Source organism: Acinetobacter sp. ANC 5045, assembly GCF_004331005.1.
Lineage (GTDB): Bacteria > Pseudomonadota > Gammaproteobacteria > Pseudomonadales > Moraxellaceae > Acinetobacter > Acinetobacter towneri.
Map to the genome: position 1 here is coordinate 1 of NZ_SJNS01000021.1, position 44564 is coordinate 44564.

At 41.2% G+C, this 44564-nt stretch carries 40 protein-coding genes and 1 pseudogene; 23 read left to right on the plus strand and 18 right to left on the minus strand.

The genetic code is table 11. The features are described 5' to 3' along the window. Nucleotides 1–64: pseudogene (locus E0H79_RS15600) on the minus strand (helix-turn-helix domain-containing protein); the annotation flags it as partial. A gap of 17 nt (nucleotides 65–81) precedes the next feature. Further along, nucleotides 82–300: a peptidylprolyl isomerase gene (locus tag E0H79_RS13120; RefSeq protein WP_265937123.1), complete on the minus strand. Its 219-nt coding sequence runs from the start codon at nucleotides 298–300 to the stop codon at nucleotides 82–84. 98 nt (nucleotides 301–398) lie between these two features. On the opposite strand from E0H79_RS13120, the gene E0H79_RS13125 reads away from it, so the two are divergent. Then, nucleotides 399–1070, plus strand: a complete 672-nt coding sequence (locus E0H79_RS13125) for an acetoacetate decarboxylase family protein (protein WP_131261891.1) — start codon at nucleotides 399–401, stop codon at nucleotides 1068–1070. A 40-nt stretch (nucleotides 1071–1110) separates the two neighbouring features. On the opposite strand, the gene E0H79_RS13130 is transcribed toward E0H79_RS13125, so the two are convergent. Continuing rightward, entirely contained in the window at nucleotides 1111–2184 is a 1074-nt protein-coding gene (locus tag E0H79_RS13130) for an alpha/beta hydrolase (protein ID WP_131261892.1), read from the minus strand. A gap of 220 nt (nucleotides 2185–2404) precedes the next feature. On the opposite strand from E0H79_RS13130, the gene E0H79_RS13135 reads away from it, so the two are divergent. The 5 genes from E0H79_RS13135 to E0H79_RS13155 all read left to right on the plus strand — a co-directional run bounded on the left by E0H79_RS13135 (nucleotide 2405) and on the right by E0H79_RS13155 (nucleotide 7719). Continuing rightward, nucleotides 2405–2872, plus strand: a complete 468-nt coding sequence (locus E0H79_RS13135) for a hypothetical protein (RefSeq protein ID WP_131261893.1) — start codon at nucleotides 2405–2407, stop codon at nucleotides 2870–2872. A 566-nt stretch (nucleotides 2873–3438) separates the two neighbouring features. After that, on the plus strand, nucleotides 3439–4011 hold the full coding sequence (gene grpE, locus E0H79_RS13140) for a nucleotide exchange factor GrpE (RefSeq protein ID WP_265937124.1): 573 nt from the start codon (nucleotides 3439–3441) through the stop codon (nucleotides 4009–4011). A gap of 121 nt (nucleotides 4012–4132) precedes the next feature. Then, complete coding sequence (dnaK, locus tag E0H79_RS13145; RefSeq protein WP_104852793.1) at nucleotides 4133–6067, plus strand: molecular chaperone DnaK; 1935 nt, start codon at nucleotides 4133–4135, stop codon at nucleotides 6065–6067. Between the two features lie 219 nt (nucleotides 6068–6286). Next, complete coding sequence (locus tag E0H79_RS13150) at nucleotides 6287–7201, plus strand: matrixin family metalloprotease (protein ID WP_004969807.1); 915 nt, start codon at nucleotides 6287–6289, stop codon at nucleotides 7199–7201. A 140-nt stretch (nucleotides 7202–7341) separates the two neighbouring features. Further along, the gene (locus tag E0H79_RS13155; RefSeq protein WP_162164695.1) at nucleotides 7342–7719 is read left to right on the plus strand and encodes a hypothetical protein; all 378 of its coding nucleotides are present in this window, start codon (nucleotides 7342–7344) and stop codon (nucleotides 7717–7719) included. Nucleotides 7720–7789: 70 nt separating this feature from the next. Here E0H79_RS13155 and E0H79_RS13160 read toward each other — a convergent pair whose 3' ends face one another. The 4 genes from E0H79_RS13160 to E0H79_RS13175 form a co-directional block, all read right to left on the minus strand. Next, the gene (locus tag E0H79_RS13160; RefSeq protein WP_004969803.1) at nucleotides 7790–9076 is read right to left on the minus strand and encodes a lytic murein transglycosylase; all 1287 of its coding nucleotides are present in this window, start codon (nucleotides 9074–9076) and stop codon (nucleotides 7790–7792) included. A gap of 677 nt (nucleotides 9077–9753) precedes the next feature. Further along, nucleotides 9754–10875, minus strand: a complete 1122-nt coding sequence (locus tag E0H79_RS13165) for a 5-(carboxyamino)imidazole ribonucleotide synthase (RefSeq protein ID WP_131261895.1) — start codon at nucleotides 10873–10875, stop codon at nucleotides 9754–9756. A 14-nt stretch (nucleotides 10876–10889) separates the two neighbouring features. Beyond that, nucleotides 10890–11402: a 5-(carboxyamino)imidazole ribonucleotide mutase gene (gene purE / locus E0H79_RS13170; protein ID WP_019836195.1), complete on the minus strand. Its 513-nt coding sequence runs from the start codon at nucleotides 11400–11402 to the stop codon at nucleotides 10890–10892. Nucleotides 11403–11627: 225 nt separating this feature from the next. Then, nucleotides 11628–11969, minus strand: a complete 342-nt coding sequence (locus E0H79_RS13175; RefSeq protein ID WP_004969799.1) for a DMT family protein — start codon at nucleotides 11967–11969, stop codon at nucleotides 11628–11630. A gap of 241 nt (nucleotides 11970–12210) precedes the next feature. Between E0H79_RS13175 and mpl the strand changes: the two genes are divergently transcribed. After that, entirely contained in the window at nucleotides 12211–13581 is a 1371-nt protein-coding gene (mpl, locus tag E0H79_RS13180; protein WP_004969796.1) for a UDP-N-acetylmuramate:L-alanyl-gamma-D-glutamyl-meso-diaminopimelate ligase, read from the plus strand. Nucleotides 13582–13819: 238 nt separating this feature from the next. Then, nucleotides 13820–14905, plus strand: a complete 1086-nt coding sequence (locus E0H79_RS13185; protein ID WP_131261896.1) for a zinc-dependent alcohol dehydrogenase family protein — start codon at nucleotides 13820–13822, stop codon at nucleotides 14903–14905. 161 nt (nucleotides 14906–15066) lie between these two features. On the opposite strand, the gene E0H79_RS13190 is transcribed toward E0H79_RS13185, so the two are convergent. Beyond that, on the minus strand, nucleotides 15067–15348 hold the full coding sequence (locus E0H79_RS13190) for a GNAT family N-acetyltransferase (RefSeq protein ID WP_096902010.1): 282 nt from the start codon (nucleotides 15346–15348) through the stop codon (nucleotides 15067–15069). A gap of 398 nt (nucleotides 15349–15746) precedes the next feature. On the opposite strand from E0H79_RS13190, the gene E0H79_RS13195 reads away from it, so the two are divergent. The 4 genes from E0H79_RS13195 (at nucleotide 15747) to E0H79_RS13210 (ending at nucleotide 19414) form a co-directional block, all read left to right on the plus strand. Continuing rightward, nucleotides 15747–16712: a TerC family protein gene (locus tag E0H79_RS13195; RefSeq protein WP_104852786.1), complete on the plus strand. Its 966-nt coding sequence runs from the start codon at nucleotides 15747–15749 to the stop codon at nucleotides 16710–16712. Nucleotides 16713–16873: 161 nt separating this feature from the next. Further along, complete coding sequence (guaD, locus tag E0H79_RS13200; protein WP_131261897.1) at nucleotides 16874–18214, plus strand: guanine deaminase; 1341 nt, start codon at nucleotides 16874–16876, stop codon at nucleotides 18212–18214. 217 nt (nucleotides 18215–18431) lie between these two features. Beyond that, nucleotides 18432–18959, plus strand: a complete 528-nt coding sequence (gene hpt, locus E0H79_RS13205) for a hypoxanthine phosphoribosyltransferase (RefSeq protein ID WP_131261898.1) — start codon at nucleotides 18432–18434, stop codon at nucleotides 18957–18959. A 197-nt stretch (nucleotides 18960–19156) separates the two neighbouring features. Further along, nucleotides 19157–19414 (plus strand): GlsB/YeaQ/YmgE family stress response membrane protein, encoded by a 258-nt coding sequence (locus E0H79_RS13210; protein ID WP_004969785.1) that lies wholly within the window; start codon nucleotides 19157–19159, stop codon nucleotides 19412–19414. 174 nt (nucleotides 19415–19588) lie between these two features. On the opposite strand, the gene E0H79_RS13215 is transcribed toward E0H79_RS13210, so the two are convergent. Together E0H79_RS13215 and dmeF are read right to left on the minus strand one after the other, a co-directional pair. Continuing rightward, nucleotides 19589–20236 carry a DsbC family protein gene (locus tag E0H79_RS13215; protein WP_373685345.1) on the minus strand — a complete coding sequence of 216 codons (648 nt, stop codon included), beginning with the start codon at nucleotides 20234–20236 and terminating at the stop codon, nucleotides 19589–19591. Nucleotides 20237–20408: 172 nt separating this feature from the next. Next, on the minus strand, nucleotides 20409–21368 hold the full coding sequence (gene dmeF, locus E0H79_RS13220) for a CDF family Co(II)/Ni(II) efflux transporter DmeF (RefSeq protein ID WP_131261899.1): 960 nt from the start codon (nucleotides 21366–21368) through the stop codon (nucleotides 20409–20411). A gap of 58 nt (nucleotides 21369–21426) precedes the next feature. On the opposite strand from dmeF, the gene E0H79_RS13225 reads away from it, so the two are divergent. Together E0H79_RS13225 and E0H79_RS13230 are read left to right on the plus strand one after the other, a co-directional pair. Beyond that, entirely contained in the window at nucleotides 21427–21693 is a 267-nt protein-coding gene (locus tag E0H79_RS13225) for a metal/formaldehyde-sensitive transcriptional repressor (protein ID WP_004969779.1), read from the plus strand. 103 nt (nucleotides 21694–21796) lie between these two features. Next, the gene (locus E0H79_RS13230) at nucleotides 21797–22984 is read left to right on the plus strand and encodes an MFS transporter (protein WP_171287397.1); all 1188 of its coding nucleotides are present in this window, start codon (nucleotides 21797–21799) and stop codon (nucleotides 22982–22984) included. 124 nt (nucleotides 22985–23108) lie between these two features. Here E0H79_RS13230 and E0H79_RS13235 read toward each other — a convergent pair whose 3' ends face one another. The 6 genes from E0H79_RS13235 to rpmH form a co-directional block, all read right to left on the minus strand. Continuing rightward, nucleotides 23109–23444, minus strand: a complete 336-nt coding sequence (locus tag E0H79_RS13235) for a DUF1622 domain-containing protein (protein WP_004969773.1) — start codon at nucleotides 23442–23444, stop codon at nucleotides 23109–23111. A 318-nt stretch (nucleotides 23445–23762) separates the two neighbouring features. After that, on the minus strand, nucleotides 23763–25118 hold the full coding sequence (gene mnmE / locus E0H79_RS13240) for a tRNA uridine-5-carboxymethylaminomethyl(34) synthesis GTPase MnmE (protein ID WP_004969771.1): 1356 nt from the start codon (nucleotides 25116–25118) through the stop codon (nucleotides 23763–23765). Between the two features lie 91 nt (nucleotides 25119–25209). After that, a complete protein-coding gene (gene yidC / locus E0H79_RS13245; protein ID WP_004969769.1) occupies nucleotides 25210–26973 on the minus strand; it encodes a membrane protein insertase YidC in 1764 nt (587 codons plus the stop codon). Nucleotides 26974–26978: 5 nt separating this feature from the next. Continuing rightward, nucleotides 26979–27299, minus strand: coding sequence for a membrane protein insertion efficiency factor YidD (gene yidD, locus E0H79_RS13250; protein ID WP_004969767.1), 321 nt, complete (start codon nucleotides 27297–27299; stop codon nucleotides 26979–26981). 9 nt (nucleotides 27300–27308) lie between these two features. Then, nucleotides 27309–27701 (minus strand): ribonuclease P protein component, encoded by a 393-nt coding sequence (gene rnpA, locus E0H79_RS13255; RefSeq protein ID WP_004969764.1) that lies wholly within the window; start codon nucleotides 27699–27701, stop codon nucleotides 27309–27311. Between the two features lie 31 nt (nucleotides 27702–27732). Beyond that, complete coding sequence (rpmH, locus tag E0H79_RS13260) at nucleotides 27733–27867, minus strand: 50S ribosomal protein L34 (protein WP_000831329.1); 135 nt, start codon at nucleotides 27865–27867, stop codon at nucleotides 27733–27735. A gap of 666 nt (nucleotides 27868–28533) precedes the next feature. On the opposite strand from rpmH, the gene dnaA reads away from it, so the two are divergent. The 5 genes from dnaA to E0H79_RS13285 all read left to right on the plus strand — a co-directional run bounded on the left by dnaA (nucleotide 28534) and on the right by E0H79_RS13285 (nucleotide 35324). Continuing rightward, entirely contained in the window at nucleotides 28534–29910 is a 1377-nt protein-coding gene (dnaA, locus tag E0H79_RS13265; protein ID WP_004969761.1) for a chromosomal replication initiator protein DnaA, read from the plus strand. Nucleotides 29911–30018: 108 nt separating this feature from the next. Further along, entirely contained in the window at nucleotides 30019–31167 is a 1149-nt protein-coding gene (gene dnaN / locus E0H79_RS13270; RefSeq protein WP_004969759.1) for a DNA polymerase III subunit beta, read from the plus strand. A gap of 37 nt (nucleotides 31168–31204) precedes the next feature. After that, complete coding sequence (gene recF, locus E0H79_RS13275; protein ID WP_004969757.1) at nucleotides 31205–32287, plus strand: DNA replication/repair protein RecF; 1083 nt, start codon at nucleotides 31205–31207, stop codon at nucleotides 32285–32287. A 44-nt stretch (nucleotides 32288–32331) separates the two neighbouring features. Then, nucleotides 32332–34800, plus strand: coding sequence for a DNA topoisomerase (ATP-hydrolyzing) subunit B (gene gyrB / locus E0H79_RS13280; protein ID WP_004969755.1), 2469 nt, complete (start codon nucleotides 32332–32334; stop codon nucleotides 34798–34800). A gap of 161 nt (nucleotides 34801–34961) precedes the next feature. Continuing rightward, on the plus strand, nucleotides 34962–35324 hold the full coding sequence (locus tag E0H79_RS13285; RefSeq protein WP_004969754.1) for a hypothetical protein: 363 nt from the start codon (nucleotides 34962–34964) through the stop codon (nucleotides 35322–35324). Nucleotides 35325–35779: 455 nt separating this feature from the next. Here E0H79_RS13285 and E0H79_RS13290 read toward each other — a convergent pair whose 3' ends face one another. After that, a complete protein-coding gene (locus tag E0H79_RS13290) occupies nucleotides 35780–37720 on the minus strand; it encodes an ATP-binding cassette domain-containing protein (protein ID WP_104852778.1) in 1941 nt (646 codons plus the stop codon). 387 nt (nucleotides 37721–38107) lie between these two features. Here E0H79_RS13290 and E0H79_RS13295 point away from each other — a divergent pair, with 387 nt between their 5' ends. The 3 genes from E0H79_RS13295 (at nucleotide 38108) to erpA (ending at nucleotide 40782) form a co-directional block, all read left to right on the plus strand. Continuing rightward, nucleotides 38108–39124, plus strand: a complete 1017-nt coding sequence (locus E0H79_RS13295; RefSeq protein WP_131261900.1) for a putative solute-binding protein — start codon at nucleotides 38108–38110, stop codon at nucleotides 39122–39124. Between the two features lie 181 nt (nucleotides 39125–39305). Further along, nucleotides 39306–40313 carry a putative solute-binding protein gene (locus tag E0H79_RS13300; RefSeq protein WP_131261901.1) on the plus strand — a complete coding sequence of 336 codons (1008 nt, stop codon included), beginning with the start codon at nucleotides 39306–39308 and terminating at the stop codon, nucleotides 40311–40313. Between the two features lie 133 nt (nucleotides 40314–40446). After that, a complete protein-coding gene (erpA, locus tag E0H79_RS13305; protein WP_004969742.1) occupies nucleotides 40447–40782 on the plus strand; it encodes an iron-sulfur cluster insertion protein ErpA in 336 nt (111 codons plus the stop codon). Nucleotides 40783–40913: 131 nt separating this feature from the next. Here erpA and E0H79_RS13310 read toward each other — a convergent pair whose 3' ends face one another. Further along, a complete protein-coding gene (locus E0H79_RS13310) occupies nucleotides 40914–42041 on the minus strand; it encodes an anhydro-N-acetylmuramic acid kinase (RefSeq protein WP_004969740.1) in 1128 nt (375 codons plus the stop codon). A 63-nt stretch (nucleotides 42042–42104) separates the two neighbouring features. On the opposite strand from E0H79_RS13310, the gene tyrS reads away from it, so the two are divergent. Further along, nucleotides 42105–43337: a tyrosine--tRNA ligase gene (gene tyrS / locus E0H79_RS13315; RefSeq protein WP_165492544.1), complete on the plus strand. Its 1233-nt coding sequence runs from the start codon at nucleotides 42105–42107 to the stop codon at nucleotides 43335–43337. The last annotated feature ends 1227 nt before the right edge of the window (nucleotides 43338–44564 follow it).

Here is a 44564-nt window from a genome sequence, read left to right on the forward strand (position 1 = left end):
TGGCCAGAAAAATGAGTCGTTCTCGCTGTTCTAAACTAAGTGGTACAGAAACAATTCGAGGCATGTGTGAACATCTGTTAACTAAAAAAACTTTTTCGCATGATTAGTTATTTTTGTCAACTTATAGAAGTTTGACTTGGCATAGTTTTCAAAGTTCTTTGCAGAAACTGGGGCTTTGTCATTAAACAGTTCGATTTCAATATTGCCCATGCTGGTTGTCATTTCTACCACTGTGTTGGCTGCCATCGTATTGAAGCTGATAAGCATTGCTGCCATGGTAAACATACTTTGTTTTAACATTTGCTGACCAATCCATCTGTGTTGTATTTGCATTGCATCTATATTAATAAGATTATGCGAATAAATCAGTGGTTATTTTTTATCACGCTGGAAAACTTATGTATAAAAATAATTCAGATCAGAGCCGACTGTGTCCAGCACCTTGGCAACTTCAAGGTGAAGCCTATATTTTAAATTATTGGCTCAGCCCACAATTTTTAAAACAGGCACAACCTTTTGGCTTAACACCTTCTTTTTTAGGACGTCTTGTTCAAGTCATGTGGGTGCGTTATCACGCTAGCCCCATTGGTGCTTACGATGAGCTGCTGATTTTAGATCATCCTTTATTTAGGCAGCGTCGTTTATCTACTATTCCTAAAATTTTCGTTTCAACCGAGTCTTCTGTGCAACACGGACAACAACTTTGGGGCATTCCTAAACAACTGGCAAGCTTTGATTGGAATATTCAAGATCGACAGATAAGTTGCAAAATACAACACGCAGATTTGCAACTCGCCATTCAACTTGAAAAATGTAATAAGCAACACGGCTTTTATATTGATAGTCGCTACATCCCTGCTGCACTTTTAAAAATTCAGCAAACATGGCAAGGGAAATCCTATCAATTTAATCCTTCTTTTCGCGGCAGATTAATTCCACTCAAATATACATCTTGGCAATCGAATCCAAGTTTGTTTCCTGATTTTAATCAGGCACGCTTCATCAACGGTTTTTACGTGCCTGAGTTCGAACTGACTTTTCCAGAAGCCGAAATCTCTACTCTGGTTTAATTGTTCCACGTGAAACAGATTAACAAAGACAACCCAAGGTTTAGCTACGTGGTCGATCCCAAAATTTTCTAAAGTTTTTACACATTTCAATGCTGATTTTTTTGGCGCGACGCGACACAAAGGTCATGCTAATAAAACCATGTGTTTGATCTAAATATTCTACATATTTTACCGTGACAGCATGTTGACGTAATTTATGTGCATAAATTTCAGCTTCATCATGCAAAACGTCATGCCCTGCTGTGACCACAAAGGCAGGCGCTAGTTTTTTCAATTTGCCAAAAGTTGGCGAAATGATTGGATCATCCAAAGCGACCTGATGCTGTGTGACATAGTGCTGGGTGACAAAATCAATATCTTGTCCCGTCAACACCAAACCATCTTTATAAGCAAAGAATGAAGGATGGCGACTCTTAAAATCTAAGGCTGGATAAATTAAAAATTGTGCGTCAGGTGCATAGGCTGAATGAGCACTACGCTGTGCAACCACCGCTGCAATATTACCACCCGCACTATCGCCTGCCACCGCTATGCGATTTTTTAAAATTTTCATTTCTCGACGATGTTGATATGCCCATGCCAAAGCATCTTCACAGACTTGAATAATCTGCTGTGGACTAGCTTCAGGCGCGAGTGGATATTCCACACTCAACACTTGTGCATGGGCATGTACCGCCATTAAGCGGCAAAATTCGTCATGACTGTCTAAACCACCCACCACAAAACCACCACCATGATAAAACACGATTAAAGGCAATTTTTTATGTGGTGCAGGATGATAATAACGCGCTGCGATATTGCCACTGGCTAAGTTTAAACGGATTTCTTCAACTCGTTTGACCGCAGTTGGAGTGCTCAGAATAGATTGCATTTGTCGATCAAATGCCTGTCTAGACTGTACAGGGTCAGCACCAATAAAACCAATTTTCCCTTGTTTTAATTGTGCCGCCATCATGCATTTAATAAATGGATCAAGGTCTGGATAATGATACGGATAACCCAAAGCTTGAGCCAAAGTATGATGTACTCGACTTGGTAACTTATTTAATGCACGTGCAGCAGCACCTTGTCCTTTGTGCAATTTATTTTTGAGAGATGAATTCAAAATTTGCATGCCTGTTCCTTTTTATATGTCTGCATGATTTGCCTAAACGCTTCATAATTTCTTCATGATCAACAGCACAGTGACCATTTTGTTATACAAGTGCTTCAATCGTTATACACATTCAAATTACCTATACGCTACCCTGCTTTTATGACGCTGTCATTGACACTATTGCAGTCTATGTTTGATGTTTCAGACAAATTCACCTCATCAGCTCAGGAGGCAGAGCATGACTAAAAAATTAATCTTACTTTCATGTGCGACTGCTTTTTTAGCCGTAGGTTGCGTAGTCGTGCCTGACGAAGGTTACTACGATGGACGATATGAGCCACGCTATGATGATGATCATCGACGTTATGACAATGATCGGCAGCGTTGGGAATATCAACAAGGTAAAAATCGGGTTGAGTTAGAGCGTCGTAAACGTGAACTAGAACGTCGTGAATGGGAACAAAAACGACAACAGCAATTACAGCAACAACGCTATGAACAAGAGCGACAACGTTTAGCAGAGCAGCGTAAACGCTTATCGGAACAGCAGCGTAAACAGCTTGAGCAAAAGCGTAAGCAGCAAATTGAAGCTGAACAAAAAAAGCGTGAGGAAGCACGTAAACGCTGGCAACAACAACGTGATGCACAACAAAAGCGCTGGCAGGAAAACCGTAAAGACCGTGAACAACGACGTGATCGTGATTGAGTCTTGCAGCAAAGCAAAACAAATGAGGTAAAAAAAGGGCTTATTCAGAAGTTAGATAAGCCCCGAAAACACATTTAGCAATACACAAGAAACTACAGCGATATAGCATCTATGCGCAAAGAATAAGCAGTGTTAGGTTTTGTGTAAAATATATAATTACTCTCGATTAAGCTGTTTTAGCGATTAATCAACCAAAACTTAAAAACTCTAATCATACGCATGCACAATATAGTGAACAAACACCCAGTCGAATCCTGTTGATAAAACAGTGTTTTTAGCTATCTCCGTAATAAAAGCACTGGTTTAGCTGAATAATCAGCTCCCTATTACCATACTTTTTTAAACAAAAAAATATTATAAGTTTCAAAGTTTAATTTGCTTCATTCATCCGCCGACATCTTGATTCAAAATGTATTTTTTTGACCAAATTTCATGGCAATGAAAATTAATCTACTGGCACGCTTGAATTTTGCCTGCCCTGCCCCGATTTCTTAGCTAATTACGAACTTCTCTAACCATGGCAGTTCAGCAATAACGCAGTTAGCACTGACGCCAAAGGACTGTACATGTTTAAAAACCCATTTAAACGGAGTAAATCAATGGCAACTGAGCAGAACGAACAAACTCAAGACCTTGAGCAAGAGCAGACGGAACAACAAACAGCGCAAGATACTGAGCAAGCAGAAGTTTCCGTTGAGTCTTTACAAGAACAACTGAGCAAATTTGAAGAAAACCTAAAATTGGAAAAAGCACGTACTGCCAATGCAGTTTACGAAGCGGAAAAAACCAAAGAGCGTTTAGAACGTGAAGCAGATACAGCTAAAAAGTTTGCTTTAGAAAAGTTTGCTAAAGAATTATTGGATTCTGTAGACAACCTTGAGCGTGCTATTGCCGCCAATGGTGATGAAAAAACTGCCTTGTCTGAAGGTGTGGAACTGACCTTGAAATCATTACTGACCACTTTAGAAAAGTTTGGTGTGGTGGTGATTGATACAGCCAATGGTTTCAATGCAGACCTGCATCAAGCCGTAGGGATTGATCCAAATGCAAAAGCCAATGAAATTGGCAACGTATTACAAAAAGGCTACACCTTACATGGTCGCTTACTCCGCCCTGCAATGGTGATGGTTGGCGCTTAAGCCTTATAAAATCGAGAGTTGATAAAAAATTTTCATCTAAACAACTTGAAAAATTTTGATTGGCTCTCATATCGAATAACAAGTGAAAACATTGCAAAAGAATTTTTGAGGAAACATCCAAATGGCTAAAATCATTGGTATTGACTTAGGTACAACTAACTCATGTGTAGCGGTACTTGAAGGCGACAAAGTTAAAGTAATTGAAAACGCAGAAGGCGCACGTACAACTCCATCTATTATTGCTTATAAAGATGGCGAAATTCTTGTAGGTCAATCTGCAAAGCGTCAGGCTGTAACTAACCCGAAAAACACATTATTCGCAATTAAGCGTTTGATTGGTCGTCGTTATGAAGACCAAGCGGTACAAAAAGACATTGGTCTTGTGCCTTACAAAATCATCAAAGCAGACAATGGCGATGCTTGGGTTGAAGTGAATGACAAGAAACTTGCACCACAGCAAATTTCTGCAGAAACTTTGAAAAAGATGAAAAAGACTGCCGAAGATTATTTGGGCGAAACAGTTACTGAAGCCGTGATTACTGTACCTGCGTACTTTAACGATGCACAGCGCCAAGCAACCAAAGATGCGGGTAAAATTGCAGGCTTAGAAGTTAAACGTATCATCAACGAACCAACTGCTGCTGCGCTTGCATTTGGTATGGACAAGAAAGAAGGCGACCGTAAAGTTGCTGTATATGACTTGGGTGGTGGTACTTTTGACGTATCGATCATTGAAATTGCAGACCTTGATGGCGACCAACAAATTGAAGTGTTATCAACCAACGGTGATACCTTCCTTGGTGGTGAAGACTTTGACAATGCCTTGATCGAATACTTGGTTGAAGAGTTCAAAAAAGAGCAAAACTTCAACTTGAAACAAGATCCATTGGCATTACAACGTCTGAAAGAAGCGGCTGAGAAAGCAAAAATCGAGCTTTCATCTTCAAATGCGACTGAAATCAACTTGCCATATATCACTGCAGACGCAACAGGTCCGAAGCACTTGGTGATGAACGTGACTCGCGCCAAACTTGAAGGTTTGGTTGCTGATTTAGTCGCTCGTACCATTGAGCCATGTAAAGTTGCGCTACAAGATGCAGGACTTTCAACTTCTGACATCTCTGACGTGATTTTGGTGGGTGGTCAATCACGTATGCCACTTGTACAACAAAAAGTACAAGAATTCTTTGGCAAAGAGCCACGTAAAGACGTAAACCCAGACGAAGCTGTTGCAATTGGTGCAGCAATTCAGGGTGCCGTATTGTCTGGTGACAAAACTGACGTATTGCTTCTAGACGTAACTCCGTTAACGCTTGGTATTGAAACTATGGGTGGCGTGTTGACGCCAATCATTGAGAAAAACACCACGATTCCTGCGAAGAAATCTCAAGTGTTCTCAACAGCGGCAGACAACCAGCCTGCAGTAGACATTTCAGTTTACCAAGGTGAGCGTAAAATGGCTCAACAAAACAAATTGTTGGGTAACTTCCAATTAGGTGACATTCCACCAGCGCCACGCGGTGTGCCACAAATTGAAGTTTCGTTCGACATTAACGCTGACGGTATCTTGAAAGTGTCTGCAAAAGACAAGAGCACAGGCAAAGAACAATCGATTCAAATTAAAGCAAACTCTGGTTTGAGCGATGCTGAAATTGAAGCGATGATTAAAGATGCTGAAGCAAATGCTGAAGAAGACCGTAAGTTTGAAGAACTTGCAAAAGCACGTAACGAAGCGGATGCTTTAGTTTCTTCTGCTCAAAAAGCAGTAAAAGACCTTGGTGAACAAGTGACTGCCGATGAAAAAACTGCGATTGAAACAGCAGTGACTGAGCTTGAAGCCAGCACTAAAGAAAATGATGTAGATGCGATCAAAGCGAAAACTGAAGCGCTTCAAAACATCATCATGCCAATTACGCAACGTGCGTATGAAGCTGCACAAGGTCAAGGCGGTGCACAAGGTTTTGACCCGAATGCATTCCAAGGCGATGCAGGTCAAAAAGCCGATGATGGCGTAGTCGATGCTGAATTCACTGAAGTCAAAGATGATAAAAAATAATTTGTCGCTTTAACGCACATCAAAAACCGCGCTGCAAGCAATTGCAGCGCGGTTTTTCTTTTCGATATCCATACACTGACTTCAAGATTTAAATGAAAGAGCACAGACAATTGGACGCTCAACCGAGTACAATAGATAAAATGATGCTCTAACTGCAAATAGATTGAGTTTCTGCCCTACTTTCGGCTACAGTAAACCCAAAAAAGGATGCCGCTAGCAATGCGTTTGTTTCTATTGGGTGCAATCATACTGTTTTCTATCTTGCTGATTTATCAAAATATTCAACATCCTCATACACGACACAATACTGCACTAGATCATTTAAAACATCCTTTAGATACTCGCTTACGTTATCGTATTGCTGAAGTCGATCCGCGTTTTGGCTTAAGCCATGCCGATTTACTACAACTGAGTCAGGAAGCCACCCATATTTGGAAACAAGGGACGGGACAAGATTATTTTGTATATGACCCGAACGCCAAGCTCGCCATTCACTTGATTTATGATCAACGTCAAGATGAATCAAACCAACGCCAACAACAACTTACAGCCATTGAACAACGCCAACAACACTGGAACAATCAAAACCAAAATATTCAAGCACTAAAACAAGAAATTGCAGATAAAAATCAACAACTTGATGCAAAAAAAATGCTATTTGAACAACAACTTGAACAATACAATCGTCAAGTACAGCAAATTAACCAAAGTGGTGGGCTACATCCTTCGCAACAGGAAATTTTTGCAGCCAAAAAACAAGAAATCCAGCAACACATGTGGAGTTTAGAACACGAAATAGCGCAATTTAATCAGCAAATTAACCAGCTCAATCAACAAGTCGATGCCCTCAATCAACTTAATCAAGACATTGATGTATCCATCCAGCAATTTAATGCACGTTTTCAACCACGTTTATTTGATAAAGGCAGCTTTGATGGTCAGGCCATTCGGATTTATGAGTTTCAATCTAAAGATGATTTACGTCTAACTTTGGCGCATGAATTTGGTCATGCTTTGGGTTTAGCACACCATAACGACCCTTATGCCTTAATGTATCCAATGCTAAAAGATCAGCAGTTGCAGAATTTCCAACTGCGCCCTGCCGATCTCGATTTACTCCATGCACGGCATTGAGCAATCTGGCAAACTGAAGTGACTAAAACACAAAACTCCCCTCACCCTGTACGATAGTTGCATATCCATTACACGTGCAAAGGCAGCAAATTTACTCATTTCATGTTATTGTGAAGGCTCTGTATAACCCTGAACGATCTGTGGAGATTCATGTGAGTTACTACCATATCCTGATTGAAGTAAATGACCACATCAGCACGATTGAACAAAGCCGTGATATCGAAATTTTTGATATTGTTGAGCTTCAACCTTGTCTCCACTCGATTTTATTGCCGTATTTTAATGAGCAAGTGATTGAACTTGAAGATGAAAACATTGAATACAAAGATATTTTGCATCTTGAGGTTAGACAGACCTTATTACCAATTGAACACCTGATTGAAGAAGAACAGCGTTTGCTGCCAAGTGATACCGACATCACCATTTCAGCTTATGAAATTTTTAATAACAAAGAATTAAGCCAAGATGTCACGACTGTGATTTTTGATTTGCTTGAAGCAGTGAAAATTGAACCTTAATCCCCTGTTTTAAGACAAAAATTAAAAAGGTCTGCACATTTGCAAACCTTTTTTATGCAATCGCAACAACTTATTGCATCATTTGTTTGGCCGCTTCATTACGAAACGCTCTTAAAATTTGCTGCCCTGCCCGACCTGTTGCAGCCAAGCCGAGTCGAGTCTGTTCCTGACGAATCGCTTGACGGGTTTTGTCGCCAATTAAACCATCCACTTCACCAATGTCATAACCACGGCTTAACAAAAAGCGTTGAATTTCACGGCGTTCTGCGCGGGATGTACCTGCATCATCGGTTGGCCAAGCGGTGCGGAATGCAGACTGCCCCATTAAACGATCTGATAAATGCGCAATCGCTAAGGCATAACTTTCTGCTGCGTTATAGCTATAAATGGCATCGAAGTTTCTAAACACTAAGAATACAGGGCCATTCGCACCTGCAGGTGCCATCAAGCCTGCCTGACTACTGCCCGATAAATTGCCCTGAATTAATGCCGAACCATCTGCACGAGTCAACCCACGATTAACCCAACTGCTGAGGGATTTTTTATTGCGTCGCCCTTCACCACTCAAAGACATGCCTGCAGGCACTTTGACTTCAAAGCCCCACGGCTGCCCTGTTTGCCAGCCGCGACGTTTTAAAAAGTTAGCGGTGGAAGCCAAAGCATCTGGAATACTAGATACTAAGTCACGGCGACCATCACCATCAAAATCGACCGCCAACTCATCATAGGTCGATGGCATAAACTGAGTATGCCCAAACGCCCCTGCCCATGAGCCTTTTAATTGTGATTCAGTGACATCACCACGTTGCAATAAACGCATGGTGGTAAAAAACTCACCTCGGAAATAGCTTTGACGGCGTCCTTCACAGCTCAAGGTACCTAGCGCTTGCAATAATGGATAGGATCCTGAAATCGCACCAAAGTTACTTTCTACACCCCAAACCGCCACTACGGTTTCTGCAGGTACGCCATAGGCTGCTGCAACACGATTGAGCACATCACGGTGCTGTGCCAATTTCTGCTGTCCTGCCTGCACGCGCTCATCATCGACCAAGCCTGAGAGATAATCCCAGATTGGCGTAGAAAATTCAGGTTGGTAATTTAAACGCTCAATGACTGAATAATCTGGACTGAGATTTTGAGTATAGCGATCATAACTGCTGCCACTCACCCCTTTGGCAATGGCTTGGCTGCGTAAATTGGCCAAACAACTTTGAAAATGGTTTTGTGGTTGAAAATTTGCAGATGTACTGACCGTTGGTGTTACGGTGACAGATTTTCCATTGATAATCAGTTCTGCCTGAACCTGAGTAGCTGCCATTGCAGCTGTCGCAAAAATCACAGCGAAACGATGCATAATACCCTTTGATGTGTTTTGAATTTAAATCTTGGCTTTACCATAACACCTTCAGCCACAGAGATCAGATGAAAATCTGTAACTTTAAATTCATTTACACAGTTTTAAATTCATTTTCTCGTTTTAAATTTAAAACACTTATCCACAAGTACAGCATCTCACATTTTTAAATTCAAAATCACAACACATGATAAGACTTTTAAATTTAAAAGTTTAAATTCAAATTAAACCAACCCAAGTTACCCACAAAACACGACATTCACTGCATATTTACGATGTATTGCTTTGAATTTAAAAGTAGCTTTTTAAATTTAAAGATCAAAAGAGCCGCTACTTTATTTAAATTCAAAACTGCAGATCTATCTTTAAATTCATTTCTGATATTTAAATTCAAAGTTGAAGCATCGCTTTAAATTTAAAACGCGCTATTTGAATTTAAAGTTTTGAATTCATAATTATCATCTGTTTCCCATCAGACTTGTGCGCATTTTTATTTTAAGTATTGCTTTGCTACGGTGATGGTTGCTTATTCAGCCTGATCTATCTTAATCAACCTAAAATTACAGCGTCAATCCTAGACAGATTAACGGTAGAACACCTTAAAAATAGGCAGAATAAAAACGTGAAAGTATAAAAAAGCGCTCATCGTGATGAGCGCTTTGGTGTCATTTTTAAATTTACAAGCTCATATCAGCACTGAGCGCCAATGGATTTGGCAAAATTTTTGCCAATTGGCGGCATAAATCTGTCAACTCAGCAGCATCATTCGGCATTAAAGTAATATGCCCAATTTTACGACCTTCACGCTCAGTTTTATTGTACAAATGCAAATGTGCGCCATTCAATGCCAACACATCTTCAGTTTTGGGATGCTGACCAATAATATTGACCATCACCGTTGGACGTACCACTTCAGTTGAGCCTAACGGTAAACCTGCTACAGCACGAATATGGTTCTCAAACTGCGAACACACCGCGCCTTCAATTGACCAGTGACCTGAGTTATGCACACGAGGTGCCATCTCGTTGGCATACAAGCCCTTGTCAGTGACAAATAGCTCTAACGTCAACACACCTACATAATTCAAGTGATTGAGCAGGCGAGTGATATAGTCTTGTGCCGCAGGCTGCAAGTCAGCGCTGTTTGGTGCAGGGACAATCGAATGCGACAAAATACCGTTGTGATGATGGTTTTCTGCCAATGGCCAAGTTTTTACTTCACCATTTTGACCACGCACCGCAATAATAGATACTTCACGTGAAAAAGTAACAAAACTTTCTGCAATCAAGCTGCCTGCAGGGCCAAGTTCCGCCCATGCTTGTTCAATCTGATCGGCACTGCGCAGTACAAACTGACCTTTGCCATCATAGCCACCTGTTGCGGTTTTGAGCACAATTGGCAGACCGAGTTCAGCTACAGCAGCCTGTAAACTTTCTAGCGAGTTGACCGCTTTATACGGCGCAACAGGAATCGCCAATTCATCAAATAAGCCTTTTTCCAGCAAGCGGTTTTGGGCAATTGCCAAAGCCTGACGTGGTGGATGCAAGTCTTTGTGCTTAATCAATACATCAACATCAGCCAACGGAGTATTTTCAAACTCAAGGCTGAATACATCGGCACTGTGTATAAAATCTTGTAGGCTATTTTCGCTTTTGCTGGCAAAAACCTGACCCAAGGTTGCCGCTGGGCAATCTGGACTGGCTTCAAAAAAGGTACATTGAATATTTAAGGGTAAAGCCGCTTGTGCCATCATGCGACCCAATTGACCGCCACCAAAAATACCGATGGTCTTATCCATAGTAATTGTCCCGCTTAAGCCTGACCTGGAATATTGTTGCTTGAAACTTTCTCAGTTTGCGCGGCACGGAAATTGGCAACATTTTGTGCAATTTCTGGACGGGTTAAACCTAAAATTTGGGCTGCCATAATTGCCGCATTGGTTGCTCCCGCAGGACCAATCGCCAATGTACCTACGGCAATACCTGCAGGCATTTGCACAATTGAAAGTAATGAATCGACACCATTTAAAATTGAAGATTTCACTGGCACACCCAAAACAGGTAAATCAGTTTTGGCTGCACACATACCCGGTAAGTGTGCGGCACCACCAGCGCCTGCAATAATCACCTGAATGCCACGATCACGCGCTTGTTCAGCATATTCAAATAAGCGATCTGGGGTACGGTGTGCAGAAACGACTTCCGCTTCAAATGGGACACCAAGCTGCTTCAGCATATTGGCAGTGTGTTCGAGAGTTGCCCAATCCGATTGAGAACCCATGATAATTCCAACGAGAGGAGCGTCTTGTGCAGCGGCCGCGTTCATTACAAATATTCCAGAAACGAAACTAAGGAAAGAGAAATTCAGGCGAGAAAGCCAAGCTTGAATAAGAACTCCACATTATAGACTGATTTTTCGACTTGTTAAAATTGAACACGGCGACTCAACCGACTTTTTTGATTATTTTTATCTGGTTATTTTCTAATAATTAACCACAGGCTCACACCATTGCAGCTACGCGAGCTGTTTAAGCCATGCAAAAGCACCATTTTAAGATGCTCGAAACACAAAATATACGCAGCCACATAAACATAAAGCTGCCCATAAATAATCCAGTTTAAAAGGTTGCTTAAACAAAAAAATCATAAACGGGACAAACACCAATAAAGTCACAACTTCTTGGGTAATTTTCATTTGACCTACCGCCCAGCCATGCTGCGCCAGCAAACGGGTAGCAGGAATCATCAAACTGTATTCAAACAGGGCGATCACCCAACTGAATAAAATAGCCTGCCACAGCGGCGCATCATGTGGTAAAAACTTGAGATGACCATACCACGCCAAGGTCATAAAACAGTTTGCAACCACCAAAAGTAAAAATGCTGAAGACATTGTGTCGTACTATCTTAAAAATTCAGTTTTATTTTACGAGCTATTTGCCATGAAAAATGCAAGAGCAGCAATTTTTTACATCGTTTGGCGCAGATTCAGCGCTGAAAAATCCCTGAAATGAGATACAAGAATCACTATCTTTTCGCCAAAACCCTTGCTATCGTTGCTTCAAATCAAGTTAATCACGACAACAGCACAAAAATACGTGATGTGTCTATAAAAAGCAGTGGAGTAAGGCGGAATGCATCTGCATATTTTGGGTATTTGTGGCACATTTATGGGCTCATTGGCACTTTTGGCCCGCGATTTAGGACATACCGTCACAGGTTCAGACCAAAACGTCTATCCACCGATGTCGACTCAACTGGAAAATGCAGGCATTACCTTAATGCAAGGTTATGACCGCAGCCATTTACAACCGCATCCAGATTTAGTGATTGTGGGCAATGCCATGAAACGTGGGATTGATGCGGTTGAATACATGCTGAATGCAGGTTTACCGTATATTTCTGGCCCGCAATTTTTGGCCGATCATGTCTTGCAAGGCAAACACGTACTGGGCGTTGCAGGCACGCACGGCAAAACCACCACCACCACCATGTTGGCGTGGGTATTGGATCAGGCAGGCTTAGAACCGGGCTTTTTAATTGGCGGCGTTCCTTTAGGCTTTAGTGAAAGTGCACGTTTGGGTGCAGGCAAGTATTTCTGTGTCGAAGCCGATGAATACGACTCTGCGTTTTTTGATAAACGCTCCAAGTTCGTACATTACCATCCTAAAACCGCCATTTTAAATAACCTTGAATTTGACCATGCCGATATTTTTGATGATTTGGCCGCAATTCAAAAACAATTCCATCATTTGGTGCGTACCATCCCAAGTGAAGGGCGCATTATTGCCCCAATTACAGAAACCCATATTGATGAAGTGTTAGAAATGGGTTGCTGGACACCTGTGCTACGTACTTCGCTCAATGCAGATCCACAAGCGGAACTGTATGCAGAACAACTTGCAGCAGATGGTTCACATTTTAAAGTTCTGAAAAATGGTGTGCTACAAGGTGAAGTGCGCTGGAATATGACTGGGCAACACAGTGTCGCCAATGCCTTGGCAACCATCGCCGCAGCAGAGCATGTTGGGGTTGCAATTGAAACCGCATGTGCAGCGCTGTCCAATTTTGGTGGGGTGAAACGCCGTATGGAGTTATTAGGCACCATACGCGGCATTGAAGTCTATGATGACTTTGCCCACCATCCAACCGCAATTGAAACCACACTGGACGGCGCACGTAAGCGTTTGGGTGAGCGTAAGCTTTGGGCGATTATTGAACCACGTTCCAACACCATGCGCATGGGCAGTCATAAAGAGGGCTTGGCAGATTCAGCACGTTTGGCGGATGCTGTGATTTGGTATCAACCTGAAGGTTTAGACTGGGATTTACAGCCTGTGGTTGCGGCTGCTCGCAATCATGCGGTGGTGGCCAATACTTTGGATGAAATTATTCAAAAAATCGTGAGCCAAGCAGGTGAGGGCGATGCAGTGGTGATTATGTCAAATGGTGGATTTGGTGGTTTACATCAAAAACTCATTCAAGCGTTGCAACACACGGCTTAAAATCGCTTAAACTGATTTAAAACTCTTTCAAAAAAAATCCCCTGTTTTTGGCAAAAAATAGGGGATTTTTATATTAATTATAAATTTATATATTATAATTATTAAAAGCAACAATACTGCTCATGAACTTGTCATCTTGACCTGTTACTTTAAAAAGATTACATCCTGCGAGCATGACGGTTGCTACAGGTTGGCTGCTGGATGTCTTTCATCATTATTACTAAGAAGGATGGTCACAATGTCAAAAACAATGAAAGCCATGGTCTACCACGGCGCCAATGATATTCGTTTTGAAGAACGCCCACGTCCAGAAATTTTACAACCAACAGATGCCGTGATTCGTCTCACCAAAACTACAATTTGCGGTACTGACTTAGGTATTTGGAAAGGTAAAAACCCAGAAATTCAAGACACTGCAGTTGCCAAGACAGGGCTATTTGATGGCCGTATTTTAGGTCACGAAGGTATCGGGATTGTTGAAGAAGTCGGTTCGGCAGTCAAAAATTTCAAAAAAGGCGACAAGGTCATTATTTCTTGTGTCAGCCGTTGTGGTACTTGTGAAAACTGTCAAAAACAACTCTATGCACACTGCCAAAATGAAGGCGGTTGGATCATGGGATATATGATTGATGGTACTCATGCTGAATATGTCCGTACTCCATTTGCAGACACTTCTTTATATTTGCTGCCTGAAGGTTTAAATGAAGAAGTTGCGGTTTTCTTGTCTGATGTATTGCCAACTTCACATGAAATTGGTGTGCAATACGGCAATGTTAAACCTGGTGATACCATTGCAATTGTGGGTACAGGTCCAATTGGCATGGGTTGTCTGCTTACCGCACAGTTCTATTCTCCTGCACAAATTATCGCAGTCGATATGGACGATAACCGCTTGGCGATGGCAAAAGAGTTGGGTGCAACCTATACCATTAACTCTGCCAAAGAAGATGCGGTACAACGTATTTTAGAGATTACAGGTGGTCGCGGGGTAGACTGTGCCATGGAAGCTGTAGGTGTCGAAGCCACTTGGGATATTTGCCAAAATGTCGTGAAAGAGGGCGGACATATTGCCAATGTGGGCGTACATGGTAAGTCGGTAAATTTTGAGTTAAACAAACTCTGGATTAAAAACCTGACCATCACTACGGGTTTGGTGAATACCAATACGACAGGTATGCTGTTAAAAACCTGCTGTTCAGGCAAATTACCTTTAGAAAAACTGGCAACGCACCATTTTAAATTCTCTGAATTTGAAAAAGCCTATGATGTGTTTAAACATGCTTCAGATGAAAATGCCATGAAAGTGATGATTAATTACGAATAATCTTGGCTTAACTATGTTACAAAAAAGCCAATCTACGCGCTGTGGATTGGCTTTTTTGGGCTTTTATAATATTTTCAAGAAAATTTTAGACTGCACGACAGACGAAGTCTGCATGCTGTTTTAATACCAACACATTAGATTATTTCAACGTAGAAAGACTTTTAAGCCACGACATCAGCATATTGTGTATCTGTTTCAAAAGCCGTCTCAATATAAGAGCACACGGGTACAATTTTTAGCTGCTTTTCACGTGCAAAGGCGACCAAAATATCTAATAGCTGACGGGCAACCCCTTGACCTCGTAATGTCAGATCGACCCAAGTGTGATCTGCTAAAATAGTGTGATCATCTTGATATTGATAAGTAATTTCAGCGATATGCCGACCATCTCGTTCAATAAAAAACTCGCCACCGCGTTGGGTTTTTTGATGTTGAATTTGCATAAGTCCACCTATCAAACTAAATCTATTTTTTCAATTTGCCACACTCTTTACGAAATATTGTGCTGAATTTGTACAAATTAAAGTGATTTACCATACAGAATAAATTGCACAACACTTAAAATTATGTAATTCTTTACGCAGATTTAGGCAGCGTCCTAATCCCAAATTATGTTGAACAAGGGGAGTAGCCTCCTCCAAGCGTTAAAATATAACTTTAACGTGTCAGCGTTTCGTCATTACACTTTGCAAAAAGTCGGACGCTGAGCATAGTGCACATACTTGTTGATACAAGTCCGCTCTATGTAGGCAAGACCTTGATCATGTTGTTACAGATGTTTGAAATCATCTGACAACAGGTCAAGGTTTTTTTGTGGCCAGTTGTTGGATGTGGAGATTGTATGGAATCCATCGGCAATTTATGGCTATATCTGGTCTTTTTTGCAATTGTTGCAGTCATGCTCGCCATTGACTTCTTAGGCTTTAAACAAAAAGCAGGCGAATCGGTCAAAGTCAAAACCGCTGCGTATTGGAGTATCGCCTGGGTCAGTGTGGCAGCTTTATTTGGTGGCGGTTTATGGCTGTATCTTAAACACAGCGTTGGGCTAGAAGTCGCCAACACCAAAGTCATGGAATACTTTGCGGGTTATTTGCTGGAAAAATCACTGGCGATTGATAATGTATTCGTTTGGTTGATGATCTTCGCCGCATTCGCCATCCCACCGGGCTTACAGCGTAAAATTTTACTCTACGGCGTACTGGGCGCAATTATTCTCAGAACCATTTTTATTTTTATTGGAGCTTGGTTTGTACAAGAATTCTCCTGGATTTTGTATATTTTTGGCGCATTTTTGGTCTACACAGGCTTTAAATTCTTAAAAGGTCCAGAGCAAGAAGCCAGCAATATTGAAGATATGGCGTTGTTGAAATGGCTACGCAAACACATGCGTATTACCCCAACACTGGAAAAAGATCAGTTTTTTGTGCGCCAAAATGGTGTACTTTGGGCAACGCCATTATTTTTAGTTTTAATTTTGGTCGAAGCATCTGACGTTATTTTTGCCGTGGATTCTATCCCTGCAATTTTTGCCGTGACCACCGATCCCTTTATTGTACTCACCGCAAATCTTATGGCTATTTTGGGCTTACGTGCCATGTTTTTCTTGCTCTCAGGAGCAGCCACTAAAATGCATTATTTGCCGTATGGACTGGGTTTAATTCTGCTATTTATTGGCTTTAAAATGCTGATGTTAGATGTATTCCACATGCCTATCTGGATTTCACTCGGCTTTATTGTACTCGTACTGACAATCACTGCGTGGTTATCAATTCGACATAGTCGAAAACACCATGAAACCACATTATAAAATTTAACAGTCCTCATCATCGTTGCAAGCCTTCTTTCGAGAGGGCTTTTTTATATCAATTGAGCTAAGTTTTAATTTACCGTACGATAAATTTTATCATACTGCTACAAGCCACATTTAAGGTACAATCTCTTGAAAAAATGAAAAATGTAGGTTGTTTTATGCCATCTCCTGTACAACGCACCGCAATTCGTGGTCGCTTTCTTGATTTCAAAAACTGTACCAGCCAAGCCGATCAAATTTCAGAACAAGTCCGTTATGTAGACGATGGCTTGTTAATTTGCGAACAAGGCAAAATTCAGTGGTTTGGTTCATGGCAAGAAGGGCAGGCACAGCTAAACGCCAACACTGAGTTCCAACATTATCCTGACCATCTCATTGTGCCTGGCTTCATCGACACCCATATTCATTTTCCACAGACTGAAATGATTGGCGCGTATGGTGAACAATTACTGGAATGGCTGAATACTTATACTTTTCCGACTGAACTGCAATTTGCAGATAAAGCCTATGCTGATCAGATTGCACAATTTTTTGTGCAGGAATTACTGAAAAATGGCACCACCACAGCTTTGGTGTTTTGTACGGTACATCCTGAATCGGTAGATGCGTTGTTTGAAGCGGCAGCACAACATCAAATGCGTTTAATTGCAGGTAAAGTGCTGATGGATCGGCATGCACCCGAAGCATTGTGTGACAGCGCAGACTCAGGCTATGCAGACTCTAAAGCGTTGATTGAAAAATGGCATGGAAAAGGGCGTAACCTCTATGCGATTACACCACGTTTTGCGCCAACTTCCAGCCCTGAACAACTGGCACGGGCAGGGCAACTCAAAGCCGAATACCCCGATGTTTATGTGCATACCCATTTAAGTGAAAATCACAATGAAATTGCGTGGGTCAAACAATTATTTCCAGAGCAAAATGGATATTTAGATGTTTATCATCACTATGGTTTAACAGGTTCACGTTCGGTTTTTGCGCATTGTGTGCATTTAGAAGAACATGAATGGCAATGTCTGCATCATACCGATTCTGCAATTGCTTTTTGCCCAAGCTCCAATTTATTTTTGGGCAGCGGTTTATTTCCACTGCATAAAACTTGGGAGCGACAGGTGAAAGTTGGTTTAGGTACAGATATTGGTGCAGGTACCTCGTTTAATGTACTGCATATCCTCAATGAAGCCTATAAAGTGCAACAACTGCAAGGAGCAAAACTCTCTGCTTTTGAAGCGCTGTATCACGCCACATTAGGCGCTGCCAAAGCTTTGGACTTAGACGATAAGCTGGGGAATTTTAAGGTAGGCAAAGAAGCCGATTTTGTGGTGCTGGATTTAAATGCCACCACTTTACAACGCTTACGACAACAACGTGCCAAACATCTTGAAGATGCATTATTTGCCCTTATTACTTTAGCAGATGACCGTAATATTCATGCGACCTATATTTATGGACAACGTGCCTACTACCAACCCAATCAAAACTCAGCAGCAGGTGGCTAAACCTGCGCAATCCTCGTATATAAAACCCATCGGATGGGCAATGCTGATACTCGGTTGTGCTTTGTTGTTACGCTCAGATTCTCACTCAGCACAAAAATGATGCTATTTTAACCATGCAAGCACGTGCAACATCGCGCAAGATATATTAAAATTAGCGCATATTTTGGGGTGTTGCAGGTCAACACCTTTTTTATTTTTGCTTTTTAGGTATCTACCCATGACAGTTGAAATGCAGGTTTTGATTTCTGCAGAAGAAATCCAAACAAAAGTTCAGGAACTTGGTCAAAAAATTAATGCTCACTATGCCAATAGCTACAAAGAGTTGGTTTTAATTGGCTTATTACGTGGTTCTGTATTGTTCATGGCAGATTTATGCCGCACCATTCAAAAGCCGCATGAACTGGATTTTATGACTGTATCCAGCTACGGCGGAGGTACTGTGTCATCGCGTGATGTGAAAATTTTAAAAGATTTGGATGGTGAAATTCGCGGTAAAGATGTCTTGGTGGTTGAAGATATTATCGACTCGGGCAACACCCTAAATAAAGTGATGGAAATTTTGCAAACCCGTGAGCCAAATTCAATTGAGCTGTGTACCTTAATTAGCAAGCCATCACGCCGTGAAATTGAGCTTGAAGTTAAATTTATGGGCTTTGAAATTGAAGATAAGTTTATTGTCGGTTATGGCTTGGATTATGACCAAAAATATCGTCATATTCCGTTTATTGGCGAAATTGGCTTATAAAACAAATACGCCTCGCTTTAAAAAAGTGATCGTTTCAGATCACTTTTTTTTATGGCTGAAATTTGCATTTCATCTATCTAACAGGACAAAAACACTACATGCTGTAGCATTATTCGACTATTTTCCTTGGGATTTTTCGGCAAAGATAAGTCTGAAACATGATGTAAAACATAAACAAAGATAACAAGGAGCTGCTCATGTGGTCATTAATTGTCGCAATTGTGGTGGGTTTTATTGCAGGTCTAATCGCCCGCGCGATTCATCCTGGAGATGATAAAGCAGGGTTTATTGTCACCACCTTACTTGGGATTGCAGGGTCTTTATTGGCAACCTATGCAGGGCGTATGATGGGATTGTACGGTGATGGTTCTGCCGCAGGCTTTATTGCCTCCATCATTGGTGCGCTGATTATTCTATTTATTTATAATACGTTCATGAAAAAATCGCGTGCTTAAATCCTGTATTAACGACTGTAATTTTTCAGTCAAACATCTTCTCTCTCAATAAAAAAACCGCCTAAAAATTGAGGCGGTTTTTTTATATCTACTTCGCAATCACAAATTTCAGGTTTGCTCCGATACACACTACACAATTTTAGTTGCCAATATCAGATAAAAAATTAGCCGTTCTTAAAGACCAAATTCTTTAAAAATCTGTTCAATTTGTGCCGCAGGATATGCTCCCATAACTTTAAAGCCATTCGAGAAAATAATCGCAGGCGTACCGTTTACACCTAAACGATGCGCTAAAACAATGTTGCGCTCCACAGGGTTGGCACAACTGCTTTGACTTGTAGGCAATTGTGCTTTTGTGATCAGATTTTCCCAAGCAAGAGCAGGGTTTTTCTCACAATACACCTGTTTAGACGGCGCAACAGATTGCGCTTTTAACGGCAAAATAAAGGTATAGATTGTAATGTTGTCCAGCTTTTTCAGTTCAGCCTCAAGCTGTTTACAATATGGGCAATTTGGGTCAGAAAAGATCGCAATCTGACGTTTTCCCGTACCTCGCACACTTTTGATCGCATCTTGTAACGGTAACTTTTTCCAATCCACACTGTTTTGTTGAATCAATAAATCTTTGGTCAGGTTATGCTGATCCTTTAAACGAATCATTGAACCCGCCAAAATATGTTGCGCATCTTCATTCAAATACACCACTTGACCATCCATAGAGGCACTATAAACACCTTTCATTTCTGTGGCTTGAATATTGTCTAATTTCAGTTGCGGATGCTGTTGTTTGACATTTTTACTAACCGTTGCAACATCGGCCATGCTCACGGCGCTGCATAATCCCATTAAGGCAGCTAAACTCAATTGTTTAATCATGTGTTTTCATCTAAATAAAGTAAATTTAGCCTGATTCTAAGCTGAAAGATGCACAGAATTCAGCATTTTTAAGCCAGAATTACGCAATTGCTACAACTCATTTTTGCCATGCAACGCTTTAGGTTTCACGTGGAACATTCAAGTCTGATGGTGGATTAATTTCTACTGAAATATGGACAATTTCTTCATGAATGGCGAGAGCAGTGCGGACTTGATCTGCGTCTAAATCGTGTGCGGTTTCCAATGCCAAAATACAGGAAAATTTACCCTGTCCAACTTTCCAAACATGCAAGTCTGTAATCATCACACTGACTGGTAACTCTGCAATCACTTCACGAATTTCATCCACCACAGGATGATCCATTTCTGCATCCAGCAATGTTTTCCCTGTTTCCTGCATCAAACCTATTGCCCAACGCGCCACTAAAATTGAACCAACAATACCTAACAGTGCATCTAGAAAATCCCAGCCCCAATATTTACCCGCAATTAAAGCAATAATTGCAAAAATTGAAGTCACCGCATCTGCCACCACATGCATAAAGGCAGCTTTCTGATTTAGGTCATGGCTATCATGCGTATGCTCATGATGGTGATGGTGATGGTGATGGTGATGGTGATGGTGATCATCTTCATGTAATAACCATGCACAAATCAAATTGACCAATAACCCTAAAATCGCAATTGGAATGGCTTGGTTATACTGAATATCAACAGGAAAAAATAAACGCTCGATAGAGTGAATTGCCATAAATGCAGCCACCACCACCAATAAAATGGCACTGCTATAGCCAGCTAAAATTTCAATTTTCCATGTACCAAAACTAAACCGCGTATCGGCTGCATAATGACGTGCTGCCCGATAGGCAAAATAAGCCAAACCTAGCGCCAGCATGTGTGAACTCATGTGCCAGCCATCTGCCAGCAAAGCCATGGAATGAAAAATCCAGCCACCCAAGATTTCCAAGAACATCATGACAGCCGTCAGCAAAGCCGCATATAATATTTTATTCTGCGCCAGCGGATTGCCTTGATCGAATTGATGTGGATGGATACGATGAGAGTGTTGCTGACGCATAATGGGAAATCATTGTTAAATATACTCTCCTAGAGTATATAGAAATTGAGGTGATGTGTTGGGTCATTTACATACAGATAAGAAAATTTTAAATCGCGTCAAACGTCTACAAGGGCAAATTGGGGCAGTGGAACAAGCACTTCACAATCCTGATCATGGCTGTATTGAAGTTTTACAACAAGTCGCAGCTATTAAAGGTGCGGTCAATGGTTTGATGAATGAGTTAATCGAATCGCATTTGCGTCATCATGTGATTGGTGATCAATGCGCGATTGATGAACATGAACTGGAAGAGTTTATGAAACTGCTAAAACGCTATGCTTAAACACAAATAGGCTTGACCAGATTCAAGGCTTGTCTTTACACTGAGTGATATTTCTCACTATATGAGACTAAACTCAAGAGTTTAGCCATCAATCGAGTTTTTTATGACTCAATCTCAATCTTGGCATCCTTTCGTGATGATCAGCCTCGCCCTGATTATTGGCACCATGGGCACGGCACTTGCAAGCCCGCTGTATCCAATTTATCAGGAATTGTGGCAGCTTTTACCCAGCCATATCACCTTTATTTTTGTGGCGTATATGCTCGGTTGTTTGGCTACCTTGCTCTTTTTAGGGCGTACCAGCAACAGTATCGGCTTCTTAAAAACCTTAGAATTGGGTTTAGTGATCATCACCCTCGGACTGATTCTGTCTATGTTTGCCACCAATGCACTTTGGCTTGCTTTGGGGCGTTTTGTGATTGGAATTGCTTCAGGTCTTATGACTACATCGGCGTTAATTGGCTTAATGTGGAGTATCCCCGAATCACATAAAGCACATGCGCCACAGCTCAGTTCAGTCATTACCGCAGTCGGGTTTGGCTTAGGTCCTTTGCTCGGTGGTGGTGTGGCACAATTTTCAGCAGCGCCTTTGTTTAGTCCATATATTCCTGTCATTTTGGGTGCAGTACTGTGTTTTATTGGATTGTTACGTTTAGCACCGCCTGAATTTACGCCACAAGCCTTCTCGATTGCCCCAAAATTAGAACGCCCAGAACCACGCTTTCATGCAGAATTTTATATTACAGGTTTAACCGCATTCTGTGCCTTTGCTGCCTTTAGTTTATTTGCTTCGCTCTCTCCCTCTTTTGTGCAAGTGATTATTCCGTGGCACGGGCCTTTGGTCAGTGGTTTGGCCATCACCTGTATTTTGCTGATTTCAGCGCTGGTGCAGTATTTTTCTAAAGCCATTCCTGCACAAAAATGTCTAAATTATGGGCTGTATTTGCTGTTATTGAGTTTATTGGTACTCGGTTTATGCATGTATTTACACTGGAGTTTTCTATTTTTTGTGAGTGATGTGCTGCTAGGCATAGGACACGGGTTGGCATTGATTGGCGCTTTTGGTTTAATTCATGCCATGACCAATCTGCAGAATCGTGCTGCAGTGATGTCGACCTATTTATTTGTGGGCTATTTAGGCACGATTCTGCCAATTATTGCAGTCGGTTATCTGGCCGATCATTTCGGTTTAACCACCGCCGTACTTAGCTTTTGTGCAGCCATCTGCTTACTGTGTGGCTACATCATTATTTGGTATCGCCAGTTGCAGAACAAACCTGTTTTAGGATGAAGTTTCATCTAAACGACAAACTAAAATCAGGACAAGGTTTGGATCAGCTGAGTTTATTCAAATATTCAAACCTTGTAGATGAATGGGACTATGTCTTCTATTTTGATCTCAAACTCAATAGCCATTATTTTTCATTGATGGTTTGATGCTCTAATTCTTTGGTTAGGAAGTAATTCAAAAAGGTTCGAATGACAGCAATGATCGCCAATTTAATTAGGCTATCTAAATCTGGATCTACCGTGGTGGCTAAAATATCTGCAGCCAACTGAAATTCAAGCGCCGTCGCAAGCCAATCCCCAAAACAATAACGTGCAGTACGCCCCGATTTTAATTGAACCAGCACCCATAAAGTTTTAACTAGACCAATCACCACACAAATCACAGAAATGGCTTCGAGTGACAATTGCAAAAAATGAACCGAAGAAATGAGTATTTCACGTAAAAAAGCCAGTTCAAACATCCAAATACCTCCATCAGAGATTTCATCTCGTGCATTTAGGATTGAATTGAGCGCCAATTTTTGATTATTTTCTCATCATAGCTTTAAATGCTGCGGTTTAAAAAGACTTACGTGATTATTGATGGGTTTTCATAAAGATAAATTGAAACGTTTAAATATGACATAAGTTAGATTGGGCTTGTGCCGAATGAGAAACTAAACATTAACGAATAGGCTGATTTTTAGTAGCAGATCACCCCAAATAGGATAATAAAAAAGCACTAAGCCACTCAAACTTAATGCTATTTTTGTATCAAATCAGGAAGTAATCGCTAAAAATCATTTCCCAATACAAAACGATCCAAAAATCTTGCCCAACAAATCATCTGCAGAAAAATCACCAGTGATCTCACCCAAAGCATTCTGTGCAAGACGTAACGACTCGGCTACTAATTCCCCCGCATGATAGACCACCAACTGCTCACGTGCTTCAGCCAAATACTGCTGCGTGCGTTTCATTGCGTCTAAATGACGGGTACGTGCAATAAAGGTATCTTCTTCAGGCTGAAAGCCTGCATGCGCTGTAATCGCCTCTATGAGCGATTGAACACCTGTTTCTTGTTTGGCCGACACAGTAATATGTCTAAAACCATTAAAATCTGAAATTGTAGCTTGTACACCAGTTAAATCGCATTTATTGCCAATCAACATCAAACGCTTCGGTTCAATATGTTCAGCAAAATAATGCTGTGCCAATTGCAACGGATCTTCGTTTTGGCTCAAGTCATAGACCAATAACAATAAATCCGCCTGTTCAATTTCTTTAATTGCACGGCGAATCCCTTCCTGCTCCACAATATCCCCTGTTTCACGTAAACCTGCGGTATCGGTCAGGGTAATTGGTAAGCCATTTAGGGTAATTTTTTCATGCAATACGTCACGAGTAGTTCCCGCAATATCAGTCACAATTGCACGTTCAATACCCGCCAAGGCATTGAGTAGAGAAGATTTACCTGCATTCGGTTTGCCCGCAATCACTACCTGCAGACCTTCACGCAACAATTGTCCCTGACGCGCAGATTGTTGCACAGCAGTCACCGAAGTAGCCACTTCATCTAGCAAATTAAGGATTTTCCCATCGGCCAAAAAGTCAATTTCTTCTTCAGGAAAATCAATAGCAGCTTCAACATGCAAACGTAAATGAATTAACTGTTCTAGCACAGTATTCACTTTGGTGGAAAAAGCCCCTTGAAGGGAACGCACTGCAGAACGCGCAGCGGCTTGTGAAGTGGCATCAATTAAATCGGCAATGGCTTCGGCCTGTACCAAATCCAGCTTGCCATTTTCAAAGGCGCGCATCGAAAATTCACCCGCTTTGGCAGCCGTTGCACCGAGTTCCAGTAAACGTGCCAATAAAGCATTTTGAATCACTGGGCCACCATGCCCTTGTAGTTCCACCACATCTTCGCCAGTAAATGAATGAGGATTGGGGAAACAAATCACCAAACCTTCATCCATGACTTCATTGGCTGCATCGTAAAACTGGCGAAAACCTGCGTAACGTGCTTTGGGTAAGTCTTTTTGGGTCAAGGCTGCGGCAATCGCATAGGCTTTGGATCCCGACAGGCGAATCACCCCCACACCACCACGGCCAGGTGGAGTCGCGATTGCGGCAATGGTGCTGCGGTTATACATAAAATTCACCTAAAACTTTCAAAATATATGCAAAGAAAAATCCGCCTAAGATTACCATCTTAAGCGGATTTATTCAGCAGCTCAGCCATACTTAATTGACTGGAGTTGCCTCTTCTCGTTTAGCGCGGTCTTTTTCAACACTTTTGTTGATCAAGCTTTGCTGCAAAATCGTAATCAAGTTGTTGACAATCCAGTACAGAACTAGACCTGCAGGGAAGAACAATAAGAATACGGTAAATACCACAGGCATAATGCGGAAGATTTTTGCCTGCATTGGATCTGTTGGCTGTGGGTTCAACATTTGTTGAACATACATGGTCACACCCATCAACAATGGCAAGATAAACCAAGGGTCCATTGCCGATAAGTCTTGAATCCAACCTAACCACGGTGCATGGCGTAACTCTACCGATTCCATCAATACCCAGTACAAGGCAAGGAAAATTGGCATTTGTAGTAACAATGGCAAACAACCTGACAGTGGATTCACTTGTTCACGTTTATAAAGTGCCATCATTTCTTGCGAGAAACGCATACGGTCTTCGCCAAATTCTTCTTTCATGCGCTGCATTTCTGGTGCAATCACACGCATTTTCGCCATAGAACGATAGCTCTTAGACGATAACGGCCAAAGAATCAGTTTGACAAGAACGGTTAATAAGATGATTGACCAACCCCAGTTGCCCACTAAACCATGGAAGAATTGCAAACCAATAAACAATAATTTTGCAATTGGCCATAACCAGCCATAATCCACAGTTTGGTTCAAACCTGTCGCCAAATCTTTCAATTCAGACTGAATTTTTGGACCAGAGTAGAAGGTCGCATCAACTTCTGCCACCGTACCTGCAGGGACATTAATGGTTGGCGAGGTAAAACCAATGATGTTCATTTCATCGCTAGATTTACGTGATTCCAACTTCGCTGCATACGGTTGACCATCGGCCTGCGTCAATTTTAACTGCCCCGGAACCCATGCACTCACGAAATAGTGCTGAACCACGGCCACCCAACCACCTGTTGCATCGACATTCAATTTTTCGTCATTAAAATTGTCAAATTTCAACTTGTTGTAGTGTTCTTCAGGTGTTCCCCATGCGCCGCCAAGGAAAGTACCCAAGGTAAAAATACCTTGATCTGACTTGCCTGGATCATCTGAATTATCACGTTTCAACTGACCAAACATCTGACCTTGCCAGTTTTGGCTGCTGCGGTTAATCACTTTGTGATTCACCAGCACAGGATATTCACCTTCAGTAAAACTAAAGGTTTTAATGATTTCTACACCATCGGCAGTTTTATATACCATTGGGACAGTTAAAGTTTTAACTGTTTCACCCGCTTTATTTTTGCTTTCTTTGGCATCGGCTAAGCTATAAGTCGATTTTTCAATTTCATAGCTTGGGCGGCCATTACGGCTACTGTCTGGACCATTCAGCCCGATTAACCCAGATTGCGCGACATAGGTGCGCTTAGCATCGCTTTCCAGCATGACGAAAGGATCGTCACTGTCTTTATTTTTGTCATGATTGAGTAATTCAACACGAACAATATCACCACCTTTCGGATTGATCCAAAGATGATAAAGGTCAGTTTGTACTGAAATAAGCTGCTGACTTACAGGTGCTGTGGCATCGGTTGTTTGCTGTGCAGGAATATTTGCTTGCGGTACATCAGAAGCTGCTGTAGCCGTTTGGGCATTCGGCAAATCTGCAGACACTTCATGTGAAACAACGGCAGTTTTTTGCTGCGGTGCTGTTTCAGCATTTCCATAATCTTTTTGCCACGCCAAAATGAGCAAATATGCGACGACAAACATGGCCCCGAGAATTGCAAACCTGGCCCATTGTTGCATATCTATTACCCCAAGTGGTTAGAGTGATTTTGGTTCAATAAACGATCACGAAAGGGTACAGTAATGTGATGCGTTTGAGAATCTATTTGCTGAAATGAAATAAAACGAATGACTTTTGGCGGCACCGGATCATAGCCCGAACCACCCCACGGATGACAACGACAAATACGTTTTGTAGCCAGCCACACACCACGTACAGCACCATGCGTATGGACTGCTTCCAAAGAATATTGAGAACATGTTGGAATATAGCGACAGCGTGGTCCCAATAAAGGACTAATCGCGATCTGATAGAAACGTATCAACCAATGCAGTAAAAGTACCATTGGCCATCTCTACTTTTGTGGGGAGGGAGCTATTTTTGAATGCTTTTTGGCGAGACGTTGTAACTTCTGCCAAGCAAATTGTAATTGCTGATGCAATTCCGCATTAGATACCGTATCTACCCCAACTTTGGGCATTACCACAATATCTAAGTCATTTAATTGCTGTTGGTGTAAGCGAAAACTTTCGCGAGCAAGTCGTTTTACTCGATTTCGTTCGTGTGCACGACGCACTTTCTTTTTTGCAACGACAAGACCCAAACGGCTATTCGGCAGTTCGGAATGTTTTGCAAGAAATAAGAAATGGGGTTGATGCACTTTAAAAAGCGCACCATCAAACACACCTTTATAATCGGCAGCACAGCGTAATCTCAACTCTGTGCTGAAGCCATAAAGTGTTGTCATAACACCCAAGAGTCGGTTCAGCGTGACTGTATTAAACAGTTAAGCTGTGACGACCTTTTGCACGACGGCGAGCCAATACTTGACGACCAGCTTTAGTAGCCATACGAGCACGGAAACCATGAACGCGCTTACGCTTTAATTCAGATGGTTGAAATGTACGTTTCATATCGAAACTCCAAAAATGATCTTTCTATAAAGGTCCGCGATTTTAGTGCTCATTGCTTGAGCTGTCAATGAAAAACACGGTTTCTTGCAAAATAAGCCTAAATTTTTCTTTTTAACAAGTTTTCGCTCAATTGACTGGTTGATCATACAAATTAAAGTATACACAAGATAAGTAATTGTTTATGCTTGACTAATAAGTTATTAACAGTATTATTCACATAATTATCCACAAGCTTATTCTGTTTAATTTTAAAATTTTCGGTTTTGAATTTAAATTTAAATTTAAACTCAGATTGAATTATCCACAGTTGCAACGTTTCTTATAAATAAATTCAAATTTATAAATTTAAATTTATTACTATTAGGGACGCATTTTTCTGTTGAAAACCCAATTTTTCTTTTATAAAACAAAATTTTGAATTGTGGATATCTGTGTTTCTATAATTTTAATACTATGTGGATAACTTTGTGCTATATTTTATCCACACCTTGCGGATAAACTTATCCACACCACGTTTCAAATTTAAATTCAGGTTTAATGATTCCTTTTTTGAGCAATTTTGCTGATTTTGTCATGACAGATGTGGATAACTTGGTTAGAATGGCGACCCGCTCAGGCGGTCGAGAGAAGTTTTAAATTTAAAAATGGATTGGATAGGGGTTTCACATGCTTTGGACGGACTGCTTAAATCGCTTGCGACAAGAGCTCTCTGGAAATGTCTTTACAATGTGGATTCGCCCATTGGTGGCAGAAGAAGTTGAAGATACATTAAAACTTTATGCGCCTAATCCTTATTGGACGCGTTACATTCAAGAACATCATCTGGAATTGATTACTATTTTGGCAGAGCAGTTGTCTGAGGGACGCGTGCGTAAGGTCGAAATTTTAGTCGATTCGCGTCCAGGTGCAATTTTATCGGCCAGTGAACAACCTGCTACCACTACTGCTGCGCTGGAATCTAGCCCTGCGCCTGTGGCCAAGCCTAAACGTGAAAAAGAAGAAAGTTCTGCAAAAAGCCGTAAACGCCAACTCAATCCGTTATTTACCTTTTCCTTATTTGTGGAAGGTCGTTCTAACCAAATGGCTGCGGAAACCTGTCGCAAGGTATTGACCCAATTGGGGGCTTCACAGCACAACCCATTATTTTTGTATGGCCCAACAGGTTTGGGTAAAACTCACTTGATGCAAGCGGTGGGCAATGCTTTGTTGCAAGCCAAACCGAATGCACGGGTGATGTACATGACTGCAGAAAGTTTTGTGCAGGATTTTGTCAGCTCTTTGCAGCAGGGTAAGGTTGAAGAATTTAAGAAAAACTGCCGCTCTTTAGATTTGTTATTGGTGGATGACATTCACTTATTGGCAGGTAAAGAAGCCAGTTTGGTGGAGTTTTTCTATACCTTTAACGCTTTATTGGATGAATCTAAACAGATTATTTTGACTTCAGACCGTTATCCAAAAGAATTAACCGAATTGGATGCACGTTTGGTGTCACGTTTTTCTTGGGGCTTATCAGTCGGGGTAGAACCGCCAGATATTGAAACCCGAATTGAAATTTTATTAAAGAAAGCTGAAAGCAGCGCCGTAGATTTACCACGTAACTGTGCTTTATTTATTGCCCAGCAAGTGGTGGCCAATGTGCGTGAACTTGAAGGTGCACTCAATAAAGTGGTGGCAATTTCCCGTTTTAAAGGCACCCCAATCGATCTAGATGTGGTACGTGAATCTTTAAAAGATGTCTTGGCAATTCGCGCACGTACCATCAGTACCGAAAATATTCAGCGGGTGGTGAGTGAATATTTCCGCATTCCACTCAAAGAATTGGTGGGGCCAAAACGTACCCGTATTTATGCGCGTCCACGTCAGTTGGCAATGGGCTTGGCACGTGAGCTTACAGGTGACAGTTTCCCTGAAATTGGTATGGCATTTGGTGGGCGAGATCACAGTACCGTAATGCATGCCTGCGAAAAAGTACAAAGCCTGCGCGAAGAAGATCCAATCTTTAACGAAGACTATAAAAACCTGCAACGATTGTTGCAAAGTTGACCGAATTTGCTCAAATTCTGTTCTTGCCATGCGGCAGCTTTTGCCGCATAGTACACTGCTAAAAAACCTATTTTATACTCCAATCTTCAGTTGTTAGAGGAATGTACCGTGCGTTTAAAAATCGCGAAAGAAAGCTTACTGAATGTTCTGTCACATGTCGTAGGAGCGGTTGAACGTCGCCATACCTTAAATATTTTATCCAATGTCAAAGTTCAGGTGACTGAGCAAGCCTTAACCATTACTGGTTCGGACTTGGAAGTGGAATTGGTTGCCAGTACGAATCTGACTGAAGGGGCATGTTTACAGGCAGGGGAAACTACAGTGCCTGCACGTAAACTGATGGATATTTGTAAATCTTTACCAAGCGCAGCTTTGATTGATTTGCAAATCACTGAAGATCAGCGCTGTATTTTAAAATCGGGCAATAGCCGCTTTGTATTAGGTACTTTGCCTGCGGAAGATTATCCATTATTGGCTACAGAAAATGCTCAAGGTACGCAAGTGACGGTTACTGAGCGTGAGCTGAAGCGTTTGTTTGAAAAAACTGCGTTTGCGATGGCAGTGCAGGATGTACGCTTTTATTTAACGGGTACTTTGTTAGAAATTGATGAAAACCAATTGCGTGCTGTGACCACAGATGGTCACCGTTTGGCCTTGTGTGAAACAGCGGCATCTTCGACAGCTACTCAATTAATTCAAGCCATTGTGCCGCGTAAAGCTGTGGCTGAATTGCAGCGTTTGCTGAGCATTGAAGATGAACAACTGGCACTTTTAATTGGGCGTGAATTGCTGAATGTGACCATTCGCACCCCAAGCCGTGACAAAGAACAAGCAGAAATTACCGTGCGTTTTACCACTAAATTAATTGATGGTAAGTTCCCAGATTATCGCCGTGTGATTCCACGTGGTGGTGATAAAAACGTGCTGATCGCGCATGATGTATTTAAACAATCTTTACAGCGTGTGGCGATTTTAAGTAATGAAAAATTGCGTGGCGTATTCCTGAATTTTAGTGCGGACACCTTGCAATTACGTGCCAATAACCCAGAACAAGATGAAGCAATTGAAGATTTAGCGATTCAATATGCCGATTCACCGTTAGAAATGTCATTTAACGCACAGTATTTATTGGACGTATTAGGGGCATTGGATGGCGATGATGTATCGATGACCATGACCGAAGCCAATCAATCGGTATTGGTACAAGATCCAGCACATCAAGATCAAACCTATGTTGTGATGCCAATGCGTGTTTAAGTGAGCGGTTTATTTCAAGATTAAATCTAGCTGAATCATGCATATTACGCGTTTACATATCGAGCGTGTTCGGAACTTAAAAGCGGTTGCACTTCATGAGTTGCAGCCGTTTAACGTCTTTTATGGGCAAAATGGTTCGGGTAAAACCTCGATTTTAGAAGCGATTCATTTATTGGCGACAGGGCGTTCTTTTCGCACCCATATTCCTAAAAATTACATTCAGAACAGTAGCCAAGATGCGATTGTATTTGCTCAGTCATTGACTGAAAAAATTGGCATGCAAAAAATGGCATCGGGTGAGCAGTTGATTAAGGTCAATGGCGACCCTGTTGCGACCCAAGGGCAATTGGCTAAAATTCTGCCTTTACAACATATTGATCCACTCAGTACCGATATTATTGACCATGGTGCAAAACCACGACGGCAACTGTTGGACTGGTTGATGTTCCACGTGGAACCAGAGTTTTATCACGCTTGGCAATATTATTCACGTGCCTTAAAACAACGTAATAGTTTGCTTAAATCACAGCGACATTTAAGTCTGTCGGACTTGGAACCGTGGAACAAAATGCTCAGTGATTATGGTGAGATTTTGCATCGGCAGCGTTTGGGAACGGTGGAACAATGGCAGCAATTTTTTGCACAAGATTTACAGTATTTATTGCCTGATTTACACATTAGTCTGGAATACAGCGCAGGCTTTCATACCGAAACAGGCTTGTTGAATGATCTGTGCAATTATCATCAAAAAGATGTGGAACGTCGCTATACCGAATATGGGCCACACCGCGCCGATTTACGCTTAAAAACCCCAATGGGTGATGCCGATGTGGTGCTGTCACGTGGGCAGAAAAAGCTATTGATTATGGCATTAAAACTGTCACAGATTGCAATGCTGCATGCGTCTAATAAGGAAACTGTGGTATTATTAGATGATCTGACAGCAGAATTAGATTTAAGCGCACAACAACGTTTAATTGAACGATTAAGCCAATTGGGTAGTCAAGTTTTTATTACCACTTTAGATCATCAATCCGTGCAACAACACTTACAAGCGTTGTCGATTCCTTATCGCTTATTTCAGGTCGATCACGGAACGGTGCAGGCTGTTGAGCAATAATTTTTTTATCTTTGGATAGACCTATTTTTCACTAGGGAGAAACCATGAGTTCAGAAGATCAATCTGTCTCTACTACAGAACAAACCAATGAAAAGGCTTATGATTCCTCTAGTATCAAAGTATTGCGTGGCCTAGATGCTGTTCGTAAACGCCCAGGCATGTATATCGGTGATACAGATGATGGTACAGGTTTGCATCACATGGTGTTCGAGGTAGTCGATAACGCTATTGATGAAGCTTTGGCGGGTCATTGTGATGAAATTTTGGTGACTATCCATGAAGATGAATCTGTCAGCGTATCTGACAATGGTCGTGGTATCCCAACCGATATTCACCCTGAAGAAGGTGTCTCTGCAGCAGAGGTCATTCTGACCATTCTGCACGCAGGTGGTAAGTTTGATGACAACAGTTATAAAGTGTCGGGCGGTTTGCACGGCGTTGGTGTGTCGGTGGTCAATGCTTTATCGAGTAAACTTGAATTAACGATTAAACGCGCGGGTCAAATTCACCAACAGGAATACCGCCATGGTGATCCACAATATCCTTTAAAAGTAGTGGGCGACACTGAGCAATCAGGTACGACTGTGCGTTTTTGGCCAAGTGCTGAAACCTTTAGCCAAACCATTTTTAATGTGGATATTTTGGCACGCCGATTGCGTGAATTGTCTTTCTTAAACGCGGGCGTGCGTATTGTATTGCGTGATGAACGTGTCAATTTAGAACATATTTTTGACTATGAAGGTGGTTTGTCTGAATTTGTGAAATATATCAATGCAGGCAAAACCCATCTGAATGAAATTTTCCATTTCACGACACAGGCTGAAAACGGAATTACCGTAGAAGTTGCTTTGCAGTGGAATGATTCCTATCAGGAAAACGTACGTTGCTTTACCAATAACATTCCACAAAAAGACGGTGGAACGCATTTGGCAGGCTTCCGTGCTGCGCTAACCCGTGGGTTAAACAACTACATGGAAAGCGAAAATATCCTGAAAAAAGAAAAAGTCGTGGTGTCGGGTGATGATGCACGTGAAGGTTTAACCGCGATTGTGTCGGTCAAAGTGCCAGATCCAAAATTCTCATCACAGACCAAAGAAAAATTGGTATCGAGTGAAGTGAAACCTGCTGTTGAGCAGGCCATGAATAAATCTTTCTCTGAATATTTATTGGAAAATCCACAAGCGGCAAAATCCATTGCGGGTAAAATTATTGATGCAGCGCGTGCCCGTGATGCGGCGCGTAAAGCCCGTGAAATGACGCGCCGCAAGAGTGCTTTGGATATTGCAGGTTTGCCTGGTAAATTGGCTGACTGTCAGGAAAAAGACCCTGCATTATCTGAATTATATCTAGTCGAGGGTGACTCTGCAGGTGGTTCGGCTAAACAAGGTCGTAACCGTAAAATGCAGGCAATTTTGCCACTGAAAGGTAAAATCCTGAACGTGGAACGTGCCCGTTTTGACAAGATGATTTCATCGGCAGAAGTAGGTACTTTAATTACCGCTTTGGGCTGTGGTATTGGTCGTGAAGAATATAACCCAGACAAACTGCGTTATCACAAAATCATCATCATGACCGATGCTGACGTAGATGGTTCACACATTCGTACCTTGCTATTGACCTTCTTCTTCCGTCAAATGCCAGAATTGGTTGAGCGTGGTCATATTTATATCGCACAGCCACCATTGTATAAGCTGAAAAAAGGCAAGCAGGAACAATACATCAAAGATAACGATGCTTTAGAAACCTATTTAATTTCTAATGCGATTGATGAATTGGAGCTGCATGTGAGTGCTGATGCACCTGCAATTCGTGGTGAGGCTTTAGCCAAAGTCATTGCTGATTATCAAACTTCACAAAAGAGTTTGAGCCGTTTAACGCTGCGTTATCCTGCAAGTCTGTTGGATGGTTTATTAGAATTAGATGCCTTTAAAATTGATCAAGCAGCAGATCAGGCGTATGTACAACAATGGGGCGAGCAATTACGTCAAAGCATTGAACGATTACAACCAAGTTTGCGTCCTGAATTAAGCATCGAACAGTTTGAAAAAGAAGATGCGGATGGTCAAAAATCTGCAACGTATTGGCCACGAATCACGGTATATGTGCACAACTTGCCACATACCTATTTGCTAGACACAGGTTTGCTGGGTTCAGCTGAATATGCACGTTTGCTGAAAAATTCAAAAAGCTGGTTTACGCTGCTTGAAGAAGGTGCGTATTTGGAAAAAGGCGAACGTAAAATTACGGTCAACAATTTCCATCAAGTGTGGCAACACATTTTGCAGGACTCGCGTCGCGGCATGATGATTCAGCGCTATAAAGGTTTGGGTGAGATGAATGCGGAACAACTTTGGGAAACCACGATGGACCCAGAAAACCGCAATATGTTGCAAGTCACCATTGATGATGCCATTGAAGCAGACCGCATGTTCTCTTGCTTAATGGGCGATGATGTAGAACCACGTCGTGCCTTTATTGAAGAAAATGCCTTAAATGCAGATATTGACGCTTAATTCGTCCAAATCATCCGCATAACCATAAGCACTCTACGGAGTGCTTTTTTATGTTTGGCTTTTGTTGTTGTCGTGATTCATCCAAATAACTTTTATAAAACTGACTTATTGTTCTGTCATGCTGAGCTACATTAAGCCAAAAATATAGGAGAATCATTAAGATGGATAATCAATTAGAACAAGCACGTGATGCATGGGTGAATGCTTTTTTTACTGGCAATGTGGAGCTGTTAGCACACTATGAAGATGAAGATTTTAAAGTCGTTTATACGGCAGAATCACGTGTGGAAAATCGTGAAACACGTTATGCCAACATTCAGCATGCAGTGAATAATGGTGTCTGGAAACCGATCAAACCGAATGTTGAATTAGAAGAATATGAGTTTGATCGTGAGCAGGTTAACTGTCGGATTCAAATTGGTTTGGCGGATGATCAAGGGTATATTCAAGAAATCTGGCGCTATATTCAGGGCTGGAAAATACAAGAATTATGTATTAGCAAAGCAAAAATTACTGCCGAGTAGCAGCGATTTTCTGTGAATCACTGAGATTCAATGACTCAAAATAACCATGAAAGAATGGATTGATTTGGCTTTAATTAGAGTTTTGAATTTAAAATAACAGTTAGTTTGAGTTGTGGATAACTAAGTTTTTGCTTTTAAATTTAAATTGTAGATTTTGAATTTAAAAATCACACTGAGTTTTAAATTCAAAACTTCTTGCTTGGTAGCTATGTTGTCTTACTTTTATTCAGGGTGGGGGTGTCATACAACTATGCTGTGGTGCAAGATTGATAAGTAAAAATAAACAAACGCAGAGAGTGACTTAAATTTCTTTGCGTAGTTATTGTGAAGATAAACTAAAGATTAAAACTATTACGAATGTGTCTTATAAGTATGGAACATACACAATGCATATTCTACGAAATATGATGAGATTTAACCCTATTTAGCATAGCGTTAAAATCTCATCGGTATGGCTATTCAAAGCTACTTTCGAGTTCTTCCAATTCCATCATCAATTCAAGCATTTGTTCTTCTGCCTGCGCCAATTTGGTTTTCAGATCATTTTGCTCATTCATGAGTTTGAGCAAATCATCTTTACGGTTGGCATCGTAAAGGGCAGGATCTGCCAGTTCGGTTTCAATTTCAGTCAGACGCGGTTGAATTTTTTCAATTTGCGCTTCGTATTTTTCAATATTTTTACGAATAGGGCGAGTTTGTTCACGGCGTTGTGCTGCCAGTTTGCGTTGAGCTTCTTTATCTACTTTGACTAGGTTAGTCTTGTTCTCAACCACTGGACTTGGATTGGATGGAGCTGTGTTGGATGTACCTTGCTTAAGCATGTCTGCACGAGCTTGGCGTAACCATTGGGCATAATCTTGTAAATCGCCTTCAAATTCTGTGCATTGTCCTGCATGAACCAAGAGTAAGTCATCGCAGACACTGGCAATTAATTGACGTTCGTGTGACACCAATACCACTGCACCTTCATAATCCTGTAATGCCATGGTTAAGGCATGTCGCATATCTAAGTCTAAATGGTTGGTCGGTTCGTCCAGAATCAGTACGTTAGGACGTTGCCAGACAATTAAAGCCAAAGCCAAACGTGCACGTTCACCTCCTGAAAAACTTTCACAAGGCGTGTCCATACGTTCGCCACTAAAACCAAAACTGCCTAAAAAGGCGCGTAAAGTGGCTTCGCTGATTTTTTTATCGGCAATGCGTGCCAGTTGTAGCATCGGGCTGGCGCTATCATCCAAAGCATCCATTTGATGCTGTGCAAAATAGCCAATATTGAGTAATTCTGAGGCTTTGCGAGTACCTGCCAATAACGCCAATTCACCCACTAAGGATTTAATTAAGGTCGATTTACCTGCGCCGTTCATCCCCAATAAACCAATACGACTGGTCGGGGTAATTTGTAGGTTAATTTTGCTGGCAATCACTTTGTCTGCATAACCAATGCTGACTTGTTCCAAGGTCAGTAAGGGTGAGCTCATTTTGGTCGGTTCACGGAAACTAAAGGTAAATGGTGTATCTACATGCGCAGGGGCAAGCAATTGCATGCGTTCCAATTGCTTGATACGGCTTTGTGCCTGCCGTGCTTTGGTGGCTTTGGCTTTAAAACGATCAATATATTTTTGTAAATGTGCACGGGTTTCTAATTGTTTTTCATACGCTTGTTGATGTTGTGCCAAGCGTTCACTGCGTGTGGTTTCAAAGGTTGAATAATTGCCTGTATATAAAGTCAGTTCACTATTTTCAATATGTAAAATATGATCGGTAATGGCATCTAAAAAATCACGGTCATGGGAAATCAGCACCAAAGTTCCCGCATAGGCTTTAAGCCAGTCTTCTAACCATAAAATTGCATCTAAGTCTAAGTGGTTGGTTGGTTCGTCCAGTAATAATAATTCGGAGCGACTCATTAAGGTACGCGCCAAATTTAAACGCATGCGCCATCCACCAGAAAAACTACTGACCGCCAAGCTGTTTTGATGTTCCATAAAACCTAAACCTGCCATCAGTTGTGCGGCTTTGGCGGGTGCGGTATAGCCATGAATTTCATCAAAACGACCATGCAAATGTGCAAGTTGGTCATTATTTAATTGTTCAGGATGTTGCAGTTGTTGTTGAATGTTCCAGTATTCTTCATCACCCGACAGCACAAAATCAATCGCAGGCAAATCCAATGCTTTAACTTCCTGTGCCATGTGCGCCACAGTCCAGCCTTGCGGACGGCTCAACGTACCTTCGTCTGGGGTTAAACTACCTAAAAGCGCAGCAAATAAACTGGATTTTCCTGCACCATTGACACCTGTAAGACCGACTTTCCAGCCTGGATGGATTTGCATAGACGCTTTTTGAAATAAAACACGTCCACCGCGGCGTAAAGAAACTTGGTCAAGTTGAATCATGGTGTTTACTGGTCACAACAAAAGTTGGGCATATTCTAATGGAAGCCCACCAGAAAACAAAAATAAGCCCAGTTTTATTTGTGATTTGCGAAAAATCTCTCTTGTGATGTTTAAAAATTATGATCTAACAACAGGCTTTTTTTATGACTTTGTAAACAAGCACAAAATACGTGCATGTTGGAAATGATCTTTATTTTGATCTAAATCTATAAAATATAAGTGAATTATGAAATAAAAATGATCGCTTAAATAAGGCAGTATAAGGTTTTGGCAGAATTGACAGATGAAATTCGAGTAAATGCTCTATTTTTTTAATTTGAACTTGCTTAATATTTGTTTCGTGTACGGACACTCAAAAATAAAAAAATCTGTAGAAGGATCGAAACAATGAAAAAAATATGGGTCAGCGCAACATTGACAGCATTCGCAGCGATCGGTTTCAGTGCTCAGGCGCAAGCAGCAAAAGTAGATGTATGTGTCTTTGACTTACTGGGTAAGTCAGGTGAATCTTTTCAGATGGCACAAGAGTGGGCGCTAGCAGCAAAAGGCTGGGGTGCAGAAGTCAATTTAATTCCACGTCAGGATGAAGCTGTCGCAGACAATGATTTTAAAGCAGGCAAATGTGATGGGGTATTTATGACCGCCATGCGTGCTCGCCAATACAATAAATTTGCAGGCTCGATTGATGCTTTAGGTGGTGCGCCAAGTAATGCGATTGCACAACGTGCCATCAGCTTTGCTTTAGATCAACGTAATGCAGCGAAAATGGTTACCAATTTAGGTGGCAAGAAATATGAAGTTGCGGGTATTTCACCTTTAGGTTCGGCCTTTATTTTTGTGCGCGACAAGAACATCAGCTCGATTGAAAAAGCAGCAGGGAAAAAGTTTGCGGTATTGGGCTATGACGATGCACAAAAAATTATGGTGCAGCGTGTAGGCGCGCAAGCCGTCATTTCTGATGTATCTAACTTTGTGGCGAAGTTTAACAATGGTCAGGTCGATATGGTCGGTGCGCCTGCCTATGCGTACAAACCTTTAGAAATCTACAAAGGTTTAGGCAATAACGGGGCAGTGTTTAATTTCCCTGTATTACAAGTGACCGCAGACTTTGTGATTCGTCCTGAACAATTCCCTGCGGGCTTTGGGCAAAAATCACGAGATTGGTTTGTAAAAAATCTGCCTAAAGCGATGAGTATGATTAATCGTTTGGAAGGTGAGATTCCAGCCAAATATAAAATGAACTTGAGCGCAGAAGATAAAACCAAATATCAAAAAATGCTGCGTGATGGACGTATGGATATGACCAAACGCGGCATTTATGACCCTGCCATGATGAGTGTGTTAAAACGCGCTCGTTGTTCTGTCGAAAAAACCAATTTTGAATGTTCACTTGGTGGCGAATAGATTGATTTTTAATAAAAAAGCCTAGATCTCTAGGTTTTTTATAATGAAAGATTCGTCAATTGAGCCATATCAGCCAAAAAATCAAAATTCGCTAATCTGAGCTTGATAAAAGAACAGTGATACTAAATTGAAGGTTTGGATCAACTGTGCGCAGAAAAACAAAAAATGGAAGGAACTAGAAATGAAACAATGGACGCAAGCTTTATTATTTGGCGCAGGCTTGTCTTTAGCCGCCAGTGCAGTGCAGGCTAAGCAAGTGGTCTGTGTATTCGACTTGGTCGGTAAAAACGGTGATGTCTATAACTTAATGCAAGACTATCAATTGGCGGCCAAAAACTGGGGCGCAGAAATTGAGTTACGCGTAGGTCAAAACGAAGGCGTGATTGCAGAAGATTTTAAAGCAGGAAAATGTGATGGTATTAGTGTGACGGGCATGCGTGGTCGTCAATTTAACCATTTTACAGGCTCATTAGATGCAATTGGTGCGATTCCAGATTTAAAACTGGCAGTTAAAGTCATGCAAGGTTTGGCGAGTCCTGCTTTTGCCAAATATATGCGCAATGGTCAGTATGAAGTCGCAGGTGTCATTCCTGTGGGTGATGCCTTTTTGATGGTGAATGACCGCAGTATTAATAGTGTCGCCAAAGCCGCGGGGAAAAAAATTGCTGTTTTAGATTATGACCAAGCGCAAAAAATTATGGTACAGCAAATTGGTGCGCAAGCAGTAAGTGCCGATGTCACCAATTTTGGCAGTAAATTTAACAATGGTCAGGTCGATATTATTGGTGCGCCTGCTGCAGTATTCCGTCCTTTGGAACTACATAAAGGCTTAGGCACTAAAGGCGCGATTGTGAATTATCCAATTTTACAGGTCACGGGCAATATCATTATCCGCCCAGATAAATTCCCTGCAGGTTTTGGGCAAAAATCACGTGAATGGGTGAAAGGGCAGTTACCACGTGCCTTTGGTATTTTAGGCAAAATGAAAGCCGATATTCCTGCAAAATATTGGATGCAAGTGCCTGCAGCAGATCAACCGGGTTATCAAAAAATGATGCGTGAATCGCGGATTGATTTAACTAAACGTGGTGTTTATGACAAACGCATGATGAAATTATTGTGGCAATTCCGCTGTAAAGAAGCGCCAACCAATTTTGAATGTGGCTTGCAGGACGAAAATTACAAATAATTGGAGAATCTTGAGGTAATTACTCAGAATTCACTTTAATTCTGCATCACCGTCCCAATATTGAGTATGCTATACTTGATAAGTGGTCTTTTTGCAGAAAAGACATCTGAATTGTACCTGAGGAAAATCCATCATGAATGCCCAAGCACTTGAGCTCACCGACAACGCTGCTAAAAAAGTTCGCCAATTGCGTGACAGTGAAGGTAATCAAGACTTAATGCTACGTGTATATGTGACAGGTGGCGGTTGTTCAGGATTTTCTTATGGCTTTAACTTTGCGGAAAGCCAAAATGAAGATGATGCAGAATTTGTGAATGGCGATGTAAAAATGCTGGTCGATTCACTCAGCTATCAATATTTAGTTGGCTCGGTAGTGGACTATATTGAAGGCTTGGAAGGTTCGCGTTTTGTGGTACAAAACCCGAATGCAACCACGACTTGTGGTTGTGGTTCTTCATTCTCAATCTAAGTATGATTTAAATATTTTTGAGTATCAGCATCTGAAAAAGTAGATTGATGCACTCAAAATGATCAAAGCCTTTCCTATATAGAAGAGGAAAGGCTTTTTTGTTGCTACTGATCTGGTTTAAAAGTGCATCCTTAAACCAAAGTCATGGTACCTAAAATGCGATCACCTTTAGCCCCTGTGACCGCAGGTAAATTGCCACTTAATTGCTGACAAAAACGCATTGCCAACCAAGCAAAGGCGGTGGCTTCGACCCATGTTGGGTTTAGCCCTAAATCGGCTGTACTTTGTACAGTCCATTGATGTTTGCGCAAACGCCAGCGCAATTGCTCTAGCAAATAAGAATTATAGGCACCACCGCCACAGACATAGACTTCACCTGTATCCATGCCTGAACGATAAATGGCTTTTTTAATCGCGCGGGTGGTGAGCTTTAATAAAGTCGCTTGAATATTTTCAGGATTATCTTCCAGCTCGTCATATTCCACATCATTGCGCCAATCGGCAACCTGTTCATCTAGCCATTCCAAGTTAAAGTCTTCGCGCCCTGTACTTTTGGGTGGTTCTTTAGAGAAAAAAGCATGGGCTTGTAAACGATCTAACAAGCTGCGAATCGGATGTCCATACGCAGCCCAATTGCCATTTTCATCATAAGGTTGTCCTGTGTAACGCTCACACCAAGCATCCATTAAAATATTGGCAGGCCCTGTATCAAAACCCGACACTGCTTCGGGCTGTCCTGCAGGTAACAAACTGACATTGGCAATGCCACCTAAATTTAAAATCACCCGATGAATACTCGGATGTTGGAATAAATTTTGATGGAAAGCGGGCACTAACGGTGCACCTTGTCCACCTGCAGCCATGTCACGACGACGAAAATCTGAAATCACAGGAATTTGAGTAATTTCGGTGATGATGTTCGGATCACCAATTTGTAAAGTAAAAGCATGTTCAGGACGATGACGAATGGTCTGGCCATGCGAACCAATTGCTTTAATTTGAGATTTATCCAGTTTATTTTTTTCAATCAGGCTATTAATACCATGTCCAATCATGGTGGCTAAAGCTACATCTGCCTTGCCCATGCGGTCAATTTCATTGTCACCTGGCAAAGTCAGTGCCATGAGTTCGTCACGTAAATCGGGATCAAACGGCAAAGTCAGGGTCGCGTGGAGTTGCAGTGGATCAAAAGAAGCAGCAACAAGATCGACACCATCCATACTTGTGCCCGTCATTACCCCAATATAGATCGCTGTCATGGTTATTCTATAGCCTGCAATATGCTGAAAAAGTGTTAGTATATCGCACAAATTGAATAACTGATGTGTTTGGATTTCGTGATGTCAAATTTCCTGCCAGCTGAAGAACAACTTGCTCTCATTCAACGAGGCACGCATGAAATTATTTCTGAAGAAGATCTTCTAAAGAAATTAAAAGAGAATCGTCCTTTAAAAATTAAGGCGGGGTTTGACCCGACTGCACCTGATTTACACTTGGGGCATACGGTATTAATCAATAAATTAAAAGTATTCCAAGACTTAGGTCACGAAGTATTTTTCTTGATTGGCGATTACACTGCCATGATTGGTGACCCAACAGGTAAAAGTGCTACACGTCCGCCGTTGTCACGTGAAAAAGTCTTGGAAAATGCCAAAACGTATCAGGAACAAGTTTTTAAAATTCTTGATCCAAATAAAACCAAAGTGGTGTTTAACTCAGAATGGTTTGCAACAAAAACTGCAGCAGATTTAATTCAGTTGGCATCGCAGCAAACCGTAGCGCGTATGTTGGAACGTGATGACTTCACCAAGCGTTATAACAACCAGCAACCGATTGCGATTCACGAATTTTTGTATCCGTTGGTACAAGGTTATGACTCAGTGGCATTACAAGCCGATGTAGAATTGGGCGGTACAGACCAGACCTTTAACTTGTTGATGGGACGTACCTTGCAAGGTCGTTATGATCAAGAAGCGCAAGTTTGTATTACTGTGCCAATTCTTGAAGGCTTAGATGGCGTGAATAAAATGTCTAAATCTTTAGGCAACTATATTGGCGTATTTGATGCACCGGGTGCGATGTATCAAAAAGTCTTGTCGATGCCTGATAGTCTGATTGAGCGCTATTTTGAGTTACTCAGCTTCAAGTCGATGGATGAAATTGAAATTTTGCTTAAAGAAATGGCAGAAGGTCGTAATCCGCAAGAAATCAAAAAGATTTTGGCACTCGAATTGGTTGAGCGTTTCCACGGCAGCGAAGCCGCAGCCAATGCCCATAAAGGTGCGGGTAATATTATTACCGAAGGTGAATTACCTGAAGGTACGCCAGAAGTAACAATTTCACGTGCTGAATTTGGTGGTGAATTATTTATTGCTTCTATTGTACGTGCTGCAGGTTTAACTAAAAATGCTGCACAAGCCAAAGATGCTGTGGCACGTGGCGCAGTAAAAGTGGATTGGGATGTGGTCGACGCAGGTTTCTCGGTCAAAGAAAATGCAACACACATTATTCAGGCGGGCAAAAAAGCCATTGCCAAAGTCACATTTACGGACTAGGTCTATTCTAAGTGATTGAAATAAAAGCAGGCTTCGGTCTGCTTTTATTTTCTGTTTGGTATATTAATTATATGAATAAGTAAATTCAAAAAAAACCTTATAAAAACAACACTTAAATTTTTCCAAGCAGCTTGCATTTTTGCTCAGTTATGTATAAGATTTACCCATCTAGACACAGTGTACAAAACAGATCTAGAGGGTACTTATAACTATAGCTCCACAATTTACAAGTCCCTTCCCAAGGGGCTCTTTTTTTCGTATAACTATAATAACGATATATGGATCGCATATAGATTCAACTCCGAGGGAGAGATTTTGGGAGAGATCTCTTTCTTTTTTTTGCCTCTAGTTTTGTTGTATTTTATATCTAAAGGTAAAATGTAAGATTACTTCTCTTTGTTTTATAAAAATATTCTTAAAACTTTAAGATCTAATTCAAATTTCAAAGCTACTTATATATGGTAAAACATCTTGTAAGTAGTGCATGTGGATGGCGCGATCTAAACTTGCCGAATAGAGGAGTAGACTCATTCGACTTGAAATCAATAATGTAAATGCTGAACACCAACTTTTAATCAACGGACACAAGACCTCCACACTGTTATGAAATCTATGTGAGATCTACGTCGTCTTTACGAATGTGATTTGGGATAATGCAAAAAGCACTTTTAACTGAGATGTAAAATTTTTTAGATGTCGCAAGACAAAAAGAATCATATACATTGGCAATCGTTGATTACAGCCTGCAAAACTGGACCGATTTGAGTCCATAAAAGTATGGATGAAAAAGTCCTGTTTACTTTGTAGATGGGAGTTTTTATTTAAATTTGATGAAAAAATAGCTAAAAAATTAAAAAACCAAGCATTTTTGTAGAAAAAAAATACATACGTGAAAAATATTCTAATTTTGGGCTTGCAAAGATTTTGAAATCCCCTAGAATGCACTCATCCCGACGCGAAACAGCCTACGAACTTAGCTTACAGGGTTAAGTTGTTAGAAGTGTTTTGCGTTAAAATTTCTGCTGACGAGGCAGAAATTGAGATCATTAAGAGATTATGAAGAACAACTTGTGTGGATTTTTACTGATTGATTGATCGAAATATTATCATTGATTGATTGGTTTAAATTACTCGAAGTTTATTTGAGCGAAATTTAAGTCAGAAAATTGATGAGCCAGATTTGGAAGTTTAGATTAAAACTTCAAAATGATTTTAACTGAAGAGTTT

Coding starts and splice junctions, on each gene's coding strand:
- E0H79_RS13120 (WP_265937123.1), bottom strand. CDS start 300: ATGTTAAAACAAAGTATGTTTACCATGGCAGCAATGCTTATCAGCTTC.
- E0H79_RS13125 (WP_131261891.1), top strand. CDS start 399: ATGTATAAAAATAATTCAGATCAGAGCCGACTGTGTCCAGCACCTTGG.
- E0H79_RS13130 (WP_131261892.1), bottom strand. CDS start 2,184: ATGCAAATTTTGAATTCATCTCTCAAAAATAAATTGCACAAAGGACAA.
- E0H79_RS13135 (WP_131261893.1), top strand. CDS start 2,405: ATGACTAAAAAATTAATCTTACTTTCATGTGCGACTGCTTTTTTAGCC.
- grpE (WP_265937124.1), top strand. CDS start 3,439: ATGTTTAAAAACCCATTTAAACGGAGTAAATCAATGGCAACTGAGCAG.
- dnaK (WP_104852793.1), top strand. CDS start 4,133: ATGGCTAAAATCATTGGTATTGACTTAGGTACAACTAACTCATGTGTA.
- E0H79_RS13150 (WP_004969807.1), top strand. CDS start 6,287: ATGCGTTTGTTTCTATTGGGTGCAATCATACTGTTTTCTATCTTGCTG.
- E0H79_RS13160 (WP_004969803.1), bottom strand. CDS start 9,076: ATGCATCGTTTCGCTGTGATTTTTGCGACAGCTGCAATGGCAGCTACT.
- E0H79_RS13165 (WP_131261895.1), bottom strand. CDS start 10,875: ATGGATAAGACCATCGGTATTTTTGGTGGCGGTCAATTGGGTCGCATG.
- purE (WP_019836195.1), bottom strand. CDS start 11,402: ATGAACGCGGCCGCTGCACAAGACGCTCCTCTCGTTGGAATTATCATG.
- E0H79_RS13175 (WP_004969799.1), bottom strand. CDS start 11,969: ATGTCTTCAGCATTTTTACTTTTGGTGGTTGCAAACTGTTTTATGACC.
- mpl (WP_004969796.1), top strand. CDS start 12,211: ATGCATCTGCATATTTTGGGTATTTGTGGCACATTTATGGGCTCATTG.
- E0H79_RS13185 (WP_131261896.1), top strand. CDS start 13,820: ATGTCAAAAACAATGAAAGCCATGGTCTACCACGGCGCCAATGATATT.
- E0H79_RS13190 (WP_096902010.1), bottom strand. CDS start 15,348: ATGCAAATTCAACATCAAAAAACCCAACGCGGTGGCGAGTTTTTTATT.
- E0H79_RS13195 (WP_104852786.1), top strand. CDS start 15,747: ATGGAATCCATCGGCAATTTATGGCTATATCTGGTCTTTTTTGCAATT.
- guaD (WP_131261897.1), top strand. CDS start 16,874: ATGCCATCTCCTGTACAACGCACCGCAATTCGTGGTCGCTTTCTTGAT.
- hpt (WP_131261898.1), top strand. CDS start 18,432: ATGACAGTTGAAATGCAGGTTTTGATTTCTGCAGAAGAAATCCAAACA.
- E0H79_RS13210 (WP_004969785.1), top strand. CDS start 19,157: ATGTGGTCATTAATTGTCGCAATTGTGGTGGGTTTTATTGCAGGTCTA.
- E0H79_RS13215 (WP_373685345.1), bottom strand. CDS start 20,236: ATGGCCGATGTTGCAACGGTTAGTAAAAATGTCAAACAACAGCATCCG.
- dmeF (WP_131261899.1), bottom strand. CDS start 21,368: ATGCGTCAGCAACACTCTCATCGTATCCATCCACATCAATTCGATCAA.
- E0H79_RS13230 (WP_171287397.1), top strand. CDS start 21,797: ATGACTCAATCTCAATCTTGGCATCCTTTCGTGATGATCAGCCTCGCC.
- E0H79_RS13235 (WP_004969773.1), bottom strand. CDS start 23,444: ATGTTTGAACTGGCTTTTTTACGTGAAATACTCATTTCTTCGGTTCAT.
- mnmE (WP_004969771.1), bottom strand. CDS start 25,118: ATGTATAACCGCAGCACCATTGCCGCAATCGCGACTCCACCTGGCCGT.
- yidC (WP_004969769.1), bottom strand. CDS start 26,973: ATGCAACAATGGGCCAGGTTTGCAATTCTCGGGGCCATGTTTGTCGTC.
- yidD (WP_004969767.1), bottom strand. CDS start 27,299: ATGGTACTTTTACTGCATTGGTTGATACGTTTCTATCAGATCGCGATT.
- rnpA (WP_004969764.1), bottom strand. CDS start 27,701: ATGACAACACTTTATGGCTTCAGCACAGAGTTGAGATTACGCTGTGCT.
- rpmH (WP_000831329.1), bottom strand. CDS start 27,867: ATGAAACGTACATTTCAACCATCTGAATTAAAGCGTAAGCGCGTTCAT.
- dnaA (WP_004969761.1), top strand. CDS start 28,534: ATGCTTTGGACGGACTGCTTAAATCGCTTGCGACAAGAGCTCTCTGGA.
- recF (WP_004969757.1), top strand. CDS start 31,205: ATGCATATTACGCGTTTACATATCGAGCGTGTTCGGAACTTAAAAGCG.
- gyrB (WP_004969755.1), top strand. CDS start 32,332: ATGAGTTCAGAAGATCAATCTGTCTCTACTACAGAACAAACCAATGAA.
- E0H79_RS13285 (WP_004969754.1), top strand. CDS start 34,962: ATGGATAATCAATTAGAACAAGCACGTGATGCATGGGTGAATGCTTTT.
- E0H79_RS13290 (WP_104852778.1), bottom strand. CDS start 37,720: ATGATTCAACTTGACCAAGTTTCTTTACGCCGCGGTGGACGTGTTTTA.
- E0H79_RS13295 (WP_131261900.1), top strand. CDS start 38,108: ATGAAAAAAATATGGGTCAGCGCAACATTGACAGCATTCGCAGCGATC.
- E0H79_RS13300 (WP_131261901.1), top strand. CDS start 39,306: ATGAAACAATGGACGCAAGCTTTATTATTTGGCGCAGGCTTGTCTTTA.
- erpA (WP_004969742.1), top strand. CDS start 40,447: ATGAATGCCCAAGCACTTGAGCTCACCGACAACGCTGCTAAAAAAGTT.
- E0H79_RS13310 (WP_004969740.1), bottom strand. CDS start 42,041: ATGACAGCGATCTATATTGGGGTAATGACGGGCACAAGTATGGATGGT.
- tyrS (WP_165492544.1), top strand. CDS start 42,105: ATGTGTTTGGATTTCGTGATGTCAAATTTCCTGCCAGCTGAAGAACAA.